Origin of the sequence: Microcoleus sp. B3-D7 (assembly GCF_036705305.1) — a bacterium.
Lineage (GTDB): Bacteria > Cyanobacteriota > Cyanobacteriia > Cyanobacteriales > Microcoleaceae > Microcoleus.
The window spans coordinates 158433-216103 of sequence record NZ_JAUBUE010000006.1 but is presented as its reverse complement, the minus strand read 5'-3'; the positions used below and the strand labels follow the sequence as shown (position 1 = coordinate 216103).

Annotated in this window: 44 protein-coding genes and 1 pseudogene; 26 read left to right on the top strand and 19 right to left on the bottom strand. The window is 45.9% G+C overall.

Features of this window, described 5'->3' with window-relative positions; genetic code table 11:
- Positions 1-100 precede the first annotated feature (100 nt).
- Positions 101-343: a hypothetical protein gene (locus QUB25_RS07320; protein ID WP_333182555.1), complete on the bottom strand. Its 243-nt coding sequence runs from the start codon at positions 341-343 to the stop codon at positions 101-103.
- 127 nt (positions 344-470) lie between these two features.
- On the opposite strand from QUB25_RS07320, the gene QUB25_RS07315 reads away from it, so the two are divergent.
- Both QUB25_RS07315 and QUB25_RS07310 read left to right on the top strand, forming a co-directional pair.
- Complete coding sequence (locus QUB25_RS07315) at positions 471-683, top strand: helix-turn-helix domain-containing protein (RefSeq protein ID WP_333093481.1); 213 nt, start codon at positions 471-473, stop codon at positions 681-683.
- Positions 684-745: 62 nt separating this feature from the next.
- Positions 746-916: pseudogene (locus QUB25_RS07310) on the top strand (helix-turn-helix domain-containing protein); the annotation flags it as partial.
- Between the two features lie 42 nt (positions 917-958).
- Here the strand turns inward: QUB25_RS07310 and QUB25_RS07305 are convergent.
- From QUB25_RS07305 to QUB25_RS07295, 3 genes are all read right to left on the bottom strand, one after another.
- The gene (locus QUB25_RS07305) at positions 959-2443 is read right to left on the bottom strand and encodes a hypothetical protein (RefSeq protein ID WP_333182554.1); all 1485 of its coding nucleotides are present in this window, start codon (positions 2441-2443) and stop codon (positions 959-961) included.
- The gene (locus QUB25_RS07300; RefSeq protein ID WP_333182553.1) at positions 2440-4773 is read right to left on the bottom strand and encodes a Piwi domain-containing protein; all 2334 of its coding nucleotides are present in this window, start codon (positions 4771-4773) and stop codon (positions 2440-2442) included. The genes QUB25_RS07305 and QUB25_RS07300 overlap by 4 nt, the downstream gene beginning before the upstream one ends.
- Before the next feature lie 472 nt (positions 4774-5245).
- Positions 5246-6754 carry a UbiD family decarboxylase gene (locus QUB25_RS07295; protein WP_333182552.1) on the bottom strand — a complete coding sequence of 503 codons (1509 nt, stop codon included), beginning with the start codon at positions 6752-6754 and terminating at the stop codon, positions 5246-5248.
- 337 nt (positions 6755-7091) lie between these two features.
- On the opposite strand from QUB25_RS07295, the gene pstS reads away from it, so the two are divergent.
- The 8 genes from pstS (at position 7092) to hppD (ending at position 16804) form a co-directional block, all read left to right on the top strand.
- Complete coding sequence (gene pstS, locus QUB25_RS07290) at positions 7092-8120, top strand: phosphate ABC transporter substrate-binding protein PstS (RefSeq protein ID WP_333182551.1); 1029 nt, start codon at positions 7092-7094, stop codon at positions 8118-8120.
- A 202-nt stretch (positions 8121-8322) separates the two neighbouring features.
- On the top strand, positions 8323-9324 hold the full coding sequence (pstC, locus tag QUB25_RS07285; protein WP_333182550.1) for a phosphate ABC transporter permease subunit PstC: 1002 nt from the start codon (positions 8323-8325) through the stop codon (positions 9322-9324).
- Positions 9325-9399: 75 nt separating this feature from the next.
- The gene (gene pstA / locus QUB25_RS07280; protein WP_333182549.1) at positions 9400-10380 is read left to right on the top strand and encodes a phosphate ABC transporter permease PstA; all 981 of its coding nucleotides are present in this window, start codon (positions 9400-9402) and stop codon (positions 10378-10380) included.
- A gap of 56 nt (positions 10381-10436) precedes the next feature.
- The gene (pstB, locus tag QUB25_RS07275) at positions 10437-11288 is read left to right on the top strand and encodes a phosphate ABC transporter ATP-binding protein PstB (protein ID WP_333182548.1); all 852 of its coding nucleotides are present in this window, start codon (positions 10437-10439) and stop codon (positions 11286-11288) included.
- A gap of 539 nt (positions 11289-11827) precedes the next feature.
- Positions 11828-13099: an APC family permease gene (locus QUB25_RS07270; protein WP_333182547.1), complete on the top strand. Its 1272-nt coding sequence runs from the start codon at positions 11828-11830 to the stop codon at positions 13097-13099.
- A gap of 42 nt (positions 13100-13141) precedes the next feature.
- Positions 13142-14551: an NYN domain-containing protein gene (locus tag QUB25_RS07265; RefSeq protein ID WP_333182546.1), complete on the top strand. Its 1410-nt coding sequence runs from the start codon at positions 13142-13144 to the stop codon at positions 14549-14551.
- 83 nt (positions 14552-14634) lie between these two features.
- The gene (locus QUB25_RS07260) at positions 14635-15342 is read left to right on the top strand and encodes an SDR family oxidoreductase (RefSeq protein WP_333182545.1); all 708 of its coding nucleotides are present in this window, start codon (positions 14635-14637) and stop codon (positions 15340-15342) included.
- A gap of 400 nt (positions 15343-15742) precedes the next feature.
- On the top strand, positions 15743-16804 hold the full coding sequence (gene hppD, locus QUB25_RS07255; protein WP_333040749.1) for a 4-hydroxyphenylpyruvate dioxygenase: 1062 nt from the start codon (positions 15743-15745) through the stop codon (positions 16802-16804).
- A gap of 20 nt (positions 16805-16824) precedes the next feature.
- Here hppD and QUB25_RS07250 read toward each other — a convergent pair whose 3' ends face one another.
- Both QUB25_RS07250 and QUB25_RS07245 read right to left on the bottom strand, forming a co-directional pair.
- Positions 16825-17358 (bottom strand): GNAT family N-acetyltransferase, encoded by a 534-nt coding sequence (locus QUB25_RS07250; protein ID WP_333182544.1) that lies wholly within the window; start codon positions 17356-17358, stop codon positions 16825-16827.
- The gene (locus tag QUB25_RS07245) at positions 17339-19468 is read right to left on the bottom strand and encodes a diguanylate cyclase domain-containing protein (RefSeq protein WP_333182543.1); all 2130 of its coding nucleotides are present in this window, start codon (positions 19466-19468) and stop codon (positions 17339-17341) included. The genes QUB25_RS07250 and QUB25_RS07245 overlap by 20 nt, the downstream gene beginning before the upstream one ends.
- 500 nt (positions 19469-19968) lie before the next feature.
- On the opposite strand from QUB25_RS07245, the gene QUB25_RS07240 reads away from it, so the two are divergent.
- Positions 19969-20655: an HAD family hydrolase gene (locus QUB25_RS07240; RefSeq protein ID WP_333182542.1), complete on the top strand. Its 687-nt coding sequence runs from the start codon at positions 19969-19971 to the stop codon at positions 20653-20655.
- Between the two features lie 170 nt (positions 20656-20825).
- On the opposite strand, the gene QUB25_RS07235 is transcribed toward QUB25_RS07240, so the two are convergent.
- Complete coding sequence (locus tag QUB25_RS07235; protein ID WP_333040744.1) at positions 20826-21437, bottom strand: CPP1-like family protein; 612 nt, start codon at positions 21435-21437, stop codon at positions 20826-20828.
- A gap of 243 nt (positions 21438-21680) precedes the next feature.
- Positions 21681-22559, bottom strand: a complete 879-nt coding sequence (gene pgeF, locus QUB25_RS07230) for a peptidoglycan editing factor PgeF (RefSeq protein ID WP_333182541.1) — start codon at positions 22557-22559, stop codon at positions 21681-21683.
- A 430-nt stretch (positions 22560-22989) separates the two neighbouring features.
- Here pgeF and QUB25_RS07225 point away from each other — a divergent pair, with 430 nt between their 5' ends.
- Together QUB25_RS07225 and QUB25_RS07220 are read left to right on the top strand one after the other, a co-directional pair.
- On the top strand, positions 22990-24774 hold the full coding sequence (locus QUB25_RS07225; protein WP_333182540.1) for a peptidoglycan DD-metalloendopeptidase family protein: 1785 nt from the start codon (positions 22990-22992) through the stop codon (positions 24772-24774).
- A 74-nt stretch (positions 24775-24848) separates the two neighbouring features.
- The gene (locus tag QUB25_RS07220) at positions 24849-27224 is read left to right on the top strand and encodes a hypothetical protein (RefSeq protein WP_333182539.1); all 2376 of its coding nucleotides are present in this window, start codon (positions 24849-24851) and stop codon (positions 27222-27224) included.
- Between the two features lie 47 nt (positions 27225-27271).
- Here the strand turns inward: QUB25_RS07220 and QUB25_RS07215 are convergent, their stop codons facing one another.
- On the bottom strand, positions 27272-28459 hold the full coding sequence (locus QUB25_RS07215; RefSeq protein WP_333058924.1) for a glycosyltransferase family 2 protein: 1188 nt from the start codon (positions 28457-28459) through the stop codon (positions 27272-27274).
- 416 nt (positions 28460-28875) lie between these two features.
- Complete coding sequence (ribE, locus tag QUB25_RS07210; RefSeq protein ID WP_333182538.1) at positions 28876-29589, bottom strand: riboflavin synthase; 714 nt, start codon at positions 29587-29589, stop codon at positions 28876-28878.
- Between the two features lie 228 nt (positions 29590-29817).
- On the opposite strand from ribE, the gene QUB25_RS07205 reads away from it, so the two are divergent.
- The 4 genes from QUB25_RS07205 to QUB25_RS07190 all read left to right on the top strand — a co-directional run bounded on the left by QUB25_RS07205 (position 29818) and on the right by QUB25_RS07190 (position 36020).
- Complete coding sequence (locus QUB25_RS07205; RefSeq protein ID WP_333026715.1) at positions 29818-30324, top strand: bifunctional nuclease family protein; 507 nt, start codon at positions 29818-29820, stop codon at positions 30322-30324.
- Between the two features lie 5 nt (positions 30325-30329).
- Complete coding sequence (locus QUB25_RS07200; RefSeq protein WP_333182537.1) at positions 30330-31460, top strand: aldo/keto reductase; 1131 nt, start codon at positions 30330-30332, stop codon at positions 31458-31460.
- 674 nt (positions 31461-32134) lie between these two features.
- Positions 32135-35353 (top strand): PAS domain-containing protein, encoded by a 3219-nt coding sequence (locus QUB25_RS07195; RefSeq protein ID WP_333182536.1) that lies wholly within the window; start codon positions 32135-32137, stop codon positions 35351-35353.
- Between the two features lie 139 nt (positions 35354-35492).
- Positions 35493-36020: a hypothetical protein gene (locus QUB25_RS07190; protein ID WP_333182535.1), complete on the top strand. Its 528-nt coding sequence runs from the start codon at positions 35493-35495 to the stop codon at positions 36018-36020.
- A 377-nt stretch (positions 36021-36397) separates the two neighbouring features.
- Here the strand turns inward: QUB25_RS07190 and QUB25_RS07185 are convergent, their stop codons facing one another.
- Positions 36398-37507 carry an extracellular solute-binding protein gene (locus tag QUB25_RS07185; protein WP_333182534.1) on the bottom strand — a complete coding sequence of 370 codons (1110 nt, stop codon included), beginning with the start codon at positions 37505-37507 and terminating at the stop codon, positions 36398-36400.
- Between the two features lie 155 nt (positions 37508-37662).
- Between QUB25_RS07185 and QUB25_RS07180 the strand changes: the two genes are divergently transcribed.
- Positions 37663-37821 (top strand): hypothetical protein, encoded by a 159-nt coding sequence (locus QUB25_RS07180; protein ID WP_333042887.1) that lies wholly within the window; start codon positions 37663-37665, stop codon positions 37819-37821.
- A 468-nt stretch (positions 37822-38289) separates the two neighbouring features.
- Positions 38290-38688, top strand: coding sequence for a hypothetical protein (locus QUB25_RS07175; RefSeq protein ID WP_333042890.1), 399 nt, complete (start codon positions 38290-38292; stop codon positions 38686-38688).
- A 535-nt stretch (positions 38689-39223) separates the two neighbouring features.
- Here QUB25_RS07175 and cobT read toward each other — a convergent pair.
- From cobT to QUB25_RS07155, 4 genes are all read right to left on the bottom strand, one after another.
- Entirely contained in the window at positions 39224-40348 is a 1125-nt protein-coding gene (cobT, locus tag QUB25_RS07170; RefSeq protein WP_333182533.1) for a nicotinate mononucleotide-dependent phosphoribosyltransferase CobT, read from the bottom strand.
- A gap of 229 nt (positions 40349-40577) precedes the next feature.
- The gene (locus QUB25_RS07165) at positions 40578-41333 is read right to left on the bottom strand and encodes a DUF2232 domain-containing protein (RefSeq protein ID WP_333182532.1); all 756 of its coding nucleotides are present in this window, start codon (positions 41331-41333) and stop codon (positions 40578-40580) included.
- A gap of 256 nt (positions 41334-41589) precedes the next feature.
- Positions 41590-42087: a universal stress protein gene (locus QUB25_RS07160; protein ID WP_333058916.1), complete on the bottom strand. Its 498-nt coding sequence runs from the start codon at positions 42085-42087 to the stop codon at positions 41590-41592.
- Positions 42088-42181: 94 nt separating this feature from the next.
- The gene (locus tag QUB25_RS07155) at positions 42182-42895 is read right to left on the bottom strand and encodes a Crp/Fnr family transcriptional regulator (protein ID WP_190663937.1); all 714 of its coding nucleotides are present in this window, start codon (positions 42893-42895) and stop codon (positions 42182-42184) included.
- A 656-nt stretch (positions 42896-43551) separates the two neighbouring features.
- Between QUB25_RS07155 and QUB25_RS07150 the strand changes: the two genes are divergently transcribed.
- The 6 genes from QUB25_RS07150 to pgsA all read left to right on the top strand — a co-directional run bounded on the left by QUB25_RS07150 (position 43552) and on the right by pgsA (position 50979).
- Positions 43552-43734 (top strand): hypothetical protein, encoded by a 183-nt coding sequence (locus QUB25_RS07150; protein WP_333182531.1) that lies wholly within the window; start codon positions 43552-43554, stop codon positions 43732-43734.
- Between the two features lie 246 nt (positions 43735-43980).
- A complete protein-coding gene (locus tag QUB25_RS07145) occupies positions 43981-46290 on the top strand; it encodes a hypothetical protein (RefSeq protein WP_333182530.1) in 2310 nt (769 codons plus the stop codon).
- Between the two features lie 143 nt (positions 46291-46433).
- On the top strand, positions 46434-48338 hold the full coding sequence (locus QUB25_RS07140) for a hypothetical protein (protein WP_333182529.1): 1905 nt from the start codon (positions 46434-46436) through the stop codon (positions 48336-48338).
- A gap of 319 nt (positions 48339-48657) precedes the next feature.
- Positions 48658-49323 (top strand): sugar transferase, encoded by a 666-nt coding sequence (locus tag QUB25_RS07135; RefSeq protein WP_333182528.1) that lies wholly within the window; start codon positions 48658-48660, stop codon positions 49321-49323.
- An 83-nt stretch (positions 49324-49406) separates the two neighbouring features.
- Positions 49407-50252, top strand: coding sequence for an ADP-ribosylglycohydrolase family protein (locus QUB25_RS07130; RefSeq protein ID WP_333182527.1), 846 nt, complete (start codon positions 49407-49409; stop codon positions 50250-50252).
- A gap of 208 nt (positions 50253-50460) precedes the next feature.
- Positions 50461-50979: a CDP-diacylglycerol--glycerol-3-phosphate 3-phosphatidyltransferase gene (gene pgsA, locus QUB25_RS07125; RefSeq protein ID WP_333182526.1), complete on the top strand. Its 519-nt coding sequence runs from the start codon at positions 50461-50463 to the stop codon at positions 50977-50979.
- A 97-nt stretch (positions 50980-51076) separates the two neighbouring features.
- On the opposite strand, the gene QUB25_RS07120 is transcribed toward pgsA, so the two are convergent.
- From QUB25_RS07120 to QUB25_RS07110, 3 genes are all read right to left on the bottom strand, one after another.
- Complete coding sequence (locus QUB25_RS07120; protein ID WP_333058906.1) at positions 51077-52822, bottom strand: diflavin flavoprotein; 1746 nt, start codon at positions 52820-52822, stop codon at positions 51077-51079.
- Positions 52815-53444, bottom strand: coding sequence for a hypothetical protein (locus tag QUB25_RS07115; RefSeq protein WP_333058905.1), 630 nt, complete (start codon positions 53442-53444; stop codon positions 52815-52817). The genes QUB25_RS07120 and QUB25_RS07115 overlap by 8 nt, the downstream gene beginning before the upstream one ends.
- Before the next feature lie 152 nt (positions 53445-53596).
- Positions 53597-55324: a diflavin flavoprotein gene (locus QUB25_RS07110; protein ID WP_333182525.1), complete on the bottom strand. Its 1728-nt coding sequence runs from the start codon at positions 55322-55324 to the stop codon at positions 53597-53599.
- 488 nt (positions 55325-55812) lie between these two features.
- Between QUB25_RS07110 and QUB25_RS07105 the strand changes: the two genes are divergently transcribed.
- The gene (locus tag QUB25_RS07105; protein ID WP_333037269.1) at positions 55813-56406 is read left to right on the top strand and encodes a DUF4129 domain-containing protein; all 594 of its coding nucleotides are present in this window, start codon (positions 55813-55815) and stop codon (positions 56404-56406) included.
- A gap of 459 nt (positions 56407-56865) precedes the next feature.
- On the opposite strand, the gene QUB25_RS07100 is transcribed toward QUB25_RS07105, so the two are convergent.
- The coding region (locus QUB25_RS07100) for a Calx-beta domain-containing protein (RefSeq protein ID WP_333182524.1) at positions 56866-57671 on the bottom strand (806 nt) is incomplete at its 5' end.

Genomic DNA, 57671 nt, shown 5'->3' with positions numbered 1-57671 from the left:
TTCAGTTAGCAATGTTGTTTTGGGAAAATTAGGGGCGATCGCACTTCCTGCCAAATAGAATAATTCCTATTTTTGGAAGGGCGATCGCACTTTTCAACAATTAAACTTCGATCGGCAATTGTGTTTGAATTGGAACGCTGTTTTCATCCAACACAGACACCGCATTTACGAACACAATTGTATGCGGGACTGCCGGCATTAAACGGCGCAGTGCATTCAAGTAAGATTCGGCATCGGGACGGCGGGCGAAACGGGCGACTGTTAACCGCTGACAGTTGGGGAGGTGGCGAATTAGATGCCAAGGTTGAAGTCGATCGCGATATGTCGGTTGTTTTGGTATCATAGGAAAATCCTTCCCACTTTTGTGGGTGGTGAATGAAAGGCGATCGCTCTAGATTTCTCAGGTCACGGGGCGATCGCTGTTAACTATCTTTATTAAAAGATATGAGCATAGCTGCTGTCAAGCATAAATGGGATTAATTCGATTGCGAGTTCGAGAACTCGCTGAGGAGAAGGGTTGGACGCTCAAAGAAGTCTCGGACAGAACGGGAATTCCTTACAGCACGGTTAAAAAATACGCCCAAGCTCCTAAACTGGCAACAGTGGACTATACGGCTTTGCAGAAACTTGCTGCTGTCTTCGATTTGATGATCGAAGATTTAGTCGAGGTTTTGGAAAATTAAACTGATTTGTCAGCGGGAAAATGGGTCTAATTCGATTGCGGGTTTGAGAACTAGCGGAAAAGAAGGGTTGGACATTAAAAGAAGTTTCTGAGCGATCGGGCATTCCTTACAGTACGGTTAGAAGTTATGCCCATTCTCCCAAACTGGCAACAGTAGACTATACAGCTTTGAATAAGATGGCTCGCCTGTTTGATATTGCGATCGAAGATTTAGGGGAGATTTTGGAAGAGTAGGCGGTTGCTGGAAGTAGGGAGTAGAATAAGAGCTTGACTGATTTAGGGTACTGAAGGAGGTAATTGGTGGGTTGACTGTGGTTGACTTAACCCGATTGGAACTCCTATTTTCTCAGACAATTCCAGAAGATTATTGCTAAAGTCAGCAGATCCAGCTACAACTCCAGCAATCGTACTAGCAATTACGAACAGCCTACCTAAGCGGAGTTTTATTCTCTGGGGTTTTTGCTTTTCAGGAGTATTAATGTCATCTTGCAAGTCATCCAAATGAACCAATACTTCTTCACGTTCGGTTTCTGGGAATGTTTGAGCTATATCGCGGAGAGAATTGATTAGCCTAGTAAGTTCATCAACATTCTGTCCAATATTTTGGGAAAAATTTGAAACAGTACCACTGCCGCTTTGAACAAAACCAATACTTGAATTGGGAGCATTGATTGTTGTTTCGTTAGTAATAGATTCATTTTGATTTTGAGTCATATTAACATTGCCTCCTGTAATTACAGTACCTTTATTATTACGTATGTAAAGCCTAGAGTGTATCCTGATCTGTTCAGAAATTTCTACTTCTAAAATGTCTGTGTCAGACCGCAATCTAGTCAAACTTGGTAAGATAGTCTGCATATTATGTATATGAGAAAATCCAGTATCAGATTGGGTAGAAATTTGAGCTTGCAGGTGCTGAGTGACAGTATGAAGATTGTCGCAGGTAGTCTTGAACCATTCTACAGATTTCTGGGGATTACCACAGATTTGTTCATACTCATTCCATATTAACTGAAGAGTTTGAGCGATGGCTCTTTTTAGGGAAAAGAAGAGGAGAGCTGCTCGGGCACTATCCTGTACGGAGTTAGAAAATTCAATACAGTGTTCCAATAATGCTTGATTGAGCGATAGTTCTAATTGAGTTAATCCAAGAGTTTTGGCAAGAGTGGGTTTGATACTACAAAGCCATTTGGCTAAGGCAAGTTCATCAACAGTCATATCATTGACTAAAGGCAAACTTCTTGCTCTCCAAGTCACTGAGAGGATGCTTGCAGTATAAGCACTGAGCAAAAATGTCCAAATATCGCTATTGATTAATCGTTGTTCTCCTTGGATGAGGATATCTTGCAACCATTTTGAATGATCGGGCTGACTTTTGTAGTAGTGGCTAATGCCTAAAGTAATACCAAGCAATTCTGTAGGACGATAGAAAAACGATGTCCGATCTGCGGGAAAATGGTTCCGACTAGATAATCTAGTTAATCCATTTGCCCAGCTTTTGATAAAATCTTCACTAAATTGCCTGCCACAGGCAAGACTATAGCCTACCGCTGCCAGAACAGGTGCTTCACTAAAGCGGTTAAGTGATAGTTTTGTTATGTCTATATCGTTGGCTACTTCAAAGAAAATATGACTGTTTTTTGGATGAAAAACATAGTTAGCAAAACCACTGTCTGGTGATTCACTGTGATAGTTCGCCTGTAAATACTGTGCAATACTTTCCAACTGAGAATTGAAACAGTTCCTAATTACATCTATCATAGGAACCATTTACTTGCACGAAGTTTGATATTGAGCATTGCAGGCGACCATCCCCGAACATTCTTTAGGCGAGCGAGTAACCCGGCAATTAGTTCAGAGTAATAGATGGTCACAGGATCGGATGCGGGTAATAATGATTTCCAAGACAACGAAGTAAACTTCAGCACTTGTTCGCTGAGATAGGTCAGGTCACGGTAAGTCGATTGAGGATGAAGATTAATGAGTAACGGCGTTGGTAAAGGTGTGCTAGATCGCTTAATCAGTATTGGTCCATTGGTACTCAACAAGCGACTGTAGCGTCCGATTTGCAGAATAGTACCTCGTTCTGGTGCATAAATACCTTTGCGCTCACCTTCTTTTACCTTAAGACCCTGTTGAGATTTATCGAGCATTGTGAATTGGTGATCGTGGGAGATAGTTAGAAACGCGAATTCAACATTTTGTTCGCTACCGACTTCAGCAACACACTCAGCTATAATATCAGCAACGTCAACATCTTTAAGTGGTCGCGCAGCGTGAAATACCAGTCTTACCGTATCATCTGGTTGCCAGCCATTGCGATTTTTTATTTCTTGCAAAATTGAGAGAGTGGAAGTTCTTAATACATTAGGATATTCATCATAAGTGCAGTCTTTAGAAAGATTCCCCAAAAGGTAATTACCATCTCCTCGAAACACTGTGGTAATTCCAACAAATCTTTGTTTTTCCGTAAATCTGCTACCTGATAATTCGCAGGAACCAACACCAATAACCAGTTCGTCATGAATAGTCAAATCGTGATCGACAGTCCAAGGTACACCGTTCATTTTGGCATAAAGTGCAACCGTCAGATTTTGTAAAGTGTATTGCCGATCGTTTTTCAATTGATTAATTGTAGCTAAACGAACCTCTTGAACGGGAATACCTGCCATTAATAGAAGTGATTTGGAGTGGAGGTAGGGATTCTCGGAATCTCGTAACCGTGTATGGTTATCCAGAAGTACCACCATTGCAGCATCAGCCATAATCTCTCGACTAGCTAAAGTTCGTTCAATTGTTTCCCTATAAACAGTGGCGGGTGGATTGTGTGTATTTTTCAACCAGGGAATGGGCTGTAATGTAAATTTAGGATTGACAAGACCAAATATTTTTGCAAATCCACCAATGTACTGCGATGTTTCTTGCCACTCTACCTTTCCATATTTATCAACTTTTTGCTTCGGAATGCTGATACCGTCACGTAAGGTAACGAGAAAATTTTCAACTGAACCTTGTGCTGTATCTGGGAAAAAGACAATTATTTCTGGAGTCTTTTTGGAAAAAGTTTGACGGCTGAAGGGTCCATATTGATCGATGCCAACCCAAGCGTAAGGCGACCTCTTAGTTCGTGCCGCATCAAAGCAATACTCAACTGATGATGCTGTAATTACAGACTGATATTCCTTAGTATTTATAGCTTCAATGCGCTCGCCAATTTTTCCTTGTAAACCGGGTGCGAGATCCAAAGGCGAGTTAGAGGCTAAAAACTTGTGCATTGTAGTAATAGTGGTCTCAACAGCCGGGCCAATCAATAAGTTACTCTGCTCGTTATTAAGCGCCGACTCGAAATTTTTGTACTTATAGCCAAGTATGGCTTTCAGACAACTACTAAACGAGGCTTTAGAACGTTCTAGCCAAACTTCTTCCTCGTCAATGGAGTCTATTTTGTCAAAGGATTCAGAAAGATAAACAATTTTTTCTGAAAGACGATCAATGCGCCCAACTAAGCGTCGCTGACCACGAGTACATTGACGGCGAACGACATATAAGTCCCGAAGCTCAACACCCTCATTTTGAAGTGTGCTTAGGGATGCCTGAATTTGCCAATCAGTTTTCAGGCGAAGAAATAATCCAATACCAGATTCCCCGTTCTGAATCTCAAAAATTTTTGGTTCAAGAATGTATTTTGGAAAAACCTTGAAACTAGAAATAATGTCGGGTAAATTATTGACAGTGCTAATAACTTCACTGATAAGTTCTTTTTTTTGAGCAAGGAAAGTAAACGGTTTGTGCTTTAACGGGCTATAACTTGAGAAGATAAGTGGCAGTAAGTAGTTTATCCTACTGCTTAGAAACTGCAAATGTTCGTTACAGATAAAATCCTCCATTTGACCAAAGGGTTTCTGGGGATTTGTGACCTTGGGAATACCGTACAGTTTGCCTTTTCGCCAGTGAAAAAACCACTCATCTCCAAGTAATTCTATAAAACTTTTTAATTGCTGGCTATTCGGTAGGTTTTGCACATATGCTTTGAAGGTTGGTGCAGAAAGTTCGACCTTGAAACCGTTGAGGTGAATATCCAATTTACTCATAAATATACTTATATTTAAATAGAAGTTTTAGGATTTGTATTATAGGTAATTACTCAATAATATGAACGTGATAAAACTTGCATTATTGGAAATAATGTTACATTTCAAGTATGTAGTTTTATACTCTATAATGAGTCTTCTATATTATTTTAACGTTGAAAAGTTATAGGTATGCTACATAAATAAAGTAGTGATTACCGTACTTGCCTTTACTGCGATCGCCGATCGCTGTAGTAGTGCATCTAGTCTAACCCGAAATAATTTAGATTTGGTTGCATTTTCTCAGCTATATGACTAACTTTTTGGTTAAAGGTGACTTACTCGTGCAGGTCTGGTAGTTTAGCATTCCCTAAAAAGCAAAATCGCGCCCCTAAAACAAGAAGCGCGATCGCCTATTTTCCCGCTTCTCCCTCCTCCTTTACAGCCATTGTGGGACAGGCGTCTCGCCTGTCATTTTCTGCGGTTTCTTCCCTTACCTCATCTCATATCCAAACAAATTCGGATCGACTTCACCTAAATTCAAATCGGCCAAACCATACTCTGCCCAACGCCTTTCTACCATCGCCGCCACATCCGGATCTGACTCCAAAACTTCCCCCCACTCGTGATCGCTTTCCGGCGGCATCTTCGTAGTCGCATCAATCCCCATTCTGCCTCCCAAACCAATCTTTTCACTGGCAAAATCTAACGTATCAAAAGGCGTATTCGGCAAAATAAATACGTCTCGAACCGGATCGACTTTAGAACTAATTGCCCACACTACTTGACGCGGGTCGCGAATGTTGATACTTTTATCGACAACAATCACAAACTTAGTGTAAGTAAACTGCGGTAATGCACTCCAAAATGCTAAAGCAGCCCTGCGCGCTTGACCGGGATATGCTTTATCGATCGAGATAATTGCCGCTTTATAACTCAGAGCTTCCATCGGTAAGAAGAAATCGACAATTTCCGATACTTGCTGCCGCAAAATAGGCGTATAAATACGGTTAAGCGCGATCGCCATCATTGCTTCTTCTTTCGGCGGCCGCCCGCTAAATGTGGTCAGATAAATCGGGTCTTTGCGGTGCGTCATGCAGTGGAAGCGCACCAACGGCGAATCTTCTACGCCGCCGTAATAACCCATGTGATCCCCGAAGGGCCCGTCGGGCAGAACTTCGCCGGGGGTAATCGTTCCTTCTAACACGATTTCCGAGTCTGCAGGTACTTCCAAATCTACGGTTTTGCACTTGGCCAATTGCACGCCGGAACCGCCGTAAAGTCCGGCAAATAACCATTCCGATAAATCTACAGGAATTGGGGTTGCTGCGGCGAGAATAATCAGCGGGTCAACTCCAAGGGCGATCGCAACTTCCAACTTTTTACCAGCCTGGGCCGCTTTCCGCAAGTGCCGCGCGCCGCCCCGCACCGATAACCAGTGTACAGTCATCGTATTTTTTGACTGCAACTGCAACCGATAAACGCCCACATTCGGCGTACCGGTTTCGCAATCTTTGGTAATTACCAAACCGAGGGTGATAATTTTGCCCGCATCTCCCGAATAGGGGCGAATCATCGGGATTTTGTTCAAATCCAGTCCTTCTCCCTCAAGTACCACTTGCTGACAAGCTGGGAAAAAGTCCCGGCCGGGTTTGGCCTTCACTACGTCAAACAGGACTTTGCCGAATTCTATCGCTTGGGAAATCTTTTTCGGCGGTTTTGGCTGTTGCAGCATTCCCAGTTTTTTGCCGAGCTCTTCTAGTTCGATCGGCTTTTCCATGTTCATCGCCCAGCAAACGCGCTGTTCCGTGCCCAACAGGTTAATCGCAACGGGGAAATCTGCCCCTTTGACGTTTTCAAACAGCAATCCGGGGCCGCCTTTTTGCAGCATTTGGTTGGAAATTTCGGCAATTTCGAGGTCGGAATCGACTAAGGCGCTAATCCGGCGCAGTTGTCCCCGTTCTTCGAGTAGTTTTAGGAATCCCCGCAAGTCTCTTGCCATTGTTGTTAAAGAATTGTTAAGTGTCCCTACTATTATGCGGCGATCGGGGGATGGAGTGCGGGGTAGGGGCGATCGGGCGATCGCTAAATAAATTTCTATTGTTATCGTTACTCTATGATTGGGTATTTCTCTAATTTATCAAAAATTGACTTTAGCTAATTTTTGTTTGCAATACTCTTAACCATAACTTAAACAAAGCTTATTCTATTGTTAGTTAATCTTCTATTAACCAAAATTTAAAACAAGCTTATTCTATTAAATCCCTTTCTTTGTGGATTTCAGTCTATCCTATGGAGGAGATTTGCAAAGCCTGCTATCAATATTGAGGACGACAATTATGACTTTCTTCACAGTACGTTGGCGGCGTGCTTTTATAGTTACGCTAGCGGTAGCAGCATTTTCGCTCTCGTTGATTACTTCTGCTGTAGCTGCTGTCACACTAAACGGTTCGGGAGCAACTTTCCCTAAACCTCTTTACGATCGCTACTTCTCTCAGATGAGAAGTGCAAATCAAATTACTGTAAACTACGAAGGAACTGGTAGCGGTGCTGGCATCAAAGCATTAATTACAGGCACTGTTGATTTCGCAGGCAGCGACGCGCTGATGACTGCTGCACAAATCGCTGAGGTAAAGCGCGGCGTCATGGCGGTTCCGACTGCTGGCGGTGCTGTTGCAGTTGTTTACAACTTGCCCGGAGTGACCAATCTGAGGCTAAATAAGGATGCCATGAACGGCATCTTTGAAGGCAAGATTACTCGCTGGAATGATGCGAAAATAGCCGGAATTTCTGGACAAGCTAAAAACTTGCCAAATACTCCCATTCGAGTAGCTGTACGCGCAGATAGCAGCGGTACAACCTTTATTTTTGCTAACCACTTGCAGGCAACTGGTAGCAGCATCAAAGCTGCAGCTCAGCCGAGTTGGCCAGGAAGCCCTGTCAGTGGTCAAGGAAACCCCGGCGTAGCTGCTTTGGTGAAGAATACAGCGGGTGCGATCGGCTACGTTCAAGATACTTTTGCTCGGCAAAACAATCTCCAAACAGCATTTATTCAAAATAAAGCTGGCCGGTTTGTAGAGCCTAGCTTGGCTGAAGCAGAGAAAGCTTTAGCAGGGGAAACATTCCCCGCAGATTTCCGCTTAGTAGAAGGCAACCCTAACGATGGTTATCCGATTGTTGGTTTGACGTGGCTGTTAATCTACAAACAGTATCCTGCTGCGAAAGCAGAAGCTATTAAAAAGATGGTTAATTGGGTGATGACTACAGGTCAAGGTATCAACAAACAGCTAGAGTTTACTCAGATTCCTTCAGCTACAGCTAAAAAGGTGGTTCAAACAGTTAATCAGACTGTGATTGCCAGAGGTTAATTCCGGCGATCGCACGGGGTTAGGAGTTGACGAGTTAAATCGATGACTCAAAACTCATAAATTATCAGGTTAATGTGCGCTAAATTTACTGTGTAAGGTACGCAGTGCGTACCTTACAAACCAGGTTCGCAGCGCGCACGCAGCCCATTATAATTCCTCGTCCTTTAAGCAAATATTTCACTTTACACGCACTAATTTCGGTATGACCAATATTTCAAAAAAACAGAATAAATTGACTCGGAAACCGACCGAAATAAACACGGAAGTAGATTTAACAGATACTGCTGGTGAAGGCCTATGGATGGAGTCAGGATTTACACTATTTGTATGGGGTTTTGCCCTAGCGACAGCGGCTACGTTGTTTTTGATGAGTGCGGTAATTTTTAAAGATGCTTGGCCTGCTATTAGCAAATTTGGACTCTCCTTCTTGTGGAATCCCAAGTGGGATATCGGCGAGTTGCATTTTGGGGCTTTGCCGTTTATTTACGGTACTGTAATTAGTTCTGCGATCGGCATAATCATCGCACTTCCTTTAGGACTGTCAGTAGCTATAGTGACTAGCGAGAACTTCTTACCCGTTTGGGTGCGATCGCCCTTGGGATTCATGGTTGAATTAATTGCGGCTATTCCCAGCGTGATAGTTGGGCTGTGGGGAATCTTTGTGTTAATTCCCTTTTTGTTGCCATTGCAGCAGTCATTGTTCGATAATTTCAGTTGGTTTCCCCTGTTCAGCAGCGAACCTTTAGGCCCCGGAATGCTGCCTGCAGGAATACTGTTATCAATTATGATTTTGCCCACAGTAGCCGCCATCAGCCGCGATGTATTGATGTCAGTTCCCGTAGATTTGCGAAGTGCTTCCATGTCCCTCGGCGCCACCCGCTGGGAAACGATATTCAAGCTGTTATTACCAACAGCTAGTTCGGGGATTATCGGCGCCACCATATTAGCCTTGGGACGCGCTTTAGGTGAAACAATGGCAGTCACAATGGTAATTGGCAACTCGATTCAAATTAACCCATCCGTGCTCGCTCCCAGCTACTCAATTCCTGCTGTTTTGGCAAGTCAATTTCGGGAAGCTGTCGAACCGCTGCACACTGGCGCTTTGATGTATTTAGCTTTAATTTTATTTGTGATAACTTGGTTGGTAAATGCGATCGCAGTATTGTTAGTTCAGCTAATTGGGGCCAAGGAAGCTAAAACTTAACATCATCGAAAGCAATTTGGTCACAAGCCGCGCCGCCGGATTTATCCGCTGGTTCAATCTAAAATCTAAAATCGCATGACTCAAGCACAAAATTCAAACAGTATTCTGGATGCAGAAATCAACAACCCCCTGTCGCTAAGCCGAACTTTTTTCAGCCGGGGAATGACAGTTATCGCTTTCGCTCTGACAGCTCTGGCCCTGCTCCCTTTGTTTGCTATTTTATACAAAATCCTGGGGGAAGGACTGACACATTTGAGCTGGGAAGTGCTAGTGTCTCTACCAGCACCCGTCGGAGTAGAAGACCAGCCCAACGGCTTTGCAAACGCGATTCTCGGCACTGCTTTAATGGTAGGAATTGCGACATTAATCAGCGTGCCAATAGGCGTAATGACGGGAATATTTTTGTCTGAGTTTGGTAGAGAAAACAAAGCGATTACCAATAGTATTCGCTTTATCACCGTCATTCTCAGCAGCGTTCCCTCGATCGTCGTTGGCGTCTTTTCCTACGCCCTAATTGTCGTTACCACCAAAGCATTTTCATCCTTAGCAGGCGGTTTTGCCCTCGGCATCATCATGCTTCCAGTTGTTGCTCTGACAACAGAACAAGCATTAAAATTAGTGCCTACTTCTTACCGCCTCGCTTCTGCTGGTTTGGGAGGGGGACGCTTTCAAACTATGTTCCGCATCATCATACCCTCAGCACTTCCAACTATTACCACAGGTATTTTACTTGCTGCTTCCCGGGCCGCCGGCGAAACCGCGCCGCTGATTGTAACGGCGTTGTCAAGTCAATTTTGGCCTCCTTTAGTTGATAAATTGGGCGAGATAATGCAGTCTCCCATAGGTGCAGAAACTATCTCAAAACTCAAAGAAATTCCCGAAACACTGCTGACTCCGACTCCTTCTATGTCAGTATTAATCTATAGCTACGCCAGCTCTCCCTACAAAGAGCAGAACGAATTGGCGTGGACTGCTGCCTCTGTCCTTTTGGGCATGGTTTTGATTGCTAGCGTCGCATCCCGTACAGTAACTCGGAAACGCTTGCCAAATAGATAAATCAATAACTAAAGTGCATCTAGTCGTCAAATATTAACACTATAACCAGGCAAATAATGAAACCTAAAGCTAACTTGAAATCCGAAAAGCATACAGATAAATTCCTAGAAGATGCCACCCCGGAAATCGACCCCAATGCAATGCCAGCACTGCGGGTTCAGGACTTGAGTTTTTATTACGGAACTCACAAGGTCTTAGAAAATTTATCTATGAATATCCCTCATCCGCAAATTACAGCTATTATTGGCCCTTCAGGTTGCGGCAAATCTACCTTTCTCAAAGCTCTCAACCGGATTGGTGAATTGGAGGGAAAGGTTCAAATCAAAGGAAAAGTAGAGTTTTTTGGACAGGATATTTACAGTCCGAAAGTAAACATTAATAGTTTGCGTCGCCAAATTGGGATGGTGTTTCAAAGACCAAATCCTTTTCCGCTAAGCATCTACGATAATATTGCTTACGGGGTGAGGATTTTTGGTCGCAAAAGCAAAGCAGAATTAGATGAAATTGTGGAATCTGCACTCAAAAGTGCGGCGCTTTGGAATGAAGTCAAAGACGATTTGAAGAAATCGGCTCAGGGGATTTCGGGGGGGCAGCAGCAGCGACTTTGTATTGCTCGCGCTTTGGCTGTAAAGCCGAAAATTTTGCTGATGGATGAACCTTGTTCTGCTCTAGATCCGATTTCAACGATGAAGATTGAGGAGTTATTTCAGACTCTGCGGCAGCAGTTAACTGTGGTGATTGTGACGCACAATATGCAGCAGGCTGCTCGTGTTTCTGATTACACGGCATTTTTTAATACTGATGAAAGTCGCATCGGGCGTATGGTTGAATTTGGCCCGACAAGTAAGATTTTTACTTCTGCGGGCAATTCGAGTACGAGAGATTACATTCAAGGCCGTTTCGGTTAATACTTACCAAAAAATTGGGTCTAAAGCCCCGTCCTTCTAGGACGACTTTTTATTCTTGGTCGTGATAATATTGTAATGTGGCTAGGGTATTCAACCACATTAAAAACCCAGTCGCCTGAAGGCAACGCACCTTGAAAACTGAAGTTATGGGGTTCCGCGCAGAAAAGCTTGCGCAGGTAAAAACTTCGATCAACAAGTACCAGAGAAACCAGTATTTTGGGTTTTGAATTGTACCGTGGGGCACACGGGAACAAGACTCTGCAATGAGTCGAAAGCTTGAGGACAGAACCATCTCTGGTAAATACAGGAAGCTGTACTTATTAAGTGGACTGAATGATACAAGAATCTCTGCCCTTCTAGGGCGGAGAGTTGTCAAATCTTGAACCTCTTTCACAACAGGCAAGATGCCTGTTCCACAACAGACAAATATTTTTGTGGAGCAGGCATCTTGCCTGCTATAGTTATGTCTTCAGAACAGGCACGATGCCTGTTCCACAACAGACAAATATTTTTGTGCAGGCAAGATGCCTGCTATATTTATGTCTTCACCACTTCTTAAGCGAGAGTTAGGTGTTTTCGGCGCAACTCTCATGGGCTTGGGCTCAATCCTCGGTACTGGAGTATTTGTGAGTATCGGCATTGCTGCGGAAGTTGCTGGGCCGGGAGTGATTTGGGCTGTCGGTATTGCGGCTTTAGTGGCTGTTTGCAATGGCCTTAGCAGCGCTCAATTAGCGGCAAATCATCCTGTTAGCGGCGGTACTTATGAATATGGCTACAAATATCTCAATCCTTGGCTGGGTTTCACTGCCGGCTGGATGTTTCTGGTGGCGAAAACGGCTTCTGCGGCTACTGCTGCTTTAGGTTTTGCGGGGTATTTTTTAAATGCAGTTGGTGTAGCCGATCGCACTTACCTGATCCTAACAGCTTTAGTCGCCCTCGCCGCCCTCACTTTAATTGTATTGACGGGAATTAGGCGATCGAATATTGCCAATACTGCCATAGTATCAGTTACACTCCTATCCTTAGCGGTGTTTATTGCTGTCGGTTTGCCAGAGGTAAGGTGGGAAATGCCCGCCCTACAGAATGATAGCTCGATCGGCTCCATCCTCCAGGCCACCGCCCTGATGTTTGTCGCTTATAGCGGTTACGCCCGCATCACCACAATGAGCGAGGAAGTGCGGGAACCGAGGGAAACCATTCCCAAAGCCATAATTTTCACTTTGGTGCTGACAATGCTGCTTTACGTGGGGGTAGCAGTAGTTGTCGCGGGCGCGGGGGGAGCCGATAAATTGTCTTTACAACCAGGCGGTACGGTTGCACCCCTGGAAGTCATCGCCCGCAGTTTCCCAATTGCGGGAGTCTCTCAACTGCTAGCCGTCGGCGCCATTACCGCTATGTTGGGAGTCTTGCTGAACTTAATTTTAGGGCTGTCGCGCATCTGGCTGGCGATGGGGCGGCGCTTGGATATGCCGAGAGTCTTGGCGCGGCTAAATCCTTCGGGGACAACTCCCTACGTGGCTGTTGTGGTTGTCGAAGTTACGATCGCACTTTTAATCCTCGTCGGCGATGTCAAAACCACTTGGTCATTTAGCGCCTTTAGCGTTTTGATATATTACGCTATCACCAACCTCGCCGCGCTGCAACTTTCCCCCGCCGAAAGGCTTTATCCGCAGTGGTTGGCTTGGGTGGGTTTGGGGAATTGTCTGTTTCTGGCTTTCTGGGTGGAGAGGCAAATTTGGCTGACAGGATTGGCATTAATTGCCGCCGGTTTAATTTGGCGGGCGATCGTCCGACTCCCGGCCAGAAACTAGAATTGTGATAAATTGAAACAGCATCCCGCATTGTAGAGGGCCATGCCCGATCGAACCCCCTTGCTGGCGACTCAAGAATCTCTCGCATTCAGCGCCATCAGTCGCTATATAGCTCAAACCCTAATTACCATTCAGGAACAGCATCCCGAATGGATAACTGAAAAATACAGGAAAACCCCCTGGGCCAAACCTGATTTTCAGTCAGTTTTGATTGGAAAATTGACCAAAAGTTTCACAGTAGCCAGCGATACAGATTCCCTGCTGCTGACTGCGAAAAAGTACCTACAAATTCTGCTGGTTCCAGAATTCGTTAATTCACCTCAATTCAGCAAATTATCGGTCAAAATTCAGGAGCTAGCCCAATCTCAAACAGCACCGCCTAAATCACAAAACTCAGTTTCGTCCAAGCCTCCCGCTCCCACCACCCATCAAACAAATTCGCTTCCAATCGGCATTGCTATCTTGCTGCTAGATGTCGAAAACTTGCAACTCACCATCGAAACCGAAAAATTCCTAGAGGGAATTTGCCACTATCCAATCCAAATCAAAGTTGCCTTTGCCAACTGGCGCAGCATGGGCAAAAAAGATGCCGAATTTCACCAGCGCGGCTATCAACTAATTCATGTCCCCCCCGGCAAAGACAGCGCCGACTTAAAAATGGCTACAGTCGGCGCATCGATTTTCGTACATTATCCCACAGCCAAAGAGATTTTTGTCTGTTCGTCCGATCGCGCCCTCACTCACCTCAGCAATACACTGCAAGCCCACGGACTAACCGTATTTCAAGTCCGCAAACAAATAGATAAAATCATAGTTTTAAACAGCAAAACCGGACAAATGGAAACCCATTCCCTTGTAACCGTACCGGAAATTACACCATTAGAACAATTAGTTGTTCAACTAAAAGAATTAATCAAAAAAGAGCAAAAACGCACCTCAACTCAGTGGATCAAAGTTTCTACTGTTTCAGCTTTATTTAGGGAAAATTACGGATTAGTCCTCAATCAAGTTGTTGCCCATCATTTGCTCGGTACTAAAACCCGGGATATCTTTCTTAAATATCCCACCGATTTTGTCCTCCACAAACCCTCAGAAGTTTCTCAAACTTATGTCACTCTTTTTGAAGTAAGATTATCGCCCCCACCGCCAATACTTAGCCAAGAAATTCTGAATAACCACCAGACAGCACCTGCGACTTTGACCGATATTAATTCTCTGGAAGACTTGGAAAGAGCTCTTGTCAAAATCGTTGGCGACTTAACCGGTAACTCTCGTGAAAATTCTGTATTTCTCTCCAATGTAGGCAGCGAATTTCACCGACAATACGGCAAACAAATTACCCAAATAATTAAAGATTTTAATCTCGGTAGAAAATTTACTAAGTTTTTGCAATCCTGCACTTCTCTCCAGCTAAAAAAAGCCGAAAAAGGCTGGCAAGTTTCCCTCAATTAATTAAAAATTAAAATATATCAACCTCCCCATTACTAGCAACTTGAGTTATCATACAATCGAGACGTAAAGAAATGTAAAGGGATATGCAGGACAAAGTTGTGGTTGTGGTGGGTGCAACTGGCGGCATCGGTTCAGCGGTGGCCCGCAAACTCGCTGATGCGGGTGCGAGGCTAGTGCTCGCCGCCAGAGACAGCAGTAAATTAGACGCTTTAGCTAGGGAACTTTCGGCAACAGAGGTACTGTGCGTACCCACAGATATCACCGATTTGCCCCAAGTCGAGACGCTGATGCACAAAGCTGGGGCGCATTTCGGACAAATTGATGCCCTCGTAAACGCCGCCGGTGCCGGAATTCTCAAGCAGTGGAACAAGTTAGAACCCGCTGATTTAGATGCCATGCTTGACTTGAACTTGAAAGGCAGTTTTTACACGTCTCAAGCAGCGGCGAATGTGATGAAAGAGCGCAAATCCGGCCACATTTGCAATGTCATCGGGATTTTGGGCAAGCATTCGATGGCGATGGGAACGGCTTATTGCGCTTCAAAGTTTGGGGTAGTTGGTTTCAGCAAGTGCATGGCAGATGAACTGCGGCGCTACGGCATTAAGTTTACGCTATTCTATTTTGGCGGGGTGGATTCTCCGTTTTGGGATAATGTGAGTTTGAAGGTAGACAGGTCAAAAATGCTGACTACCGACACTGCCGCCAATGCGATTATGTTTGCTCTTTCGGCTGACCCGCAAGCTGTGCCGATGGAGATTAATATTCAGCCGGAAAGTCATTTGTTCTTTTAGCTATTGAGGAGTGATTTGAAGGCAGAACGCAGCGGAAGCTGAAGGCAAGAAAAATTATGATATTTTTAGGTTTGAGAACTTGTACAGCCGTTAATTATGTAGGTGCATGGGCTCGCGCACCTTACCCCTATAAATAGCACGTCAAACCATTTTTTTGCCTTAGTCCTATTGGTGAAGGCCTAGCGGTCAAACCTAAGTTATCGCACACACCGGGTTTCTTTTAAGGGCCGACTTATTTCTACCTTCAGAGGGAGCTAGGATATTCAATCTTTAGGTTATTATTAAGTGGGCACGCAATAAAAAGTATGAAAAATATCCATTACTCAATTCCTGCCTTGCAATTTCGCCTTGAAAATCAGCAGATTTTCCATTTTTCAGTTTCCATTTTCAATTATTGATTATGGAGTTCGATCGCATTCAATTTTACGTTGAAAACGCTAAAGTATCCCGCGATTGGTTTGTCAGCCAGTTAGGCTTTCAATCAATAGCAGGTTATGCCGACAGCCACACTCACACTGAAGTTGTCATCAGTGGCAATGTATGTTTTGTTTTATCTTCGCCCCTGACACCCGCTAGTCCCGCTGCTAGTTGGTTGAAGTTTCATCCTCCAGGGATTGCCGATGTGGGTTTTCGAGTAAAAGACATTGAATTAGCGGTAGCTAGAGCGGCTGCTGAAGGCGCTAAAATCCTGGAACCGATTCAAGAAGACCTAAACGCAGGAGGCTATTTTAAGCGGGCAAAAATTTCGGGCTGGGGAGATTTAAGCCATACGCTGGTGGAGCGAATTGGCAGCCATTCACTGCTATCGGCTTCGGATAAGCGGTCGTTGTTTACCCGGATTGACCACGTAGTGTTAAATGTTGAATCGGGCGATTTGTCAGGTGCGGTGAGTTGGTATCAAAAAATATTAGGTTTTCAACCGCAGCAAAATTTTGATATTCAGACTGAGAAATCGGCTTTGCGGAGCCAAGTTATGGTACACGCTGAAGGTGGGGTGCAATTCCCGATTAATGAACCGGCATCAGCTAATTCTCAAATTCAAGAGTTTTTGAGCGCAAATCGGGGGCCGGGAATTCAGCACATGGCTTTGCAAACTAATAATATTGTGGGTGTTGTTGCCGATTTGCGATCGTGCGGTTTGCCTTTTCTGCCGGTTCCTCCAACATACTACTCCGAATTGCAGGAGCGGCAAAACTATTTGCCTGCTGATTGGCAAGAAATTGCAGCTTGTCAAGTTTTGGCAGATTGGCAAGAAGATACTCCCGCAGCGATGCTGCTGCAAATCTTTACCCAGCCAATTTTTGCAGAACCGACTTTCTTTTTCGAGATTATTGAACGCCGAGTTAGTTTAGTTAACGGCAAACAGGTGCAAGCTGGAGGTTTTGGGGCGGGGAATTTTCGAGCTTTGTTTGAGGCAATTGAACGCGAACAAATGAAGAGGGGAAGTTTGATAGATGATTGACAAAACTTCCACTTTTTAAGTCATACAGGCGTGTTAATCAGCACAGCGATATCTTTCCAACCGTAGGCAATTTCTTTGAGTGCAACTCCTGCTCTACTTGTTTGCTGTTCGTCTACTTTTTTACCTCCTAATAATTCATAAAACCTATAGGCTGAATTGTCTCCTAGTACCCAAACTAGCATCGAGTTCAAACTTAACTCTGCCAATTTTGTGGCAACTGTTCTCACGAGTTGCCGTCCGATTCCTTGACGCTGATATTCCTCCAAAATATAGATGGCAAATAATTCTCCTTTATATACATATTTGCCGGTGCGCTCGCAACCACCCGCAGCAAAACCCACAATTTGTCCCGAGTCATTCTCAGCAACGCAGACAAATACCCCTGTATTTTTGACGTTTGCCAGGATTTCTTGCCAACGGCTTTCTGCTTTTTCATAGGACAGTTGCGCGAAGTAATCTGTGGGTACAATTTTTCGGTAAGCTGTCCGCCAAGTATCTAGATTAACCCGTGTGATTGCAGGTGCGTCAGCGATTTTAGCTTCTCTCACAATCATCAGAAAATACTCCTTTCGGGCCCGGAAATTCTATTTTCAAGTCTAGGCTAACTATATGATCGCGCCCTTCTAGTTTAGCTCGATACAGAGCTCGATCGGCCTGTCCAATTAACTCCTCAATCGATAAACCAGCAGCAGGCACAGTAGTAGCGATCCCCATACTGAGAGTTATAAACTTACTTACCTTGGAAGCAGCATGAAAAATTGCCGCTGCTTTCAAATCGCTGCGAATTGCTTCAGCTACCTGCTTTGCTCCTTGCACATCAGTTCGCGACAAAATTACCGCAAATTCTTCGCCGCCGTAGCGGGCGGCTAAATCTCCTGCCCGCTGAGCGTGGCTAGCTAAAATCCGGGCTACTTGTTTTAAACATTCGTCGCCTCCTTGATGCCCGTAATGATCGTTGTAAAGTTTGAAAAAATCGATATCGCACAGAATTAAAGACAGCGACTCTTTTTCTCGCTCCATCAACTGCCATTCTAACTCCAATTTTTTGTCAAAACAGCGGCGGTTGGGAATTTGAGTCAATCCATCAACCGAAGCGAGGCGCTGCAATTCCATGTTAGCTGCTTGTAATTCTAATTTGGCTTGTTCTAAAGCTACATTTTGCCGAGCTAATTCTTCACTTTGGCGTTTTTCTTGTTCGTACAAAAATCGGATTGAAGCTTCAGCTTCTTGCAATTCTTGCTCTGCATATTTGCGCTTGACAAATTCCCCTAATTGAGAACTTACCACAGCTATGATCTGAAGTAAATCTTGATCCGGTGGCAGTTCTTCCCGGCAAAAAAAAGTCATTACTCCTACAACTTGGCTCCTAGCGTGAATGGGGAAACCGAATCCCGATCGCAGTCCCGCTTCCTCGGCCAAGCGCGATCGCACGAAATTGCGATCGCCCACAAGATCGGTAATCCACTGCGTAGAACCGCTTCTGGAAACCGCTCCCGGCAAACCCTCACCCGCAGCCAAAGTAATCTGCTGGTGGTTTTCGGCAAACTCCCTAACTTCCTCCACTGCCTGCCAAACTGCGACCCGCCGCCAACAAGGAGTTTCATCGATCGGACAGCAAAGCGGCAGGCACCAAAGCGGATCTTTTTCAGATGTTATTTCCTCATCCAATCTAGTTTCTTTCTCCGCCTCGGCAGGCGTCCAAAGTTCGCCAAAATCCCACCCAAAACTTTGGCAGATAGCTTGCAAAATTTTCGGAGTTGCGCTATCTAGAGAACTTGATTCTGACAGGATATGAGTAACAGCATACTGTGCTTCTTGACACTTTTTTATGCGTTGTTGCTTGGTAATGTCTTTGCCGATATAAACAAAATCTTGTATAACCTTGCTATCTGCATCCGGGCTTCCTGTGCTTGTCTCGAAAGTAGAGCATGAAAAAGCAACAATCAGCTTTAAACCTATTTTCGTTTGGCAAGCTACTTTTACTTGAGGCCAATATTCGCTTTTAAGTGCAGGAGGTAGCTGGCTGACTTTGCGTAACAATTCCTCCTCAGCCGTAATCATGGATATGGATTGGCCGATTAATTCCGATTCGGTATATCCAAATAATTGCTGTGCAGCTTGATTCACTTTTTTGATTTGGCCCGATGTTCCTGTTACGAACAAAACATCCCCTAGGGAATTAATAATTTTGTCAATATAATCGCCAGCCGCAGCTAAGTTCTCGCCTTTAATACTTGTTTTGTTGGCAGCCTGAACCATGGTTGGCTGAGTTCCAATGCTATCTGTCACATCTTCACATAAAATAATTAATCTGTCAGCATTGGCTTGCCCCTTATAACCAAAAATATACAAGTTTAGATACAAATAAGAGCCGTCTTTGAGAACTCGGCTAATTGATTTTAACTGACAATCTTGCTGTCGTTCTTCAATAATATCTTCAAGAACTCCTTCAATTCCGATCAGTTCGGGAAAACTATCGCGCACGTCTTTTCCTTCGCCTACTTCCTCATGAATGTAGGCAAAATCTTGCACTTTCAAAGATATTTCTTGAATTTTAAGTTCGCGATCGACTGTGAGGTATTCAATCCTGCGTAGGGATAACAGCTTATAAAGAAGAATATTAATACTTCTTGCGCTGCTCTCTACAGTTAATGTTGGAAGCATCTCGTTCTTGTAGGGCATCAATATCAAAAATTAGCAGGTAAAGTTAGTTGTGGTTTGGCTGCTATTTCTCATAGTATTTTTTATACTTGCAAATGTCACCATCTGGTACCGCTGGCTAATTTATGCCAACAGTACACTTTGGATTCTCCAAGCAGTTTTTTGCTTATTTAAAAAATGGGGCAAAATATTAATTTGACCAATTTTTTTTTGAGAAAGCGCAGTCACAATCAGCCTCGATTGAGCTTGTTGAAATTTATGAACAATATGTAGCGGTTTACACTATTTGTGCGGCACATTTTAATTTTAAATTCCCCGATATGGCTTACAACCGCTAAAGTTGAGGAACAGCACAGTTTAATTCAAATGTTTGCTTTAATTAGCATCATTCCTATAGACCTTACCTCCCCTGCGTATTTGTGTCAATTTCTGTAAAGAAAGTGTTACCTTTAAATGATATAGTATCGAAGTATTTGTATAAAAGCTTAAAAATACTCTGCTAAATGCTGAGACTTATTACCGACTTTGACGGCCCGATCATGGACGTGTCCGATCGTTACTACCGAGTTTACCAGTATTGTCTCGCCGAGACTAAGCGTTCGGACCAACCAGTGCGCGAACTCCCCAAAGCCGAGTTTTGGGACATGAAGCGCGCGCGGGTTCCCGAAACCGAAATTGCTATCCTCTCAGGATTAGATGCAGATCAAGCCCGCGATTTTGCTCAGAAACGCCGTCAAACCGTTCACACCCTACCCTACATGATTTACGATCGACCAGCGCCCGGCGCTCTGGAAACGCTCGAAAAGGTGCAGCGCGCTGGAGTAGACTTAGCGGTCCTGACCATGCGCCGTGTCAGGGAACTAGACGAAGCCTTCAACCGCTGTAATTTAGGGCAATTTTTCCCTGAAAACCGCTGCTATTGCCTCCCCAACGATTACGTTAAAACCGGGGATGTCAAAGATAAGCCCCTGTTGATGGCAAAAGCTCTCGCCGAACTGCCGCCGGCTTCTGACGTTTGGATGGTTGGGGATACGGAGGCGGACATTGTAGCAGCAAAAACGCACGGTGTCAAGGTAATTGGTGTTTTGTGCGGAATTCGCGATCGCACCCAACTAGAAATGCACCAACCGGATTTAATTGCCAACAATTTGAGCGAAGCAGTTGAGATTATTTTAGGTCGCAAAAATTAGTCATTAGTTATTAGTCATTAGTTATTAGTTATTAGTCATTAGTTATTAATTGTTAGCTGATGTTATTTGTCAGAGGTCTGGATTCCACAGTAGTTATTAGTGGTTGGCTGGTGACTAATAACTGCTGACTAATAACTGCTGACTAATAGCTGCTGACTAATGACTGCTGACTATCGCAGAAAACCGCTGACCAGCCACAGAATTAAAAACGTAAACAAAGCGATAAATTTCTCTGTTGTTATAAATGCCGGACTGACCAAAGAACCCAAAAAGCCTCCTAGCAATAAGCCTATAACCAAGCCAGCCACAGTCAGCAGCACAGCCCGACCAAATTTTTGTTCCTTGCGATTAACAAAATAAAGACAAGAGCCGACCCCAAGAGCCAGAGTCAACTGTAGTAAACCATCATTAGCTGCCGGATAAATACTCAGTCCGCCTAACCCCACATACACCCCAGCCGGCCACAAAATGTCCGATCGACTAGGAGTATCGATTAGCCGCTGCAACCAAGCTGGGCTGCCACTAGGAGGAGAGGGAGTAAAGCTTGGGGGTGGCGGAGTCAGCCGCTCGGGAAAGCGGATGCGTTCGGGTACTTTAATTTTCCCCTCCTGTCGCTGCCGCAGGCGATCCATGAGGATCGCATCGTAAGCTGCTTCGATCAATTCCAAACGTTTCTTGTCACCGCTGTACTGCTCGCCTAGGCGCGTGCGGGCCTCTTGCACTTCATCAAAGGAAGCATCTTCATCGACTTCAAGCAGTTGATAGGGAGTTGGCTCACTCATGGTAATAACCCGCTGAAGACTCTCGTTATAGAGCAATCTTAACAAGAGAGGAAAGCGGGGCGGGAGCTCTGCCGCTTTCCCAAGAGTTTTGCTGCTAGTTTTTGGTGCTTTAAAACAGGAACCAGCAAACCTTACGAAAATAGAAACTAGAAGGCATTTGGCATTCGTAAATAAAAAATAATGAATCCAAAGATAGTTATTTTTATCTTGGCCGTCTAAAATTTTACCTTCTGCCAAATGCCCTCAGAAGGGACTTTTCCCGCAGGCACTCACAATTCCCGACCACTGGACTTTTTTAAGTCGATCGCGGCGGTACGAAAAAAAGCGAGCCGAGTCAGAATAAGTACAGAAAGGAGCGATCGCCACTTGAGAAAGATCGATTCCCAACTGCTGCAATTGCAGAGCATTGCAGAGGCGAACATCCAAGCGTACTTTTCCCGGTTCTGGATCGGCTAAGACAGGTGTTTCCGGCAGTTGGTGCAAAAACTCTAGAATGCCGTCGGCTGTCACACTAACGCCACTCTTAGGAGCAATGGTGGCTCCCAGTTCCGCTGCTACTTCCACAGATACCTGGTAAACCTCTCCAGCGATCGCCGGCCCCATAGCAATCTTCAGATTTTCTAGTTGACTGCCTTGTGCCACAAGTTGAGCGATCGCCTCTGGTAATATCTTAGCAGCAGTCCCGCGCCAACCCGCGTGAACTGCCGCAACCAGTCCCGTGCGATCGTCAGCAATCAGCACCGGCACACAGTCAGCCGAGCAAACCCAGAGCGCCTCCAATTCTCGAGCTGCCACCAAGCCATCAGCCTCAGCATAGCTTGAACCCGCGGTTTCCGGGCCCGGAGCCACAACCGGGGACAACTCACTCGTTTTGAGTACCGCATTGCCGTGTACCTGTTGGAGTCGGTAAACCTTAGCTCCAGGTTCGAGAACTTCCGTCAGCTCGATCGGCCCCTGGGGCGAGAAATCGCGAGTAAAAAAGCCGTGAGACCATCGAGAAAGCAAGCTACAAGTCAGATAAGGCAAGCCTTGCCAGCTCTGCCAGTCCCAACTGATACCGTCAGGTTGTCCGGTGCATTCAGAGTCAGGAAAATTTGTCAAGCGATCGCCAGCTACAGTCATGAAACCTATCCTTACCCAAGCGAATCATTTAGCTTGTATTCTAAACAATCAAAAATTTTGTCCGCGAAGTTTAAAGGCAGGGCCAGGTTTCAGGAAAAAATCGGGATGAGTCGGCGGTTTTAGGAGAACCTACTGCGCCGAAATTTTGCATAACCCGAGAAATATAGGCAACTAATTAACATATACGAACACCAAAGCGCTATCATCAGTGTGGCCGTCACAGACTTCTAGGCAAGTGCCATCGGGATCAAAAAAACCGGATATCGATCGCGAGAGAATGCGTAAGGCATTTGAGCTTGTTCTATGTGCAAAAAAAATTGCCTCAAGCCCGGTAAAATCAGTTAGGCCTGTATATAAAGACAAGGATTGCCATACATTCGATCCTGACTTCGAGATCCTTGTGCCCCCTGTTGAGTTGGGAAAAAAAATCGTGAAATCAGTTCCAGACAAGCAAATAACAGCCCCTTTGAACACCAAACAGCAAAAAAAGAACCCTACAGGCACCCGGACTCGATCGCGCCTTTTGTGCGATCGCTCACTGCTGGTGGGACTGGGTTGCCTTGCCAGTCTGGGACTGCTCAGCAAAGGCTTAGTTTGGGCTCAAGCCGAAACTCCGCCAGCCGAACAAGCTGTCCCCGGCGCGGCAGACCTCCAGCCATTATTTGAAGCTCCTCTCCCGCCCCCGGAACCCGAATTTAGCCAAGGGTCGCCAGAACCCTACCCTGAACCGCAGGCAGAAGTTCCGCCCTCCGAGCCTTTCGATGCCGCACCGCCGTCAGAGCCGGAGTACGCCAGCGAACCACCTCCCACCGAATATTATCTGCCGGAACCCGCGCTGATTCCCCTGCCAGAAGCGACGGCCCAGGAGCCGCCTTTTGAAGCGCCAGTTAACCCAGCCCACGCTGAAATCGACCAAACAGACTACAGTATTGGCGCTACCAGCGAGTACCAAGAGTACGAAGCGCCAACAAGTATAGAGTTTGCAGAACGATCGACCGGATGCGAAGGAGGTGGCGGTTGGTGCGCGCCTCCTCCGGTTTCCGAGCCGGTGACGGCCGATGCCGGAGAACCCAACTACAGCCCGGAACCTCCGATCGCAGACAACGGCTATATTGCAGCCCCTCCTCCTCGAAATCTGCCAGAAAGCATTCCAGACAATGTTCGGGAAACTGTGGCAGGAAATAGTAGCGGAAATCCTGTCAGTAAAATCGGTCAAGCCGTTCAACAAATAGGCAGCCAGGTTTGGAAGGGTTCAAATCCGCCTGAATCTGCCTACGCACCCCCGCGCTACCCCGCAAACCTCGGCTACTCGGCAGACGCAGGATACTCGGCAGACACTGGATACTCCGCAAACATCGGCTACTCGGCAGACACTGGATACTCCGCAGACGCTGGGTATTATGCCGGATCTGCATCTTACGGCGGCGCTCCAGCGCCCAGCATGGGACTCGGGCCGGTTCAAGTCGGTGCGGTTAGTGTCAGCAGCGGCAGCAATACCGGTTTTGCTTACTATAATCTCACGCCGCGTCCCGCAGGCCTGCCCGGAAATGGCAACACCAGCTTGCTGTTTCCGCTATCTATTGCTTCGGCAATTACTTCGCCGTTTGGGTGGCGGACTCATCCGGTTATGGGCTACGGCAGGTTTCACACCGGAACTGACTTGGGAGCCCCGATGGGAACGCCCGTACTGGCAGCCTATGCAGGTCAAGTGGCGATCGCAGATTGGTTGGGTGGCTACGGTTTGACGGTGGTTCTCAACCACAACAAAAAGTCTCAGGAAACTCTCTACGCTCACCTTTCGGAACTGTTTGTGAAACCGGGAGAGTGGGTGAAACAGGGAGAGACTATCGGCCGCGTCGGCAGTACGGGAATGTCTACAGGGCCTCACCTCCACTTTGAGGTTCGGCAAATGACTGACCAGGGTTGGGTGGCGATCGACCCGGGCTCTCAGCTAGAATTCGCTCTGGCAAAAATGATCGGCAGTTTGGAAACCGCCAAAGTACCGCAAATGCCGAAAATGGTGGAAATACAAACCGCTAGCGGACTCAAGGATTTGGAAAACGATCTGCCCCAGCTTCCACCTCTGCCGCTGGGAATGGACATCGAAGTTCACAACCTCCAGCCGCCATTCCCGGAACTGTTAAAAGCTGACACTTCTAAGCCCAAAGGTACTGAAGCAGTCAAACCCAAACCTCAGAAGCAAGCTAACAGGTAAAAATTGGGGATTGGCTAGATTAAATTTCTTGTGGAACGGTCGAAAAGCCCACCCCACAAGAAAATTTATGTTTTGTGCAACGAGTTCGCGTGTTCGTTGCTTTTCCTCGTTACCAGGCTCTTTGGGGTAACGAGGAAAAACTGATAAAAAATGGTAACTTGCAGCTTATGCTAATAGCGCAGCATTTGTGGGAATTAATTTTATTTCTGATTATTCTAGTCGGGCCGATTCCCTTAAGCTTGTCTCTTGCCTTCGAGAATCAGAAAGAAAACAATAACTATTCATTTCCCCATTTTCTCCTCGTACTCCTGACGGGATGGAGCATTGCACAAGTTTGTATCGGCTTGATTTTAGGAAGTGCCGATCGACTAAATATTGCTGCGGTGATTATAGCAGAAATTTTGATTTGTGCGATCGGCTTCATCCTGATTTATCCAAAAAACCACAAAACTTTTACCTTCTCGCAGTGGCAGATTCCCCAACTAAAGCAACCTTTGGGCAAATCCGAACGCCTAATTATTGTTGCCACCGCTGTTGCAGGAGTTGTGCTGTTGGAAACTCTGGCAACCAAACCCACAACCAATTATGATTCATTGTGGTTTCACCTGCCTGCGATCGCCCGATGGTATCAAACCAATTCATTTACATTATTAGATGCTGCGGGTAATTGGATTTTTGAGCAAGAACAAGCCCGAGTATATCCCTACAATTGGCACGTTTTATCTGCTTTGTGTGTACTCCCCTTCGGAGAAGATTTTCTAGCAGCTTTTCCCCTGCTAATTGCGTGGGTACTTGAGGGAATTGCAGTCTATCTATTAAGCGTAAAATTTGGATCAACGCGACTTCACGGTATGGCATCAGCATCTTTAGTCTTGACAGTACCGATGATGCTCAACCAAGTTAACACCATTCACCCAGACTTACCGCTAGCTGCAATATTTACAGTCGGTTTGTATCTAGGTTTATCATATCATAGCAGCCGATCGCAATCCGAACTATCCCTATTTTTGGCAGCCACAGGAATGCTAGCCGGAATAAAAATCACTGGGATAGTCTATGCTGCCTCACTTTTAGGAGGATTAGCAATATTAGAAATTCAAAGATTCGCGGTTAATAAAAAATCTACATCAGCTAAATTTAGAATTCCCCACTTTCTTAAACCAGTCTTGCTGTGCGGCGTAGCTTGTTGCTTGCTTTTAGGAGCTTTTTGGTATGCGAGAAACTTGCTGCAAATCAATTATCCTATCAGCGAAGTCGGCGATATTAAAATTCCTTTAGAGCCTGTTCCCTTACCGTCTCCCGTACCTGGGCTCACACCTCCGGTACAGCAGCCACCCGCTTCGCCACTTCTAAAGATTTGGCAAAGCACTTTAGCAGCTCAATTTAATCCCAGCAATTTTTCCCACTGGCAAACTGTCGGCTTACAAATTATCATTAGATTGCAACTGCCCTTTGTGGCGATCGCACTTCAGGTATTGGCAGCACCTCTGGCTTTTATCCAGGGTAAAACCAGAAGAATTAATCAAAATAATATTATTTTAATTGTACTTCTCGCCAGTACAGGAATTCTGTACCTAATTACACCTTACACCTCCGGTACTGTCGGAGAGTCGATCGGTAAACTCAGCCCTATACTCGGTTTTAACCTCAGATACGGATTTCCCTTTTTAAGCGTACTCGCCGTCGCCGCAGCAGCTACAGCAACTCTCTTGAAAACTCCAAATCTAGTTGTTATGGCAGTGGTTTTGGTTAGTGGTTTGTTCGGAATTACTAGCAACACAATTTTTGATTATATTAAAAATGCTTCTTTCACCGGAGATAGCATTGTTTGGGGGAGTTTGTTGATTGACAATTTGAAGTCTAACCCAGTAGAAGCTATTAATAGTATCGGGAAAATATTAGCTCCCAGTTGGCAATATATATTACCATATCCGATATTTTATATTGTGTCAGTGACTCTGGCTGCGATATTGTTGAAAATAAATCCTGGCTTCGGATGGCTGAATCATCTATTTCCCAGCCGAAGAAAATCTATTTACATAGTGATAGTTGGTGTCTGTATAGGATTGATAGTAATTGGTCATTGGAGGGAAAAGCGAGATTTCGCACGCACAGAACTGTATCGCGGCATTTACGAATATATTGATAAAAATACAGTACCTGATGAAAGAATAGGCTTCTTTTTAAGTTCGCGCAGCTACCTGTTTTACGGGAGAAATTTGGACAGACAAGTTTTATATGTGCCGTTTAGAGCCGATCAACTTTCGGAATGGATTGACAACCTGCGGCAAAATAAAATTAGGACTGTGGGATTCGGGCCCCTGACTGATACAAACGCAGCTACCAGAAAAGCTTTATCTTGGCTGACAAGTGCTCAGGGCCCGCTGCAACCAGTTTTCGGGAAAGATTTTAATACTGAGTCGGTGCTATATCGCTTGAAAAATTGGTAACTGCTCATCGCAACGCAGTTACGTTTTAATAGGCTGAATTTTCTTTTTCATTCATACAACTCAGCCTTTGTCGGTGGCGTGGCGGTAAGGTTCACTTGAGGGATCGTGTCAATATTTGTTGGATTTCGCTTGACAATAAGGGAAATTGAACGGTGAAAAATGTTCCCTATCGTTACCATTAATTCGATATTTTGGCGCCGGCTCTCTACCAACACCTCGCGGCTGATCAATTGGTTCTCAGAGGATGGCGTATCTTCTACTCTCACAGGTGCATCTAGAGCCTCCTGATGTTGCAAAGACGGGGATAATAGGTTTAAAAAGTTCTTTTCTAATACTCTGTAAAAGCCAGAACGGGATAAGGGTGAGATGCAGTCAGTTTTTAAAACTTGGAATAACCAAAAGAGCGTGGTGCGATCGCGGCCGTTGCGGCTGCTTTTGTTCGCTAAGTACAGCAAAAAATTAGATAATCGATGCAGAAAATCTGGAATTTCGGGATGCCGTTGCTTAGCGGCTTCCAGCATCAAAGAGTGAGACTTCGCCATTGTCGTATAGTTGGTAGACATAGTGTTATACATCCTGCGATAGCCAATTAAAAATTCCGGCACGGCTCGAAATTGATAAAGCTCTGCTATCCGCAGGTACAAGTCCCAGTCTTCACAGCATTGAGCATTCCGTTGCCTCAATGTCTTGTCATAAACCCCCACCTTTTCCAAACAACTGCGACGGATCAGAGAAGCACTAGCGTTTCCTATAAAGTTGTGGCAGATTAGGGTCGCGTACACGTCACCTTCAATTTTAAAAGACCGGAATCCTCCTGTTAGCAATCCTTTTTCATCCAAGTCCACTGTCCAGGAATAAACCACCCCTACTTCTGCTCCTCCCTCTAACATACATTGAACTTGTTTTTCAATGTTTTCAGGATACCAAATATCATCGGCATCAATGGGGGCAATATATTCTCCTCTCGAATTTTCAATTCCTAAGTTTCGAGCAGCAGCGACTCCAGAATTTGGCTGTTTCAGAAGCTGGACGCGAGAATCTTTCTTGCCAATTTTTTCTACAATTTCAGGGGTTCGATCCTGGGAACCGTCATCGACTACTAAAACTTCAATTGCTGGATAAGTTTGAGCGAGAACAGATTTCACCGTTTCTTCAATAAATGGCTCAGCGTTGTATGCAGGAATAATGACTGAGACGAGAGGAAAATTGGGGGATTTTTGAGAATCTGGCTGCATTGGCTTTTAACAAGGTTTTTCAAATTTTTTTTTGATTTATAGATTGTCAGCTCTACCTTACACTCGTCGCAGTCAGGAGTTACACAGTCGGTGGAAGAGATAGCTAAAAAATTCCTAATAACAATTTACCGCATTCTCTGTTCAAAGTCAATGGTATGTAGCACGTTTCAATGAGTTTTCCAAACCAAGAGAAGGGTGATAGACTACAACTAAAAGTTAGATTTTTAGAGGTAAGGAGACGTTAATTGATAAAATCCAAGATAGCAAAGAAAAGCTCCAGAAGTTACAAGAATTTAATTGATGGATCGCAGTTAGTAGGTGCGTTAGCTCAGAGCAGTCAATTATTGATAAAAGAATTCGTGGCTGACCCAGCCCACACCTACTTCGTTGAGCCAGGATTTTTATTGTTTCATTGATTAAATAAATCCGTGTTCTGCTAAGAATTCTGGTGTAATTGTTCCCAAACTGTTGATTGCCGGGGTTTCTTCCCACGGTTCGGGATGGGATTTTGAGCCGCTGCGGAGAAATTTGCCGACATATTTGCCCAGAATATCTGCTTCTAAATTAACTAAACTTCCTGGTTGCAAATATCTGAGGTTTGTCTCACCAAAACTGTGGGGAATAACAGCAACTTCAAACCAATTGCCGTCAGCATCGCAATCTGCCACGGTTAAGCTGATGCCGTTGACGGCGATACTGCCCTTGGAAACGATGTAAGGTGCGATTTGACGCTGCCATCCCGAATTGGTAGCTGGTGGGGCAGTAAACCGCATCTTCCAAGCGTTGGCTGTTTGGGTTGATGTGGCTAAAGTGCCGATCGCATCTACGTGCCCCGTCACAAAATGTCCCCCCAATTTGCTACCGGCCCGCAGGGAGGTTTCTAGGTTCACCAAAGCATCGGGGAATGATCCCAGAGTAGTGCGGCGGAGAGTTTCTGGGGAAGCGACGGCGACAAAACCTTGAGGCAGAACTTCCACTACCGTCAAACAGACTCCATCCACGGCTACGCTGTCCCCAATGGCTAAATCTTGTAAAATCTGGTAGGAGTTGTTTGATGTGCAGGAAATTTGGAAATAATCGTTGCCTAGCGACTTCAGCTTTCCCAGAGATTGAATTAGTCCTGTAAACATAAGTATTTTTCCGTAGTCGATCGCTTATTTACATGAAACCATAGAGACAAACCAGAGACAGGAGGTTTTGCCGTCCCCCTCTCCCCCCGAGTCAATCGAAAATCGAAAATCGATAGTCCCAGATCTGTTGCAGATTCCGGCGAAGATCAAGTCATACTGGATTTAGGTGATCTTTATGTCCAAGTTCTCTACTGCCTTACAGTTTCTTAATTCTATGAGGCCGATCGAATGATTGAAATGAAAGTCGCTGGAATTGCCTTAGATGCAGCCACGCGCAGTCCTATTGTCCTATTGAGAGACGCTACTGAGCGACGGGCTTTGCCTATTTATATCGGTCAGGAGCAAGCAAAGGCTATTATTAGCGCGATCGAAGGCCACAAGCCTCCTCGGCCCTTAACTCACGATCTGATGGTCAATTTTTTAGAGGCCTGGAGTCTTACCTTGGAGCGCATAGTTATTCACTCGCTGCAAGATAACACGTTCTATGCCGTGCTGATCGTCCGTCAGGGAGAAGTTAAAAAAGAGATCGATGCCCGACCTAGCGACGCTATCGCTCTAGCCCTGCGTACGAATAGCCCCATCTGGGTGATGGAAGAAGTCGTCGCCGATGCTTCGATACCGGTCGATCGAGATGCTGATGAGGCAGAACGCCGGGCCTTCCGGGAATTTATCTCAAACCTCCGTCCAGAGGATTTGATTAAGAGAAGCGGCTTCAGCCCGGGCGAAACTTCCTAAACTTTATGCGCTATCGACGGTTTGGCAAAACGGAGTTGCACCTGTCTGTATTTTCCTTGGGAACCATGCGCTATTTGGCTTCTGAGGAAACTGCCTGTCAGACTGTACAGCAGGCAGTGTCTCAGGGAATCAATCACCTGGAAACGGCGGCGGGTTACGGTTGCAGTGAGGAATATCTTGGCGCGGCCCTTTCGGCTGGTTTGTGTGTCGATCGATCGCGCCTCCACGTCACTACAAAAATTTCCCCAACCGAGGATGCAGCAGCAATGGAACGCTGCATCGACGCATCCCTCAAACGCCTGAATTTAGACTATATCGATTGTCTGGCAATTCACGGTTTGAATACTTGGGAACATTTGGCTTGGGTGCGATCGCCCACAGGCTGCATGGAATCTGTACGCCAAGCCCTGGCTGATGGTCGGATTCGGCACGTCGGCTTTTCGACTCACGGGCCTCTGGATCTGATTTTGGCTGCAATCAATACAGATTGGTTTGAATTTGTCAACCTGCATTATTACTATTTTTTTCAGCGAAACGCCCCGGCAATTGAACTCGCTAAAGACAAAGATATGGGCGTTTTTATCATTTCCCCGGCAGATAAAGGAGGGCAACTCTACACGCCCCCGGAAACTCTCACAAAATTGTGCTCGCCTTTCTCGCCCTTAGAGTTAAACTATCGGTTTTTACTCAGCGATACGAGGATTGGGACTTTGAGTGTGGGCCCTGCAAATGCGACAGAATTAGAGCAACCTCTGAAATATTGCGATCGCGACTTTCCCCTCACCAACGCCGAAATCGCTGCGTTCGATCGGCTAGAATCGGCTATTGCAGACACTTTGAAAACCGACAAATGCAGCCAGTGCTATGCCTGTTTGCCTTGCCCGGAAAACATCAACATTCCCGAAGTATTGCGACTCCGCAATCTCGCCGTCGGGTGCGACATGACTGACTTTGGCAAATACCGCTACGCCATGTTTGAAAATGCCGGACACTGGTTTGCCGGCAGCAAAGGCAACCGCTGCACCGATTGCGGCGAATGTTTGCCCCGGTGTCCCGAAGAGTTAGACATCCCAAGCCTGCTCAAAGATACTCACCAGCGACTGGGCGGCAAAGCAGGCAGGCGGTTGTGGGATTGAAAAAAGGTAAAGCAGGGAAAAGCCGATCGAGCGTATCTAAGTGTTGCAATAATTACGCTAAACTTTGGTTTAACCTGAAATCTTCCACCATTCTCGCTTAACAGGCTTTCCGGCCTGTTCCACAAAAAGTGCATTTTCTTGTGGGGATGGCCCAGAGCCCGCCCCTACAAGGCTTATTGAGAATGGTGCAACATCTCAGTTTAACTGAATTTACGATACAGTCGATCGATAAACTACTTCGTTTTAGGACTGTATGTGGGAGCATCCCGATTTTGCAAAAAGCGTTTTTGAGGAGTGCGAGTACCTTGCACAGCAAAGCCTACATCTAACCGCGAACACTCCAGTGAAAGCACTCATTTGGATGCTCCCAACACACTTTAAATAGGAGCCGAAAGTATTATATGTAAAAACAACTAAATAACACAATCTGATTAACAGGGAGAAACTGATTTTTTTGAGAATCCCCCAGTCATTTTCTTGCTTGGTTGGCGGCGGCGAGAGGCAATAATTTTATGATGAGTGATTAACCGAACTCGATATAAAATCTAAAATCGTTCAACTGACCGATCACGCCGAAGTCTAAAATTTAAAATCTAAAATCTAAAATCTAAAATTGATTGCCTTCCCGATTAATTGATGGCCTATCATCTATAACCGATTCACCATCTACTACTATGGCTCATACTCAGTTAAACGACAGCCAGCAAAATTGTCTGCAGCAAACTAAAGTTGCGACTTCCGAAAGAAGATTGAAAGCAGCTTTCAAGCCTTGTACCTACAACTTATCTGTTACCAGAAAACAGCTAATCGGACTGCTGACTTTACAAACAATCTTGCCCGTCGGACTAACGGCAGCAGCACTTTGGCTAACATCAGCAGTTGGAAGCAATCAACTGCAAAATCAAGCTAAATCCGAACTGAGCCTTAGTGAAATCAACTACAATCTCCAACTCGATCGCGCCGCAGACCGTTTGCAAAACTCCTCTGACAGCAAAACAATCGCCCAAACAGCCTTAGCTTACAACAGCGGCAACAAAACATCATATTTGCAAAAATCTGTCAATCAAATTCTAGAAAATCAAGTCAAAACAGGGGAAATAGACAGCGCGGCATTAGTGGGAAAAAACAGGCAGATAGTGGTTAGCGTCAACCCCAACCAGAAGGAAAAAAGTTTTAACCTGCAAAAAATAGTCGATCGAGTATTCGCTGCAAAAGAGCAAATTACCGCCAGCGAAATCCTTGGCAAATCGGAAGTTCAGGAACAATTGGGATCTTTGCCACCCGGAAAAGGCGATCGCCCTGTTCTCCTCCACTACGCAGCAATTCCCATAAAAGATCCCAAAAATCAGACAGTGATTGCTGCCTTAGTGTTAGGAAAAATTATCAGCAAAACTTCGGCAGTTGCTAGCACCGAAACCCTCAAATTACAAGGCGGCGGATATCAGGCTATCTACGCACCGCTGGCTGACGGCAAATTTGTGTTGGCAAGTTCGCAAGCAGTTACGACAAACCAACAGTTACCAGACTTGCTGGCACAGAAATCGCTGCTGAAATCTGCACTCGCCGCCGCCGGCAAACCAGTCGCCGGAAACGTACAAACAGGCAGTCAAACTTATGCAGTAGCTGCCAAATCCCTCGGCAATTTAGCCGGAAAACCCGCAGCAATTTTAGTGCGATTCATCCCCAAAACCTCGATCGCAACTGGGTGGGGCAATAACTGGCTGCTGGCAATGTCTGCGGCTGCCGTTGTCCCCTTTGCCTTGGGAGTTGCCGTCACTCGCCGGATTGCCAAACCCGCTAACTCAGATTTATCAACAGTAGACGGGAATTGGGCATCAAACTCCAGCGCCGAACCGCCGCAGCGATCCCGGAAATTTGATCTAATTTATGACAATTTAAATTTCGGCGAATTCCCCGATTTATTTCTTAAAAAATCGAGTTTAGATCGTCAATTAGCCGTAGATTTTCGATATAAAAAATTGGCTGGCGCTGGCCCGCTCGCAAATCCCCACATCCCGCTCGCTTTCCAACCCCTAGAATTGCCCGAAAACTCCGTCTCAAACCAGTCGCGGCAGGTAAATACAGAACTAGAAAAAAGCGCGATCGCCTTAAATTTAGTCCAGGAAGCTTGGCAAGACTTAAATCGCCTCAACTTGGAATTGCAGCCAGAAATACTCGATCGCCAAAACACTCAAAAAGCCCTGCGAAAGAGCGAAGCACTGCTGCAAGCGATTTTAGACAACTCAACAGCAGTAATTTACATCAAAGATGTTGACGGAAAATACCTGCTCACCAACCGCCATTTTGACAATTTGTTCGACATCGCAAAAGAGCAAATAACAGGGAAAACCGATGGTGATATTTTTCCCCAAGACAAAGCAGCAGCCTTGCGAGAAAACGACCTGAAAGTTCTCGAATCCTCCTCGCCTCTAACCATCGAAGAAATCATCCCTCAAGACGATGGCCCGCACACTTATATTTCTCTGAAATTTCCTCTCTGCAACTCCGAAGGTAAAGCTTATGCAGTCGGTACAATTTCTACAGATGTGAGCGATCACAAACTTGCCGAACTCACCCTAGAAAAAGCCAAAGCAGAACTAGAAATAGAAGTCGAACAGCGCACCCTATTCCTCAAACAAGCCAACGAACTCTTGCGGTTTGAACTCGCCGCCAGAGTCCGCGGCGCCATCACAGTCAGACAAATGACGGCTCAGGTAGCCCGACACGCCAGAACAGTTGACGGCATTCTCGGCGCTTCTCTTGACCTAATTTTTCTAGTAGATCGATCGGGAAAATACACCTACGTCAGTCGCACCGCGGCTCAAGCTGCCGGCATGAACCCCAGAGAAATGATTGGCAAAACCTGGCAGGAATTAGGCTGGTCGCCAACAATTATGCAGCGAGTTCACCAAGAATGCCACGGCATATTTGCCACAGCCGAACCCGTGAAAGGCGAAGTAATTGTCCCCACGGCAAGCTGGGGAACCCGCGACTACGAGTACATTCTCAGTCCGGTTTGTGCGACAGACGGCAGCGTCGAAGCGGTGGTGGCGACACTGCGGGATATCACTGAACGTAAAGACGCTGAGGAAGCATGGCAGTTGGCTAAAGAAGCAGCAGAACTCGCCAACCGCGCCAAGAGTGCTTTTCTGGCAAACATGAGCCACGAGTTACGCACTCCCCTGAACGCAATTATCGGCTACAGCGATATGCTGGTGGAAGATGCCGAAGAGTTAGGCAACTTAGAGTTAGTCTCGGATTTAGACAAAATTCGCACTGCTGGCAAACACTTGCTGCGGCTGATAGAGGACATTCTAGACATTTCCAAAATTGAAGCTGACAAGATGGAGATTTACCTCGAAAGCTTCGATGTCGGCGGCTTAATCGAGGAGGTGGTAACAACTATCAAACCGCTAATGGATAAAAACGGCAATACTTTGCAAGTATTGAGTTCTGACAATATCGGCGCAATGCACGGCGATTTGATGAAAGTGCGGCAGGTAATGCTGAATTTGCTCAGCAATGCTGCTAAGTTTTGTGCTAATGGGACGATCGTGCTTACTTTAGAAAGAATTACCAGTGAAGAATTAAAAAATAAATATCAACCGAGAGTTGCTCAACTGTTAATTTTGGATGCAGATTTTTTAATTTTCCGAGTGACGGACACGGGTATCGGCATGACACCAGAGCAGCAAGAGCGACTGTTCCAACCTTTTACTCAAGCCGACAATTCAACTACTCGCAAGTACGGCGGTACTGGTTTGGGACTGACTATCAGCCAGCGTTTTTGTCAGATGATGGGCGGCGATATTGAAGTTACTAGCGATTTAGATTGCGGTTCTACTTTTACTGTTTGTCTGCCTGCTTCATTGTTTAGGCGATCGGAATTTTAAGAACAATTGCGCCGATTCGGAGTAAGAAATTCAGTCCTCACAAATAATTTCCTGAACACTAAATTACTCACTACCAACCTATTTTACAACACTCGATGTTAACAGATAAGTTTAGTACAAAGCCGGCCCTTGCCAATTTATGAATTACCACAATTTTTGCCACAAAAATCAAGTTTACCTCCGCAGGCACGGCATTTTGACAAAAAGTTTATTTTTGTTCCTGATTGCGGTTTCTGCGTGCCTCGGAGCCTTGCTGTGTGAGCAATATGCGGTATTTTCCCAGCAGCCAGTCTGCCCGACTGGCAACGCTGCTAATTTCCCGTCGCCCCCGCTTTCGCAAACAGAAAAAAGCGTGCCAAGTCTGTGGTTAGCTCAAAAACTCTATGGCGGTAAATTGCTCGATCGCTGGTTTGTAGATCCCGGCAATAGTTGGGTAATTATCATAGTCAATCGCCAACTTTGGAGTTTGCTCGATTATATGGAACGCTATCAGTTTGTTAACCGCTTTGGCACTGTCGCCAACGATTATGGTTACAATGTGCGAGTTTGCAACCGTCAAGGCACTGCTTTGGCAGTTTATTCGTGCAAGGGCGATCGGCTTAACTGTCGGATTGAGTTAGAATCTCTCTCAAATCCAGGTATTCGAGGCAAACTCAAAGGATTTTAGATTAGTGTCCCTACAAGAGTTAGGACACGGCGCCGTGCCTTTGGGAGTGTCAACAACCAGGTCAAACCCATAGTCCGGCAAGGGTTGAAACCCCTGCCTCAAAGCTAAAGTCGTCTGAAGACGACTAATATCAAATCCGTTAGCATCGGAATAGTAAATTCGAGTTCACTGTTCACTGTCAACCGTCAACACTCAACACCATAAGGAGTGTTACCGGAAATCATATAATGAGTTCTTCAGTCCTCTTTGAGAGGACTTTAGCTATTAGACAGGGGTTTCAACCCCTGGCGGACTCCCGGGATGACTAACGAACTTAAGTTGACACTCCCAAAGACACGGCACCGTGTGCCTACAAGAGCTATGTACCTCACTGTAATTTAAGTTCTCACTACTTGCCTAGTTTCTTGCCAGAGCGAGCGATATTGGGCAATGCCAGCATCCCCAAAAGGCAGCAGAAAGTCGCTCTTAGCAAGAATCTTAGCATCTGGCAACAACACAGAATTAGTGCGAACAGCTTCCGGCAAATCTTCGGGTTTCATACCGACAATTATCGGCGAACTAGCCTTTGCCAGCAAAGATAATTGAGGAGCAACCCGAGGTTGTAAGCAAAAATCAATCCATTTTTCCACTAAAGAAACTGGATTACCTGATACTGGTTCTACCCACAAATCTGTCCAAAGTGCAGTTCCTGAAACTGGAATTACTAAAGCAATATCCTTTTGAGTTTGTAGCAGCGGCAGCAAGTCCCCAGAGGAACCTACGGCCAACCAAGTATCGCCTAAAATTAATGGTTGCAGGTAAGCGTCAGAACTATAAAGTTTAACTTGTCGGTGCAGATTTGCGAGTTCTTTTTTAAGATTTGGGACTTGATCTAATTGCTGCGTATTGTAAGATTTTCCGAGTTTTTTTAATGTTAAACCGATAACTTCTCTGGCACTGTCCGGCAGAGAAATTCGATCGCGCAATTCTGATCGCCACAAGTCTTTCCAATCTGTCGGAGTCCACCCCAAAGCCTTAAATTTGTCGGTTCGATAGGCAATTACCGTACTTCCCCAGCGGTAAGGTACACCCCAAACGTTTTCTCTCGCATCTAAGAAACCGTCATCGTTTCGCGTTACCAAATTTCGCCACCTTTCGGGCAATTGTGCCCAATTAGGCAACTTAGCAGGATCGATGGGCTTAATCAATTTTTGCCTAATTGCCAAAGTCAGCCAGTAATCTCCCAACATCACCAAGTTAGCTTGATTTTTTGATTGGGGAACCTGTTTCCACTCCTGCAACAGGGCGAATAATTCTTTTAATTGTCCTTCTTGCGTTACCTGCAAAAGCGGAGACGGTTGTACATCGCGGCTAAATTTGCTTACCAGTTGGGCCGGAATACCGTTTTTGAGCGCTCGAATTTTGAGAATGGGCTTCGAGTCGCACCCTGCCGCCAATTGACTTAAAGTTAGGGTGGCGGCCCCCAATAGCAAAGACCTTCGTTTCACCTGTCAATCCGCTTTTCTAAATATTGACCGATCGTTTTGTGTTCTACAGCCGGGGAAATAATTGTTTGTCGAGTCCGGTAGTTGGCGCCGATTTGTCTTATTTCTTTTTCAAACACAGAGCCATTGTACTCGGTTCTGCTGCGCTCTGAGTCTGTTTGACTCTTGCCCTGATTCTACCTTCTAACTTGTCGATCGAGCTTTCCGATGCCGAAAACTCCCTCAACTTAACGCCTAATTTCTGTGCTGCAAGTTCCTTTGAGCCAGTTGTGTTCGCCAGCCGGGTCGATCGACTGCATCTGTGTTACATTTTTTAATATAACGAAACAACCAGAGCGCTGCTATCTGCCGTTGGATGAGGCTTTTTACACAACTGAAATGAAAAATTCTTTTTAAATCGGCGACAGCTTAATAACTAAAAAAACTAAAAATCCATTCATCTGAATCCTGAAAGCACTGGCGAGAGCGAAGTCAATCTAATAGGACTCTCGGCGATCCCACTCTCACAAACCCGACGTTTTAGCTCTGATTGAAGGTTTGAACGAAGTACGGGCGTTAACCCACCCGGTTCCTGTGTCCAAGACTATCTAAAACCTAAAATCTAAAATCTACAATCGACTCACCAATGGCGATCGATTATCTTCAAGCTGGCTCCCTAAATCTACCGTCAGGATTAGGAACACAACAATTACGTCAAAAATTAAATAATTTAGTGATAAATCCAAGTTATGTAAAGATTTACCTAAAATGTAAAGATATTAAGTTACGAGCCAAAGGATGATTGTATGGAAGCGCTCCGCCAGCAAGTTACAGTATTGAGCCAACAAGTCGAGGCCCTCTACAAACTCATAGAAAACCTCAATGAAAAGCTCTTGGAGTCGGCCAAGGAGACGAAGCTGACCCAGCAACAGAGAAACGATCGCTCTGGAACGGTAGGAAATGACAAAACCTCGCCCTATCAAAGCTACAGCAGTCTCGACGGCCTCCTCGAACACAAGGACATACTGTTAGATGACAGCTATTTCGACAAGAATTCTCAAAGCCTGGAAAAAGAGCTGAGCGCAGAGATTCAAATCCAGCGCTTAACAGCTCAGCTAACAGCAGCTTACAATCGAATTGCAGCCTTGGAAGAACAGTTGCTCTCCAAAAGAATGCACTCGCAACATCTAGGCGGGCCTAATTAAATATTGCTAGCGGGGATCGGGTAGTAATCAAAAAAAAATACAAGTTGCGTTGATTTATGCTCGTCTACTTATAGATTCATTGCATAGAGTTTTTTATCTCCCGTAATTAGCAGGGAGAATACTGCATCAAAGCCAGATATTGTGTAAAAAATTCTGTAAATCTGAGAGCAAAAATGCTACAGAAAGTGATATAATTATTCAGCAGAAACGAAGCTGGGTGAGCAGCAAAACAATGTTCGCAGCTCGATCGCCGCCTCTGAATTTTTAATGTTTAATTCCTAACCTTCCTGGATGCACAGAAAACTAAAAACCCGGTTGGGGAGTGTATTCGTCGTGGCCAAACCCCAATATTTTCAGTAAAAAGCGGGTTTTTTGCCTCCACGACTTTCTAATGTTTAATATCAATTCCGGCTGCGCCGGAATGATCTCAAATCCTTGCTTCAAAAGTCGGGCGTAAAGTCGAATCCCGAGGCCCACAAATAATTCGGGCAATTTTCATTTTTTTGACTCACAGTCAACAGTCAAAAGTCAACAATCATTCCGGTGCCACCGGAATCGATATAATTTCACACCGCGAGGCTAAAGCTTCAACAGCTTGAAGGAGTTGAGGAGGAGTCCAATTTGCAGTCAAACCACTGACGATCGCACAAGCTCCCGCACCGACACCTTCTTTAACATAGCCGCGATCGTAAGCTTGCAGTTGCCCGTAGCGAGATCCAGCAAAACTTAGCTGCGCGGCCAACAGAGGCACACCGCCGATATCATTAGCAAGTCCTAAAGTGTCTCCTGTAGGGTCTTCGGCCACCCAGCGCGTAGTCCCCACCGCAACTTGTTCGGGACGCCAAAAGAGAGCATATTCACGGGCTAAGGCTTGCATCAAAGCGTACACTGCCAGCATTTGCGTGCCCCCAGCCAGAAGCACCCCGCAAGTCCGACTCGCGGCGATCGCCATTGCCGCCACCGCTATTTGCATCGGATCGCCCACCGCCGCTACCAATTCGAGGGGAGTGCTGTTTTGTCCGCCAATTTCCCACTCAGCATTATTGAGTCCCGCTGTCACCGCAGCCAATTTTTGAGCGTGATTGCAGCGAGGATGAGAACTATTAACTTTGCCCGCCGCTGCAATACCCAAACCCATTAACACGCCCAAAGCAGTAGTCGTTCCCCCAACTACGCACTCTCCTAAAATTAAATAGCTGCCATTAGTTTGAGCAGCCAATTTAGCTCCCCAAATTAAACCTTGTTCGAGCAAATGTTTGACTGTTTCGAGTTCTAAAGCATTCCCAGAAATCACACACTTTGCCGGAGTGCCGCCCAAATCAATTGCAGGTACGGGAGGCGGGAGGGGCAAACCAGCATTAAATAGGTAAAGCGGAAGTTCCAAAGCTTCGACTACAGCGCGAGAGATCAGTACCGGCGAGGCACCCGCTTCTAGGGGCGGCAAAGGATATTGGGGCGACGGTTGGGGGCCGTTATACAAAAATTCTGCATCGGCTAAACAAGTAAATTGTCGATCGTGCGGGGTTGCTCCTGCTGCTGAAATCCCCGGAATTAAGCCAGTAGCGGTAAATCCTAACACGCAGGCAAATATCGGTTTTCGTCCCCGATAGCGATCGAGCCACCGCTGGCCCTGTTCAATTTCTGTATAAATACCAATCATAAAGTAGTCAGTAGTCAGTAGTCAGTAGTCAGTAGTCAGCAGTCATTAGACCTCTGCAATAATTATTGTGGAACAGGCATCTTGCCTGTTCAAGACTTGTTTTGCAAGAGAGGTCTATTATTTATTAGTCATTAGTTATTTAGTAGCAATTAGCAATTAGCAATTAGCAATGCCCAATGCCCAATGCCCGATTCCCAATGCCCGATGCCCGATGCCCGATGCCCAATAACTACTCTTCATAATCGATCAAAAGTTGCACCCAGTGTGGCGGCCGCGGAATTGGATTTCCCAAACGATCTAACAGCAGCAAAGCTACTAAATGTACTACAAATAAATAGACAATATTGTTAACCAAAATCATCCCGGCGGCGATCGCCCCAATTGTGTTCAAACTCGGTACATTAAGCCAGCCCAGCTTCACAAACACCCATTCCACCATCTCTGTTACCTGGGCGGTTACGTAAACCCATAGATCCTGACCCACCAACGCTGACAGCAGCCAAAACCGAAAAAAGAAGCCTACAGTACCAATGAGAGCGCCCACACTAATAGAGAGTGACCAACTCGCTTTGCGCCTCCAAAGTCCTCCCAGCGCAACTCCCATAACTCCAAAAGGGATCACGTATAAAATGCTCCGCGTCGGGCCCATCAGTACCGACAGCAGCAAACCCGATACCAAAGCTGCCATCCAAGCGGCTCGGTTGCCCCAGCGCAAGTAAACCAGGGCGATGGGTATCGGGAAAAAAACCCGCAGCAAAGGCCCCAGCGGAAAGTAATAATTTACCAGCCAAATTAAGCTAGCGGTACTTGCCAAAAAAGCCGTTTCTACAAGCCTTAAAGGCGCTTCCCCAGAGCCGCGCTTCCCCGGATCTGGATTTGGGAGATCGCCAGCCATTGCTGAAATATCGGCGGTTTGCGGCTCGTTATTTGTACTAGGAGAATTACTCGAATTAGACGCAGCATCTGCTGACAAAAAATCACTCATCCGATTTTAGATTTTAGATTTTAGATTTTAGATTTTACGGGACTTAGACCCGATACGGCTGATTCCCGATTTTAGATTTTAGATTTTAGATTTTAGATTTTAGATTTTACGGGACTTGCGCCCGATACGGCTGATTCCCGGTTTCACTGTTTGGATGCCTCGCCGCCAAATTTAATATTGCTCGCAGAAACCGGGTTTAGCTAGGAACGCAAGTCTTATTTTAGATGGATTTTCTCAGCAAAAATTTTCAGCAGCATTATTTTTCGATTTTGACTTCCTGGATTACCAAAACCGAACAAGATGCGTGGTGAACGACATAATTGCTGACGCTGCCGAGGAAAGCTTCTGCGAGCCCCGTGCGGCCACGCCTCCCCAACACTATTAAATCTGCGCCCCAATTTTCCGCGGCTTCACAGATACAATGCCCCGGATCGCCGTCCATTTTGCAGTCAAATTCTACCTGCAATCCTTTGTTTGCTGCAGCGTCGCAGTAATTTTTCAGCAAACCCGAAGCGTGTTTTTCCTCCCTTTCCAGCCGCAAACGTTGAGCTTGATAAGCTTGATCCATTAACTCGACATTCATCCCCAAATCTACCGGAATTGGCACTGCCGTCTCCCCCATGGTGCTGACAGTAACGCAGTTAAATAGCATCACCTGGGCGCGATCGTTGAGAGCTAATTCTAAAGCTTGAGTGAAGACGCGGTGGCCCAGTTCAGAATCATCTAAGGCGGCGAAAATTTTCTTAAAACTCACAGCTTTACCTCCTGCGGAAAATCATTCATATCAGTTAGTTAACAGAGAGTGCTTTTGAATTAGATTCAATAAAAAAAAGCAAACTCTGATACTTCTAGACTAACAGACGCTCTAAGGCGTGCAGGTCGGGAATGCACAAAACGTCACGTTCGCGCTGAATAGTTCCTTTTTTTTCCAGCTTGCTCAGCACTCGCGTTACTGTTTCGCGAGCCAGCCCGCTGAGGCTGCTTAATTCTCTGTGTGGCAGGTTCGGTATTTCTGTACCTCCTGTTTCCAGGATTTTTTTGCCTTGCCCCTCGGCTAAAAATAAGAGAATATCTGCTACTCGCGAGGTACTGTCGGACTCTCGCAAACGCAGGCGGCGGTTGACTTGTCGCAGGCGACGCGCCATCAGTTGAGCTAGGCGAATGCCTGCTAGCGGCTCGGTATGAATGAGCTGCACAAAATCCTGAGATGGCATATTGCCGATCAGTGTCGGGGCTAGGGTGATCACATCTGTCGATCGCGGTGCTTCTTCGATCGCGGCCATTTCCCCGAATAATTCTCCTTTCCCTAAAATATTCAGTGTTACTTCTTTTCCGTCTAGGTTGTAGGTGCGAATTTTCACCCAACCATCCAATATAAAATACACTGATGTTCCCCAGTCATTTTCGAGTAAAATCACTTGATTTGACGGATGACTGCGGGTAACGATGTGGACAGTTGCTCTCTCGATTACAGGATCGGGTAATCCTGCAAAAAAAGGAGTAGAAACTATCAATTGATTTATATTAGAATTCGGATCTCGGGTGTTAAAGCGGTCTTCCATGAGGCCATCATTTTAATTTATGCGCTTGAGCTGCGCTGGGCAGTTACAAATAGCTTGCAGCCGAGTCATTCGATTTGAGATTCAAGATTTGAGAAACAAGGATCTAAAATCGGCAATTTTACCTCTAAAGTTTTGCGGTCAAAGGCTCAATATGGTAATTAATAGCCTCAAGCTCTGATTGGGAGCTAGAAACTAAAGAATATACCATAATTTTTTAGATATATACCACTGAGCAAATTTTATTAACAAAATTTTAGCAATGTGGCAAACGACTGAGCTGATCGAATTACCTTTGAAAGCACTCGCTTAGAAAGCTTAACACTGGTGAGAGATTTGTTGTCACTAGGCCCTGCTGTCGAGAAGGCAGAGTCCACGAGCACAAGCCTGCAAGCACGGTAGACAGATCCCAAATCCGAGCAACTGCCTAGAACCTGGCAAATGTCAGCACGATCGGCAAAATCCACAGCCATTGCGAGCCTAAAGACTGGCGCTCTTGGCGAGCCAAACGCACCCACTTCCCAGCAAACTTTTCTGCTACCCCAAGATTATTGTACCATTAGTATCTAGCCACCCATACAGATAAAAGGCTATGATAAAAGGTTACTCAAACCGACTGTAGGGGGACAATCCCGAATCTCGGTATCCCAAATCGCAAATTGTTTGAGGTTTTTTCCAAGTCGGTGAAAGATGAAGACATAGTGGCGCGCCGCCATGCTAACGAAACTCGCGGTGACAGTGTGCGGCCCGCCGTTCAAGCAGGTGAAGGCAAAAGTTCGTCGGGATGGCTCGCAGCTCTTACGAGCAGGAATCAGCCTCCGGGCCGGCAAACTCGCCCCTGAGCCGCAGAATTTGACAGCACTTGCAATTGATAGAAGCAGGCCTTTGGTGCGGAAGTACCGGCTAACCTATCATAGGCAATAGAAGTTATCCGAAGACAAAACGTTAATTAACAGTTGTCAGAAAATATTAGTGAATTATTGACGGACTCGCATTCAGATTATTCTATCTATTGGCATCGCTGCCGCCTGACTTCAGTCTTTTTTCGGTAAAGTTTCTCCCAAGCCGCATTCCCAGAGGTTCCGCCCTTGAATTCTCAGAAGTACAAAATTCAAGCACTGATTGCTGAGATAGACGAGGTACTCAGTAAGCCCGCACCCCGCTTGCCTTGGACGGGTTCTCTTGATACTGTCCACCAGCGCCAACTTTTAGAGCGAGTTCGTGCTTATCTGGTTTCCTCAGACTCAAAGCTAACAGCCCCAAAGGCCCCCGCGCGCCCAAATGTCCGCCCCGAACCAGTTCCAGTTCCCAAAGTGCCTCTGTCCCCCCCTCGCCCCTCAGCAGCAGAGCAAATCATGCTTGCCGTAACCGGAGAAATCAGCCACCTGCGTTCCAGCCTGACAGGGCCGCTGCAAGAAGACATAGAAGCTCTGCGGCAAGAGCAGCAAGCTCTAATTCAAGAAATCAAACAGCTAGAAGCAAAACGGCAGCAGCAACAATCCCTAGCTCAGCAACAAGCCAACCAACAGCAAATCATTGGTGAATTCTTGCAGGTACTGACTGCCCGCTTGGAAGAAACCTTGACTAGCGATTTCTCTCAAATTCTAAGTTCCCTAGAAAATCAGTTATTGCAAAGCAGCGCAGCACCATACTCTTTGGGCAGTGCGCCTGATGAACAATCGGCTATTGACGTAACACTTAACCGACAAACCTCAGAAGAACACCCGCTGCTGACGCCGGCTCAGAGGTTGGAGCAAATGCAACTGTTCCAATCTCATGCTGACAGTCTGCTGATGAGTCTCGATTCTAGGATGGCTATCGTGTTCGAGGCTTTGCAAGCAAATCTGCAAAGCTATCAAGCTTCCTTGAGACAAGAACTCGAAAATATGTACGGTTTGAGCCAGCAGAGCGAGGCGATGTTCGCGGCTTTGGTCAACCACTTGGCGTCACAGTTGGGGCGAGAAGCGTCTTCCTACGTTCAACAGCCGATCGATTTAGCAAATAATCTCGAAACCGTCACCCCAACCGCAGCCGATCAATCTTCTGTCGCTCCCGCCCTTTCAAATACTGCGATCGAGCACTCAGCCGCAGAGACTCAGACGGGAGACTCGGTGCAGGAAATTCGCACCGGTGAATTCGGAGAACAAGACAGATTTCCCTACGCCGGTACAGAAATTTCTCCGCAATACGGACAGTTGAGGCGCGAACGCGACCGCATTCAATCCCCTATTTTGCTCCCGGAGTTGGAAGATAATTTGTTGGGTTCTACACCAGAAATATCTCGAAATGCAACTCGATTTACTGGCGGTGAATCTGAGAATAGGTTAACAGAAAAAGACGAAGAAATTGAGGATTTGTATGCAAGTTTGTTCGCGGGAGAAGCGGTTCCTGAAGTAGAATTACAAAGCGAAACTTTCCCGGTAGAGAATACTGTAATTGAGACAGAAAGTGAAGGCGTAGAATATCAATCAGCGACGGATAAGGAAGCTGCCGAGTCGCTAAAAATGACCGAAGATTTGTTTGTAAATTTGCTGGAGGAAGGCGAATCTCTGGAAGAGATTTTAGTAGATGAAGATTCAGACTTTGTAATGGGTAATTCTGTAGACGCTTTAACTTTAGATAGTGCCGATTTATTTGAACCGCAAGTGGCAACCTTACCTCAAGTTTCAGCAGCACCACCCTCAACTGCTGAGTTGCAAATTGACGCGGACGATCGAGAAAATCTAGAAACGGTTCAAAACCGAGGCGAGCAGTTCGGCGCTACTGTCCCTCAATCAGCAGCTTTGCCGTTGAGAACGCCTGCCGAAATTAGCCCAAACCTCCCCAGTGCCGAGTCCCGTGTCCCGAGTGCCGGTGACGTTCAAACTGGCGAGTTCGACTCATCCTCGCAACGGCTTGATGATGGGTACATCCAAGCTTCGCCGGACGAGGATTTGCTGCCTGTCGAGGCATTAGAAGATGACCTCGATCGAGCTCTAAATTTGGACAACAATACTCTGGAACTTTTGGAGGCAGACCTCTACAATCTGGAGGGATTGGAAAATACTAGCTTCGGGCGATCGAATTTCTCAGCCGCTAACAACTTGGATTTATCGGCGAGTCCCCCCGAAGGCATTGCAAACAATCCCTTTGCGGAGGCGGCAGAGGAAGAACTCGGCACGCTGGAGGATTTGTTCTCCGATGTGTTGGAACTCTCCTCGGATGATGAACCCTTTGTTTTGGAAGACGAACTTGAGGATGATTTGTTTGCTGAGGAAGACGACTCGAATTTGACCCTAGACGAGATTTTGGCTAGTTTGAGCGAGACCGATCGACCTTTGACTGATTCTCCCCCTGCAGAAACTGCCGAAACTAACGAACTGGGATCGAGTCCTCCAGAAAGTAAAAAAAAAACCTAATTTCGACAGAGAGTAAAGCAGGAGTTGTTGAGGGGAAAACCGATTTTAGCGAGTTTGCCGGGACACAGCAGCAAGACTCGGCTGGGCATTCTGCAGCAGGTGCGATCGCCCCATCCAGAGAACGCCGGAATTCTAGCTGGTATTTGGGCATTGATTTTGGTTCCAGCGGCCTGTCTGCGGCTTTGCTCGATCGCACCAGGGGCGAATTGCACCCGATTTACTGGGAAGCATCGCAGGCTGAGGGTTTCACAGCAGACGCCAGCTTTCGGATTCCCTCGGCTGCGGTGCTGGCGGAAACAGCCCCAGGAAGCCCAGGGTCAGACGTGACAGTCAAGTCGGTGGGATTCCGACCCCAGGCTTTGCCTGCAGGAGAATTTTTACTGGAAAATTTTAAATGGCCTTTAAAGGTGGGCATTCCTTATCAGCGGGAGGCTGCTGGGATGTACGAACCGCTGTTGCAGTGGTCGCCCTTGCAGGCTTTTTCGATCGCCTTGCCACTGCAATGTGTGCGGGCGCTGCTGGCTACTTTGAATCCGAGTTTGCGGGGACAAAAATTTGACGGATCGGGGGAAGTTTTGGATTCTGCACCAAGGACGATTTTTGCAGGATTGCCAGTTTCCAATTTAATTTGTAGGGCTTCGGGACTAACGCCAGAAACTCTCGATGCGGCGCTTTTAGACTTGCAGGGTGTAATTTTGGGGACTCCTGCGGGCTGGTCGGATGTTTATATGTTTAATCTGCGGGAGGCGGTTTTGGGCGCGTCTCTGGTGGCTTCTGGTTCGCAAATTTTTGTGGTGGAAGATGCGATCGCCACTTTGCTTGCGGCTGTAACTCCTGTGAAAAATGGCATGGAAGTCGAGTCGTCAGCCGTGGATTCTACTAAGGGCGGTGAAGAAGCTGCACCGCTGACTGTGAATGCTTCGTCTTTTAGCGGAGGAACTTTGATTTTGAATGCGGGGGCGGCGACGGTGGAATTAGCTTTAGTTGAGTTGCCGTCCAATCTTCAAGATTTAACTCGTGCTGATTTTACTTGCGAGAGTTTTGGTTTTGCGGGCGATGCTTTCGATCAGGATATTATCTGTCAGTTGTTGGCTAAAAATGAAACTTGGGGAATGTCGATCGATTTGCCACGTCCGGGGCATCCAGATTTGCCGAGCCGCTATCAATTGCAGCAGCGGTTACAAGGTTCTGCTTTTGGCCTGCAATTGTTAGAAGCAGCAAAGCAAATAAAAGTTATTTTGCAACATCAAAAAAGTTTTGCTTTGGATATTGGCCAGCAGCATTGGGATGTGAAGCGCAAAGAATTGGAAAGTCTGGTTTTAGTGCCTTTTGTGCAGCAGTTGAATCGTGAATTGAATGCTTTGCTCAGCCGCGCGGGAATGTCGCCTGCGGGGATTAATCAGGCGATTTGTGCGGGGGGTATGGGTGCTTGGCCTGCGATCGCCCGCTGGTTGCGGCAGAAGCTGCCGAATGCGATCGTGGTTCAAGACCACGAATTGCAGGTCGATCGAGATATTTTTGAGATTGATAATTCTGCATTAAATTCTGTATCTCAAAGTACAAATTCCCCCCCAAAATTTGGTCGAGTTGCCTGCGGGTTGGCGAGTTTGGCTCTCTATCCTCACATTTTGGATGTGTCGCAACAGCAGTACAGCGACTTTTTTCTGCTGTGGGAATTAATGAAGGTTTTGGGCGGGGAAACTTTGAGCTTTCAGGAAATTTTGCAGTTGTTGGAACGCCAGGGCGTGAATACCCGTACCTGCGAACCCCGGATTTTGCGGATTTTGGAAGGAAGTTTGCCGGCGGGACTTGTGCCTGCGGAGGAAGATTTCATGCTGCTGGCCGAGGAGTCGAGGCAAAATCCTGATTGGGAAGCAATTTGGGCTGAGCCACTTTTCTTTGAAGATGTCTCACGGGGTTATCGGTTGAATCTCGAACACGCCTTTGTTGTTCGCGAATATTTAGGCAAACTCGCCTCTAGCAGCCAGCAAAAGTTGTTAGAGCCGCTAACACTTGCTTGGGATGTTCGCACTGATATTTATCGCTAAACGGCAAAAAACCCGGTTTCTCAGTAGAATCCTCCCTGTCTTCCGGGAAGAGTCCTAGTCGAAACCAGGTTTTTTTGCGTCCAGGACTAACTTTTTTCTGTAAATGTACGTAAGTTTACATAAACTTTATACGTTTTTATAAAAAATACATAGAAACTTTATAAAAGTGTTATTGGTTTTTAAAGATTGTGCAAAGCTCAGCATTTCAGGTTCTGCAGATTTGAGATGGCTAATAAGATGGACGTAAGAGATCGTTAAACTTGAGACAAATCACATGAAATTTCCGATGGGTGCCTCGTCGAAATCATCATTATCAGAAATGCTGTCCTTATTTTTTCAAGAATATACTTACAAAGTCTGTGTATCAAAACAACAGCATCACCGCTCCGTAACGAGCAAGGTAAAACGGTCGATCGATATTTTGGGTGCGCTGCTGGGACTGGCAATTGCTGCTGTGGTGGCGGTGCCGGTGGCAGTGGCGATGCTGTTGGACAATCCGGGCCCGCTGCTTTACAGTCAAGTCCGCTGCAGCTTCAAAGGGCGACATTTCAGAATATGGAAATTTCGATCGATGGTTGTCGGTGCAGAAAATCTTAAACATTTAGTTAGCAATCAAGCCAAGGGTCACATTTTTAAGAATGAAAATGACCCGCGAATTACCCGCGTCGGCCGCTTCTTGCGGAGCACGAGTTTGGACGAGTTACCTCAATTCTGGAATGTGTTAGTTGGCGACATGAGTTTGGTGGGAACTCGGCCGCCAACTCCTGATGAAGTTGCTGCCTATGACGAGTTCCACTGGCAACGTTTAAATGTCAAACCCGGTTTGACTGGGGAGTGGCAAGTCAACGGACGGTCTAGAGTTAAAGACTTTGACGAGATTGTGCGCATGGATCTCGACTATCAGGGCAAGTGGTCTGTTGTCTACGACATCACTCTGATTTGCAAAACAATTTTGGTTGTCTTGAGTAAAAACGGTGCGTGTTAATAGACTTGCTGTTTTGGGTTGTTTTTGGATTTAAAATTTTAGGAAAAAACACGGGATGAAATAGTTGGAAACGGATTAAATATATGTTAATAGAATTAGCGATTGGTGACGCTTACGGTGCGGGTTTTGAATTTGTTGACCAGCAGACGATCGAAATGTACAACAATCTCAACGGTTACATCAAGCATCCCCGTCACGACATCCAGCCTGGATGCTACACAGACGATACGCAGATGAGTTTAGCCGTCGCAGAAGCTATCGTCAGCCGAGAACCTTGGACGCCGGAACTTTTAGCCAGCAAATTTGTTGCAGCTTTTCAGCGCGATCGGCGATTTGGTTATGCTGGCAAATTTTACAATTTTTTGCTACAAGTTCAAGACGGAAAAGAATTCTTAGAAAAAATTCACTCCGCTAGCGATAAAAGCGGCTCTGCGATGCGAGCAGGCCCCATCGGCATTTTTCCTACTATTGAAAAAGTCATTGAAAATGCTACCATTCAAGCTGCAATTACTCACAATACTCCTGATGGCATTAAAGCAGCTATAGCGGTTGCTTTGATGTCCCATTACTTTATTTATCAGCTAGGTTTAAAGAAGAATTTGGGAAATTTTCTAGAAAGGCACGTCGCTGGTGAGTGGTCGATACCTTGGCAAGGAGAAGTCAGCGTTAAAGGTTTGGACTGTGTTAGAGCAGCTATTACTGCGGTCATGCGAAATGATAGTATGAGCAAACTGCTCCAAGATTGCATTGCTTTTTCGGGAGATGTTGATACGGTAGCAACTATTGCTTTAGCTGCTGGTTCCTGTAGCAATGAAATTGCCCAAGACTTGCCAGAAAATCTGGTACAAGGATTAGAAAATCAATCTTACGGCAGAGATTATATCATAGAACTGGATCGACAGTTAATGAATTGCGCGATCGACTTCTGACTTCTTCATGAGATATGTTATATCCGTTAAATCCCGTACACTGCTTTGTGGTCGAACTTATTTCTATTAGGACTAAGACCAAGTGTCACAAATAGGGTTAAATTTTAGGTATGTAGTTGCGCTTTAGCGCTCTTAGCTTAGGAAAGAGCGCTAAAGCGCAACTACATACCTTTGTTTAATGTTCCAGTTAACCTTAGCCCTATCTATTATGAATTTGCCTAATTTGATTACTTTTTCTCGCTTGCTGGGAGTGCCTTTTCTGCTCTACGGTTTGTACGACCCAAGCGGGCAAAGCCGCTGGATTTGCACCGCAATTTTTGTGGTAGCTGCAGCTACTGATTGGCTGGACGGCTATTTGGCTAGGAAGCTGAATCAAATTACCGATTTGGGTAAGTTCCTCGATCCTTTGGTGGATAAATTGTTGGTCCTCGCGCCGCTTTTAGTGTTGATTGAGTTGGGCAGAGTCCCGGCTTGGGGGGTGTTTTTGATTTTGGGCAGGGAGTTGACAATTGCGGGGTGGCGTGTTAATAAAACTACGATTTCGGGAGCTAATATTTGGGGGAAGTTGAAAACGGTAAGTCAAATTGTGGCGATCGCACTTTTAATTGCTCCTTTGTCTGAAGCGTGGAATTTTCCTGCAGTAATTGCTTTTTGGATTTCTGTGGCTTTAACTTTGATTTCTGGCGCTATTTATCTCTGGCCGGAAAAGACTGCCGAGGACCAGTAAATCGGTTTTATTTAAACCGCAGATGAACGCGGATTAACCCAGATAAAAACTTCGATATATTTGTATGGACACGGCAATGCCGTGTCCTAGCCCTAGCTTAATAATGAGTCCCCGATTTCCGGTAATGCACCGCTGTCACCCCGTCATTTTGCAGCAAATGACCGTTGTCAATCGCCGCATAAACTACCCAGTGATCGCCGCATTCCATCCGACTTATCACTTGGCATTCCAGATAAGCTAGAGCATCAGTCAAAACGAGACAGCCGTTGCTAGCTTCCATTGTTTCGACTCCGGCAAATCTGTCTTCTCCCGGAGCAAAGTTTTTCATGAAATACTTCCGCAACTGTCGCCCTTCTGCTAAGATGTTGAGCACAAATTTATCTCCGGCATACATCAAAGATTCGATCGATCGATCTTTCGCCACCGCAATCGTCACACCGGGCGGATTAAAAGTTGCTTGCGACACCCAGGAAGCCAGCATCGCACTGGTGACATCCTCCCGCTTCGCCGAGACTACACACAGCGAACCAACGAGTCTCCCTACTGCTTGTTCAGTGCGATCGCTTCCTGCTGCTAACTGCGGTTTCGGTGCCCGCAATTTTTGCGATCGAATCAAAGCTTGAGCAAAATCTGTTCCCACATCTGTGCACTCGTGAATCGTCGCCGCCGTCGGCTTAAATTTGGCTCGAATCGGCTCAAATCCAATTCTATAGCCAGCATCCTTCAGCTTGTTTTCCACTAAGTCGATCGCCTCTCCACTCCAGCCAAAAGAACCGAAAACCCCCGCTAATTTGCTCTTAGTTGCGGTAGATAAAACAATTCCCAAAGCCGTTTGAATTTGCGTCGGAGCGTGTCCTGCTAGCGTCGGGGTTCCTATAATAAATCCCGCGCATTTTTCGATCGCCTCTTTAATTTCTCCCGGTTCGGCAAATTCGCAGTTGATACTTTCCACCGCAACGCCGGCTTTCGTAATTCCTCTGGCGATCGCCTGGGCTAAAGTAGCCGTATTTCCGTAAGCAGAAGCATAAATCAAAGCAACTGTCAAGTCTTTTGAATTTTGTTGCTGGCTCCATTCTCGATACAAATTGCTCAGTTCATTAAGGCCGTAACGGACAATCGGGCCGTGACCGGGAGCATAAAATGCTGCTGGTAAATCGGCGAATTTATCCATTGCCGTCAGCACTTGTTTTGCCTGAGATGCGTGCAGGGAATCGTAATAATAGCGCCGATCTTCGCTGTAAACGCTCCACCCTTCATCGAATACTTGGTCGCCACAAACGTGAGCTCCAAATAGTTTGTCAGTGAACACGATTCGAGTGTGCGGATCGTAGGTGCAAAGTTGATCGGGCCAACGGGGAGTTGGAGTCGCGATGAATTTTAAGGCGTGACCTTTTCCTAAGTTGAGAGTTTCTTCTCCCCGAACGATCATAATGTTTAATTCTTGGTCGGGGAAAGCGGCCCGCAAACTAATTGCGGCGGGATTAGTGCACACCAAAGCTACTTCAGGAGCTAAGTCTAACAGAGCTTTAATTGTTACTGACCTGTTAGCATTGAAATGCCCCAAAATTATGTAATCGAGCTTGGTCAAGTCCACCCGTTTCTGCAAAAATTCCAGGTAATTTTCAGTAAAAGATTCCCCCGGCGGGTCGAACAAAGCAGTCTTGTCAGCTTGAATAATATAGCTATTGGCTGTCGTCCCCTTTTGCAGCGAATACTCGACTTCAAATTTGAGTCTGTCCCAAGTGCGCGATCGCACAATAAAAGTATCGAGTGCGATCGGGATAAACTGCACGTCGCGGGGTTTGGTATCAGAAGCCAGTCTTGGAGTCAAAGTGTTAGTCATTAATTGCACCTATGAGAAACTGAACTACAGAACTTCTTTTGATTTCGTGCCAAAACTTGGTATCTACAATGTCAAACTTTGCACCTCTACCCTGTAAATTGGTATCCAGGTCAGTCAGAAATTCCCGGGTTTTCAAATCATCCCCAATTTGGATAAAGCTCACTCCAATTTCTTCATCTTTCTCTATTTTATTGGCCGCACTTACAATAATTTCAGCGACAGCAGCGGTATTTTCTGGTTTTTGATCTAGGACTGCAACAATTATTGCTCCTTTCTTCCCTTTGCCATCTGTTTTGTTTGCGAAATAATCGCTAAAAGTTGCTTTCAGAGCTTCTTCCAAATGAATTGTAGTCGGCTTTGCTGAATCCGGTTCCGTATTTTGTCGCTGCAAAATTTCAGCTAACCGGGCAACATTGGAATTTTTATACTTCCACATAGGAGTAGAAGCTTCGTAAAGAGTGATGCCGTCGCTGTCAAATTGCTGACATTTTTTTGCTAAGTCGATCAGAGATGCCTGTGCTTCTACCCATTCCTCATACCAAGGATGTTGAGGGTCTCTGCTGGCATCGCTTCTGGCAATAATAATTGTGTAATCTCGGTCTTCTAAAAGATTGGCAGGCATTGGCAATTCCCCTAGTGAAAATGGAGAAGCAAAAGGTAAGAAAAGGCTTATGGCGCACCGTAAGTTTAGCTGCCGGTAAGGTTCGCCATAAGCACCCCACGTTGAGAGTTTTTGCGTAGGTAAGATGCCGCATAAGCACCCGAACTTCCTACCTAATAATGATTTCCGACCTTGCGGTGGTGAACTGCCGGCAGTGCATCGGGATTGGATACGCGGCCGCTATCGACGATCGCATATACGATATGATGATCCGAAAGCTCCATCCGGCTGACTACTTGGCATTCCATGTACGCCAAAGCATCCGTCAAAATCGGAGAACTGTTGGTTGCAGGTTGAGTTTTAACTCCGGCAAATCGATCGGCACCAGGAGCAAAACGCTTTAAAAAGTGCCTCATCAAAGTTTGATAATTGCCTTCTTCGAGCACGTTGAGAACAAATTTATCTCCCGCGTGCATCATCGATTCAATCGCCCGATCCTTCGCAACTGCTATTGTTAAACCCAGCGGTTTAAAGCTAGCTTGAGTTACCCAAGAAGCTAGCATCGCACCGCTAACATCACCTTTTTGAGCGGTGATGATGTACAGTCCGCCGCTGATTCGTCCCAAAGCTTTATCGAGGTCGCTGTCGAGGGATTTCATCTGTTTGACTGCTTTGTCCCGCGTCAGCCACTGTCCCAAGTCGGTGCCGGCTTCGTCGCAAAGTTGATAACTCGCTTCTGTCGGTGATTCTTTAATTAAAATGTTGGGAAATGCTTCTTTTAAACCCAACTCTTTGAACTTGTTTCGCAGCGGGTAAATAGATACGTCATCGCCGCCGCCAGATTCGCACAAACCGAAAGATTGTTTGTTGTTAGCTGCAACTAAAATTGTGTTGATTGCGGCTTCGGCATTCACCGCAGCAGTACCGCCACTCGGTGGCGAACAAATTACGATGCCGGCAGCATTACCGACAAGTTCCGCAACTTCTTGTAAGTCGGCGATTCTCAAGTCCATCATTTCCACAGCGACACCGGTTTTGGTGATACCGTGGGCGATCGCTTGGCTGAGTCGATCGCTAAATCCGTAGTCGGAGGTGTAAAATACCGCTACAGTGGTTTCTGCCTTAGCTTGCGCTTGGCTCCACTTTTTGTAGCGTCCGGTAAGCTCCACCACATTGTGCCGCAGCAGCGGGCCGTGACCGGTCGCAACTGTACCGATTTCTCCCAATTCTGCCATCCGCTTCATCGCAGCGAGTACCGATCGAGCATTGGGAGCCATCAAACACTCATAATAAAAGTGGTAATCTTCCTCAACTGCTGCTAAATCGTCATCGAAGGTGCTGTCGGAACAGTAGTGCATCCCGAAAGCATCGCAGGTGAACAGCACTTGAGTTTTGCTGTCGTAGCTGAAAATAGTATCGGGCCAGTGTAAGTTCGGCGCCGATACGAATTCGATAATGTGGCCGTTTCCTAAATCTAGTTTGTCCCCGTTTTTTACTACCAATCGCTCAAATGGTTGGTGTACAAGGTTTTCTAAAAATTGAATTGCTACTTTCGCCCCCACGACAATCGCTTGGGGTGCCAGCGCCAGCACGTCTTTGACTAAACCGCTGTGGTCTGGCTCGGTGTGGCTGATAATTAGATAGTCAATCTCTTTCGGGTCAATTTCCCCCGTCAGAGTATCCATGTATTGTTGGCGAAACTTCTCGTGCGAGGTATCGACGAGGGCGGTTTTTTCACCGCGAATGATGAATGAGTTGTAAGTTGTACCGTTTTTGAGTCCGAATTCGATGTCAAAGCGGTCTCTATCCCAGTCCAGGCATCGAATTGCCGTTGTATCAGGGGCAATTTCGACTTTTTCCACCGTCAATCTGCGTTGGACTCGTTCAGTCAGCGCTACCATCAGTGCCTCCTTGTCTTTTACCCATTACCTTATTGTCTTCATTCTGACACGTTTCTTTTGTAAATCTTTATAAAATTTCTTATGAGGCTGTTAAGTATCCCAAAAGTTATGGCATAAGGCAGTTCGGCAACGCGCACTGAATCGGGATATAACGGATTTGAGGAAGAAGGAAAATTCAATAAAATCAATTTTGGGTCTATAAATAGTTGACAAAAAACAGAGTTCTGTGGTAATAAAACTGATTTCGATCGGTTGGGCGATCGCCTCTGTAGAAGACTATCAGTCAAATGCGATCAAATGCGATTCTCGATCGCGCGGCGATTTGGATTAGGGACAATAACTCGGCATTTAAGTCAACCTAATCAAACGTAAAATGCGATCGCGCTTTCTTATCCCCGATGTCTTTAAGAAGTCGGGAATTTGGGGATAATGATAGAAGAAAAAATTTTCCAATCCGCAATCAAAAAATTACTCATTGATGTAAAGCTATGTCTGAAAGTTCCTTTGAGAAAACTAATTTTGGTTGGCAATTAGGACAGTCGCAACAGCGATTGCAGGAGTGGTGGGAACTAAAAACTGCCCAAAATATACCGAATGTCAAATTGCCATCTTGGTTTGATTCCCCCATCTTAGGGGCGATCGCTAAAGCCACCTTTTGGTTAATCTTAGCATTGCTCGCAGTCTGGGCGAGTTGGCAGATTTGGCAACTGTTACGTTTTTATATTCATAATTTCAAAAAGAGGAATCAAACAACTGATGGAAGTGCGAAAAAAACCATTAACGATTTGTCGGTAGCAGAGTGGTTGTTGCGATCGCAAAATTTGCAGCAACAAGGGAAATACCGCCAAGCTTGCCGCTGTCTTTACATGGCGGTGTTGCAGCGGTTAAATGATGCGGGAACCGTGGTTCACCAACCCAGTCGCACTGATGGCGAATATTTGGAATTAATCCAGCAATTACCCCAGCCAGTGCCTTACGAAACTGTGATAACAATACATCAGCAACTATATTTCGGGAATACAGAAGCTTCCGCCTCAACTTTTGAACAGTGTCAGCAAGCTTATCAACAAATTAAGGATTAAGTAGGTAAACGCAAAAAAACAATAATATCCAATCGATAATTTTATGGTCTGGTTTTACCAACAATAATTACCACAAACCGACAATCTCAAAAACCCCCACTTAATAGCCAATTGCAATCTACTTCATTCAATCTACAAGGGTTCAAGGTCGTACTCGAATAACGCGCGTAGCATCTAAGAGTACGAGCTTGAAAGAGTGCTATCAGACCGGAGTAGCAAATGGATTGAAAGCCATAAAACTAGCACCAGCAATGGGATTCGGGTCGATGTCGCCCACAATCAGCCCTGTAGGTGAATCCCATTAGTTGTCGGTGCCAGCGACTGTCACACAGCGAAGATTTTACCCGCGTACCTCACTTTCTTGAAAAAAGCTGTAGTGAGGAGCCAGACTGATAAAAAGCATTTCACTACTTGCAGGAAATATTAGTATAGCAAGGATTACTCGCCCTACTAATAGCCTTAAATCAGAGTAATTGTAGTGAATCCCGGATTGCCGACATTCGCACCTGGGCCAAAGCCTAAACCCACCGACCCACCAGTGAAACCCACAGGATTGGTAATCGTCAGACTAACGCTAGTTTGACCGGGATTAAAGTTAACCGTGCCTCCAGTAAAACTCCCCAATGGATTAATGTTGTAGTCTATGGTGTTCATAGGTTGATTAGGATTAGCAATCAAATAGTCGACCGAAGCCGAAACCGAAGTATTGCCAGTCCGATTAATTGTAAAAGTTCCAGAACCACCATCAGTAATAGGATCGGGAGACGAACCGTAAAAGAAGGAAGTCGGAGCGACAGCAGTAGGATCGATAATGCTCAAAACTGCCAGTGACGGACTAGCCAAACTGCCACCACTCAAGAACAAATTCAGCGTTTCAGTAGGCTCCGCGAGACTGTCAAATAAAGTTTGAACAGGAACTTGTGCGCTAGTTTGTCCGGCTGCAAAAAATATCCCTTGATTCACACTGTTGTAATCCGCTCCCGTAGCCCGAGCGCTACCGTCACCCGTGCTGAACAAAATCGCACTCGCTGCCGTAACGTTGCCACTGCGATTGATGGTAATCGGCGCAGTGCTGCCCTCGTTGACGCTGTAATTAGCCGCACTGAAGAAATACGTGGTTGGCGCCGGAGTTGTCGCCGGAGTTGGCGTCGGAGTTGGCGTCGGCGTCGGCGTCGTCCCAGTTGTCGCCACATCATTAATCGTCAAAATTGATGGACTACTGCCGACATTGCCACCGAAGAGCACCAAATTCACCGATTCCGCCG

Bases quoted from the DNA above. Each gene is read 5' to 3' on its own strand.
- QUB25_RS07315 (WP_333093481.1), top strand. From the start codon at position 471: ATGGGATTAATTCGATTGCGAGTTCGAGAACTCGCTGAGGAGAAGGGT.
- QUB25_RS07195 (WP_333182536.1), top strand. From the start codon at position 32,135: ATGGCTCATACTCAGTTAAACGACAGCCAGCAAAATTGTCTGCAGCAA.
- QUB25_RS07265 (WP_333182546.1), top strand. From the start codon at position 13,142: ATGCCCGATCGAACCCCCTTGCTGGCGACTCAAGAATCTCTCGCATTC.
- pstS (WP_333182551.1), top strand. From the start codon at position 7,092: ATGACTTTCTTCACAGTACGTTGGCGGCGTGCTTTTATAGTTACGCTA.
- QUB25_RS07135 (WP_333182528.1), top strand. From the start codon at position 48,658: ATGCTGTCCTTATTTTTTCAAGAATATACTTACAAAGTCTGTGTATCA.
- QUB25_RS07245 (WP_333182543.1), bottom strand. From the start codon at position 19,468: ATGCTTCCAACATTAACTGTAGAGAGCAGCGCAAGAAGTATTAATATT.
- QUB25_RS07320 (WP_333182555.1), bottom strand. From the start codon at position 343: ATGATACCAAAACAACCGACATATCGCGATCGACTTCAACCTTGGCAT.
- QUB25_RS07305 (WP_333182554.1), bottom strand. From the start codon at position 2,443: ATGATAGATGTAATTAGGAACTGTTTCAATTCTCAGTTGGAAAGTATT.
- QUB25_RS07115 (WP_333058905.1), bottom strand. From the start codon at position 53,444: ATGCCTGCCAATCTTTTAGAAGACCGAGATTACACAATTATTATTGCC.
- QUB25_RS07105 (WP_333037269.1), top strand. From the start codon at position 55,813: ATGTCTGAAAGTTCCTTTGAGAAAACTAATTTTGGTTGGCAATTAGGA.
- QUB25_RS07165 (WP_333182532.1), bottom strand. From the start codon at position 41,333: ATGAGTGATTTTTTGTCAGCAGATGCTGCGTCTAATTCGAGTAATTCT.
- hppD (WP_333040749.1), top strand. From the start codon at position 15,743: ATGGAGTTCGATCGCATTCAATTTTACGTTGAAAACGCTAAAGTATCC.
- pstB (WP_333182548.1), top strand. From the start codon at position 10,437: ATGAAACCTAAAGCTAACTTGAAATCCGAAAAGCATACAGATAAATTC.
- QUB25_RS07110 (WP_333182525.1), bottom strand. From the start codon at position 55,324: ATGGTAGCGCTGACTGAACGAGTCCAACGCAGATTGACGGTGGAAAAA.
- ribE (WP_333182538.1), bottom strand. From the start codon at position 29,589: ATGTTTACAGGACTAATTCAATCTCTGGGAAAGCTGAAGTCGCTAGGC.
- QUB25_RS07155 (WP_190663937.1), bottom strand. From the start codon at position 42,895: ATGGAAGACCGCTTTAACACCCGAGATCCGAATTCTAATATAAATCAA.
- QUB25_RS07260 (WP_333182545.1), top strand. From the start codon at position 14,635: ATGCAGGACAAAGTTGTGGTTGTGGTGGGTGCAACTGGCGGCATCGGT.
- pstA (WP_333182549.1), top strand. From the start codon at position 9,400: ATGACTCAAGCACAAAATTCAAACAGTATTCTGGATGCAGAAATCAAC.
- QUB25_RS07250 (WP_333182544.1), bottom strand. From the start codon at position 17,358: ATGATTGTGAGAGAAGCTAAAATCGCTGACGCACCTGCAATCACACGG.
- QUB25_RS07120 (WP_333058906.1), bottom strand. From the start codon at position 52,822: ATGACTAACACTTTGACTCCAAGACTGGCTTCTGATACCAAACCCCGC.
- QUB25_RS07295 (WP_333182552.1), bottom strand. From the start codon at position 6,754: ATGGCAAGAGACTTGCGGGGATTCCTAAAACTACTCGAAGAACGGGGA.
- QUB25_RS07205 (WP_333026715.1), top strand. From the start codon at position 29,818: ATGATTGAAATGAAAGTCGCTGGAATTGCCTTAGATGCAGCCACGCGC.
- QUB25_RS07240 (WP_333182542.1), top strand. From the start codon at position 19,969: ATGCTGAGACTTATTACCGACTTTGACGGCCCGATCATGGACGTGTCC.
- QUB25_RS07215 (WP_333058924.1), bottom strand. From the start codon at position 28,459: ATGCAGCCAGATTCTCAAAAATCCCCCAATTTTCCTCTCGTCTCAGTC.
- pgeF (WP_333182541.1), bottom strand. From the start codon at position 22,559: ATGACTGTAGCTGGCGATCGCTTGACAAATTTTCCTGACTCTGAATGC.
- pgsA (WP_333182526.1), top strand. From the start codon at position 50,461: ATGAATTTGCCTAATTTGATTACTTTTTCTCGCTTGCTGGGAGTGCCT.
- QUB25_RS07130 (WP_333182527.1), top strand. From the start codon at position 49,407: ATGTTAATAGAATTAGCGATTGGTGACGCTTACGGTGCGGGTTTTGAA.
- QUB25_RS07300 (WP_333182553.1), bottom strand. From the start codon at position 4,773: ATGAGTAAATTGGATATTCACCTCAACGGTTTCAAGGTCGAACTTTCT.
- QUB25_RS07235 (WP_333040744.1), bottom strand. From the start codon at position 21,437: ATGAGTGAGCCAACTCCCTATCAACTGCTTGAAGTCGATGAAGATGCT.
- QUB25_RS07200 (WP_333182537.1), top strand. From the start codon at position 30,330: ATGCGCTATCGACGGTTTGGCAAAACGGAGTTGCACCTGTCTGTATTT.
- QUB25_RS07175 (WP_333042890.1), top strand. From the start codon at position 38,290: ATGGAAGCGCTCCGCCAGCAAGTTACAGTATTGAGCCAACAAGTCGAG.
- pstC (WP_333182550.1), top strand. From the start codon at position 8,323: ATGACCAATATTTCAAAAAAACAGAATAAATTGACTCGGAAACCGACC.
- QUB25_RS07190 (WP_333182535.1), top strand. From the start codon at position 35,493: ATGAATTACCACAATTTTTGCCACAAAAATCAAGTTTACCTCCGCAGG.
- cobT (WP_333182533.1), bottom strand. From the start codon at position 40,348: ATGATTGGTATTTATACAGAAATTGAACAGGGCCAGCGGTGGCTCGAT.
- QUB25_RS07270 (WP_333182547.1), top strand. From the start codon at position 11,828: ATGTCTTCACCACTTCTTAAGCGAGAGTTAGGTGTTTTCGGCGCAACT.